The 57,671-nt window shown below is 71.6% G+C and carries 32 protein-coding genes (2 of these 32 cut by a window edge); 15 read left to right on the top strand and 17 right to left on the bottom strand.

Going from position 1 to position 57,671, the window contains the following annotated elements; translation table 11 throughout:
* Nucleotides 1-764, bottom strand: partial view of a PAS domain S-box protein gene (locus WMF11_RS15055; protein WP_437977942.1) — the 5' portion only. Its footprint begins 169 nt before the window's first position; only the first 764 of its 933 coding nucleotides appear in the window; the start codon lies at nucleotides 762-764; its stop codon lies off the left edge, out of view.
* A 529-nt stretch (nucleotides 765-1,293) separates the two neighbouring features.
* Here WMF11_RS15055 and WMF11_RS15050 point away from each other — a divergent pair.
* Nucleotides 1,294-2,868, top strand: a complete 1,575-nt coding sequence (locus WMF11_RS15050; RefSeq protein WP_437909066.1) for a hypothetical protein — start codon at nucleotides 1,294-1,296, stop codon at nucleotides 2,866-2,868.
* Nucleotides 2,869-3,100: 232 nt separating this feature from the next.
* Here WMF11_RS15050 and WMF11_RS15045 read toward each other — a convergent pair whose 3' ends face one another.
* The 4 genes from WMF11_RS15045 to WMF11_RS15030 all read right to left on the bottom strand — a co-directional run bounded on the left by WMF11_RS15045 (nucleotide 3,101) and on the right by WMF11_RS15030 (nucleotide 9,491).
* Nucleotides 3,101-4,942 carry a glycoside hydrolase family 43 protein gene (locus tag WMF11_RS15045; protein ID WP_437977941.1) on the bottom strand — a complete coding sequence of 614 codons (1,842 nt, stop codon included), beginning with the start codon at nucleotides 4,940-4,942 and terminating at the stop codon, nucleotides 3,101-3,103.
* A gap of 366 nt (nucleotides 4,943-5,308) precedes the next feature.
* Complete coding sequence (locus WMF11_RS15040) at nucleotides 5,309-6,706, bottom strand: sigma-54-dependent transcriptional regulator (RefSeq protein WP_437977940.1); 1,398 nt, start codon at nucleotides 6,704-6,706, stop codon at nucleotides 5,309-5,311.
* A 239-nt stretch (nucleotides 6,707-6,945) separates the two neighbouring features.
* Nucleotides 6,946-8,352 (bottom strand): SGNH/GDSL hydrolase family protein, encoded by a 1,407-nt coding sequence (locus WMF11_RS15035; RefSeq protein WP_437977939.1) that lies wholly within the window; start codon nucleotides 8,350-8,352, stop codon nucleotides 6,946-6,948.
* Nucleotides 8,353-8,930: 578 nt separating this feature from the next.
* Complete coding sequence (locus tag WMF11_RS15030; RefSeq protein ID WP_437977938.1) at nucleotides 8,931-9,491, bottom strand: hypothetical protein; 561 nt, start codon at nucleotides 9,489-9,491, stop codon at nucleotides 8,931-8,933.
* 273 nt (nucleotides 9,492-9,764) lie between these two features.
* Between WMF11_RS15030 and WMF11_RS15025 the strand changes: the two genes are divergently transcribed.
* The 9 genes from WMF11_RS15025 (at nucleotide 9,765) to WMF11_RS14985 (ending at nucleotide 28,022) form a co-directional block, all read left to right on the top strand.
* Nucleotides 9,765-10,583, top strand: a complete 819-nt coding sequence (locus WMF11_RS15025) for a class I SAM-dependent methyltransferase (protein ID WP_437977937.1) — start codon at nucleotides 9,765-9,767, stop codon at nucleotides 10,581-10,583.
* A complete protein-coding gene (locus WMF11_RS15020) occupies nucleotides 10,576-11,235 on the top strand; it encodes a class I SAM-dependent methyltransferase (protein ID WP_012235320.1) in 660 nt (219 codons plus the stop codon). Before WMF11_RS15025 ends, WMF11_RS15020 begins: the two co-directional genes overlap by 8 nt.
* Nucleotides 11,236-11,259: 24 nt before the next feature.
* A complete protein-coding gene (locus WMF11_RS15015) occupies nucleotides 11,260-13,557 on the top strand; it encodes a hypothetical protein (protein WP_437977936.1) in 2,298 nt (765 codons plus the stop codon).
* A 61-nt stretch (nucleotides 13,558-13,618) separates the two neighbouring features.
* Nucleotides 13,619-20,614, top strand: a complete 6,996-nt coding sequence (locus WMF11_RS15010; RefSeq protein ID WP_437977935.1) for a pentapeptide repeat-containing protein — start codon at nucleotides 13,619-13,621, stop codon at nucleotides 20,612-20,614.
* Nucleotides 20,611-22,563, top strand: coding sequence for a metallophosphoesterase (locus tag WMF11_RS15005; protein WP_437977934.1), 1,953 nt, complete (start codon nucleotides 20,611-20,613; stop codon nucleotides 22,561-22,563). The genes WMF11_RS15010 and WMF11_RS15005 overlap by 4 nt, the downstream gene beginning before the upstream one ends.
* Before the next feature lie 168 nt (nucleotides 22,564-22,731).
* Nucleotides 22,732-23,214: a CoA-binding protein gene (locus tag WMF11_RS15000; RefSeq protein WP_437909058.1), complete on the top strand. Its 483-nt coding sequence runs from the start codon at nucleotides 22,732-22,734 to the stop codon at nucleotides 23,212-23,214.
* Nucleotides 23,211-23,924 carry a formylglycine-generating enzyme family protein gene (locus WMF11_RS14995; protein ID WP_437909057.1) on the top strand — a complete coding sequence of 238 codons (714 nt, stop codon included), beginning with the start codon at nucleotides 23,211-23,213 and terminating at the stop codon, nucleotides 23,922-23,924. The genes WMF11_RS15000 and WMF11_RS14995 overlap by 4 nt, the downstream gene beginning before the upstream one ends.
* Before the next feature lie 213 nt (nucleotides 23,925-24,137).
* On the top strand, nucleotides 24,138-26,303 hold the full coding sequence (locus WMF11_RS14990) for an SBBP repeat-containing protein (protein ID WP_437977933.1): 2,166 nt from the start codon (nucleotides 24,138-24,140) through the stop codon (nucleotides 26,301-26,303).
* A 351-nt stretch (nucleotides 26,304-26,654) separates the two neighbouring features.
* Complete coding sequence (locus tag WMF11_RS14985; RefSeq protein ID WP_437977932.1) at nucleotides 26,655-28,022, top strand: MFS transporter; 1,368 nt, start codon at nucleotides 26,655-26,657, stop codon at nucleotides 28,020-28,022.
* 166 nt (nucleotides 28,023-28,188) lie between these two features.
* On the opposite strand, the gene WMF11_RS14980 is transcribed toward WMF11_RS14985, so the two are convergent.
* Nucleotides 28,189-29,310, bottom strand: a complete 1,122-nt coding sequence (locus tag WMF11_RS14980) for a hypothetical protein (protein ID WP_437977931.1) — start codon at nucleotides 29,308-29,310, stop codon at nucleotides 28,189-28,191.
* A gap of 180 nt (nucleotides 29,311-29,490) precedes the next feature.
* Nucleotides 29,491-31,593 (bottom strand): hybrid sensor histidine kinase/response regulator, encoded by a 2,103-nt coding sequence (locus tag WMF11_RS14975; RefSeq protein ID WP_437977930.1) that lies wholly within the window; start codon nucleotides 31,591-31,593, stop codon nucleotides 29,491-29,493.
* 182 nt (nucleotides 31,594-31,775) lie between these two features.
* Between WMF11_RS14975 and WMF11_RS14970 the strand changes: the two genes are divergently transcribed.
* Nucleotides 31,776-33,689 carry a PAS domain S-box protein gene (locus WMF11_RS14970; RefSeq protein WP_437977929.1) on the top strand — a complete coding sequence of 638 codons (1,914 nt, stop codon included), beginning with the start codon at nucleotides 31,776-31,778 and terminating at the stop codon, nucleotides 33,687-33,689.
* On the opposite strand, the gene WMF11_RS14965 is transcribed toward WMF11_RS14970, so the two are convergent.
* The 3 genes from WMF11_RS14965 to WMF11_RS14955 form a co-directional block, all read right to left on the bottom strand.
* A complete protein-coding gene (locus WMF11_RS14965) occupies nucleotides 33,690-34,187 on the bottom strand; it encodes a response regulator (RefSeq protein WP_437977928.1) in 498 nt (165 codons plus the stop codon).
* Nucleotides 34,188-34,201: 14 nt separating this feature from the next.
* Nucleotides 34,202-39,643, bottom strand: coding sequence for a trifunctional serine/threonine-protein kinase/ATP-binding protein/sensor histidine kinase (locus WMF11_RS14960; protein ID WP_437977927.1), 5,442 nt, complete (start codon nucleotides 39,641-39,643; stop codon nucleotides 34,202-34,204).
* 286 nt (nucleotides 39,644-39,929) lie between these two features.
* Entirely contained in the window at nucleotides 39,930-40,817 is an 888-nt protein-coding gene (locus WMF11_RS14955) for a helix-turn-helix domain-containing protein (RefSeq protein WP_437977926.1), read from the bottom strand.
* Nucleotides 40,818-40,963: 146 nt separating this feature from the next.
* On the opposite strand from WMF11_RS14955, the gene WMF11_RS14950 reads away from it, so the two are divergent.
* The gene (locus tag WMF11_RS14950) at nucleotides 40,964-41,926 is read left to right on the top strand and encodes an alpha/beta hydrolase family protein (RefSeq protein WP_437977925.1); all 963 of its coding nucleotides are present in this window, start codon (nucleotides 40,964-40,966) and stop codon (nucleotides 41,924-41,926) included.
* Between the two features lie 173 nt (nucleotides 41,927-42,099).
* Here the strand turns inward: WMF11_RS14950 and WMF11_RS14945 are convergent, their stop codons facing one another.
* The 5 genes from WMF11_RS14945 to WMF11_RS14925 all read right to left on the bottom strand — a co-directional run bounded on the left by WMF11_RS14945 (nucleotide 42,100) and on the right by WMF11_RS14925 (nucleotide 49,898).
* A complete protein-coding gene (locus tag WMF11_RS14945; RefSeq protein ID WP_437977924.1) occupies nucleotides 42,100-43,728 on the bottom strand; it encodes a reverse transcriptase family protein in 1,629 nt (542 codons plus the stop codon).
* A gap of 286 nt (nucleotides 43,729-44,014) precedes the next feature.
* Entirely contained in the window at nucleotides 44,015-46,165 is a 2,151-nt protein-coding gene (locus WMF11_RS14940; protein WP_437977923.1) for an SWIM zinc finger family protein, read from the bottom strand.
* Complete coding sequence (locus WMF11_RS14935; RefSeq protein ID WP_437977922.1) at nucleotides 46,162-47,871, bottom strand: hypothetical protein; 1,710 nt, start codon at nucleotides 47,869-47,871, stop codon at nucleotides 46,162-46,164. The genes WMF11_RS14940 and WMF11_RS14935 overlap by 4 nt, the downstream gene beginning before the upstream one ends.
* 119 nt (nucleotides 47,872-47,990) lie before the next feature.
* Nucleotides 47,991-49,115, bottom strand: coding sequence for a Kazal-type serine protease inhibitor domain-containing protein (locus WMF11_RS14930; protein WP_437977921.1), 1,125 nt, complete (start codon nucleotides 49,113-49,115; stop codon nucleotides 47,991-47,993).
* Between the two features lie 141 nt (nucleotides 49,116-49,256).
* On the bottom strand, nucleotides 49,257-49,898 hold the full coding sequence (locus WMF11_RS14925) for a hypothetical protein (RefSeq protein WP_437977920.1): 642 nt from the start codon (nucleotides 49,896-49,898) through the stop codon (nucleotides 49,257-49,259).
* A 212-nt stretch (nucleotides 49,899-50,110) separates the two neighbouring features.
* Here WMF11_RS14925 and WMF11_RS14920 point away from each other — a divergent pair, with 212 nt between their 5' ends.
* The 3 genes from WMF11_RS14920 (at nucleotide 50,111) to WMF11_RS14910 (ending at nucleotide 56,622) form a co-directional block, all read left to right on the top strand.
* Nucleotides 50,111-55,228 (top strand): sigma 54-interacting transcriptional regulator, encoded by a 5,118-nt coding sequence (locus tag WMF11_RS14920; protein WP_437977919.1) that lies wholly within the window; start codon nucleotides 50,111-50,113, stop codon nucleotides 55,226-55,228.
* 370 nt (nucleotides 55,229-55,598) lie between these two features.
* Nucleotides 55,599-56,042 carry a BON domain-containing protein gene (locus tag WMF11_RS14915; RefSeq protein WP_437909042.1) on the top strand — a complete coding sequence of 148 codons (444 nt, stop codon included), beginning with the start codon at nucleotides 55,599-55,601 and terminating at the stop codon, nucleotides 56,040-56,042.
* 34 nt (nucleotides 56,043-56,076) lie between these two features.
* Nucleotides 56,077-56,622, top strand: coding sequence for a DUF3341 domain-containing protein (locus WMF11_RS14910; protein WP_437977918.1), 546 nt, complete (start codon nucleotides 56,077-56,079; stop codon nucleotides 56,620-56,622).
* A gap of 67 nt (nucleotides 56,623-56,689) precedes the next feature.
* On the opposite strand, the gene WMF11_RS14905 is transcribed toward WMF11_RS14910, so the two are convergent.
* The gene (locus WMF11_RS14905) at nucleotides 56,690-57,289 is read right to left on the bottom strand and encodes a cysteine hydrolase family protein (protein WP_437909041.1); all 600 of its coding nucleotides are present in this window, start codon (nucleotides 57,287-57,289) and stop codon (nucleotides 56,690-56,692) included.
* A 208-nt stretch (nucleotides 57,290-57,497) separates the two neighbouring features.
* A protein-coding gene (locus WMF11_RS14900; protein WP_437909041.1) for a cysteine hydrolase family protein crosses the window boundary here: on the bottom strand, nucleotides 57,498-57,671 show its final stretch. It continues 426 nt past the right edge of the window; only the last 174 of its 600 coding nucleotides appear in the window; its start codon lies off the right edge, out of view — the gene reads right to left on this strand; it ends in the stop codon at nucleotides 57,498-57,500.

Here is a 57,671-nt window from a genome sequence, read left to right as displayed (position 1 = left end):
TGGGCGCCGAGGAGCTTCACCGCCTTGGCCAGCCGGATCATCGCGTCGGCCACCTGGGCGTCGAAGACCCCCACACCGGTGATATCCACGACCACCGTCCTGGCGTTGTACGTGGTGACCCCCTGGAGGAGGGTCTCGAGCGCCGCCGCGGCGCGGGCGGCGTCCAGGAAGCCGACCAGCGGCATCGCGATGACCTGATCCGCCACCGGCATGAGCGGGGTCGATAGCTCACGAACCAGCTGCTCGAGCTCGCGGTTGAGGCGCCTCACCTCGTCCTCCGCCCGCCGGCGCTCGGTGACATCGACTCCGATGGACTGGAACTCGGCGTGCAGCCCCTCATCACCGACCGGGGCGCGGTTGGTCCACTGTAGCCAGCGGACCGATCCGTCCGGGCACAGGACCCGGTGCTCGGTGTGGAGGATGGGGTTCTCGGGGCCGACGGTCGCGAACTGCTTCTCTAGTAACCGCTGGTCCTCCTCGGGGATGAGTGGTGTGAAGCGATGGCCGACCAGCTCCTCCGGCGTCTTGTCGAAGAATCGGCAGTAGACCTCGTTGACGAAGGTCAGCGTGCCATCCGGCCGGAAACGGCAAATGAGCTCGGTCTGGCCCTCGACGATGGTCCGGAACCGCGCCTCGCTCGCCCGCAGGGCGGTCTCCACGCGCCGCCTCTCGGCGAGCTCCCGCTCGAGCTCGGCATTGCGCCGCCGGAGCATCTCCAGCTCCGCGCCCGCTGCAACACCACCATTCACATGGCTCTCGTTCATGGTCCCGTGCTCCCCCGAAGCGCCGGTACGCACAGCAGCGCCCCGCTCGGCCAGGCTATCAAAGGCGCAGCCGTCCGGGGTCAACTTCGGATGAGGTCGCTCGCTGCGTCCAGCATCGCTGGCCTGCGGAGCTCGCCTTCCCATGGAGCCCCCTTGATCTCGCAGGTCAGCGGAAGGGTCGGGCAGGAGCGGGCAATTTATGGCCTCACTGAACGGGACCAACCATCGATACAGCTTCACTTTTCCAAGAGGAAGGCAGATGGCGCACGGAACCCTCGTCACCTGGGGTGATCGGGGATCACCCTTGACTTATTAAAAACTCTTTACTTTCCCTCTCCCCGCGGCTCATCCAACGACGGCGATGACGTTGTGGAGCAAATTTACACCCGCTTCTCTGCTCGGAAGCCTCGTGCTACGCAAATGACACCGGCGGTCGGCCGATGCTCCCTCTGGCGTCTAGCTCAGCGGCTGCGCGGAAGCATGCATCCGGCACCCAGCGGTCCGGCATCCAGCGGTAACGAGGAGCACCATGCGAATCAACGATCAGGCAGGTCCGTCCACCGTGTCATTGGGCAAGATGTCTCAACGCACGTTCGGTTTCCTCTCGTGCGTCACGGCCTTGCTGCTGGGCGCCTGTGGCGGCGAAGATCCCGAGGTCGGGGGCTCTGGTGGAGCAGGCGGCGGCGTGTCGTCCACCTCCACCACGACCTCCTCGTTGACCGGCACCAGCGCCGGCCCCGGCAGCAGCAGCGCCGGCGCGGGCGACCCCTCCAGCGCCGCCGCGACAACGGGCTCCTCCTCGTCGAGCGGAGATCCCGCCGGTGGCACCGGCGGCTCGAGCGGGACGGGCGACACGCACCCGAAGGATCATTGCGTGGATGGTTACGATCCCCATCCCAGCGACGCGACGATGAAGGACGGCGCCGCGGAGTTCGTGAAGAACAACCAGATCGATCTCACGGTCCAGCCGGAGGTCATCTCCTGGATGGAGCAGAACGAATGGCAAGCCGCCCACTTCGAGTGGCACAGCATCCGGCGCTGCAATGGCGGCATGGGCATGAGCAGGGTCAATATCTGCAGGTCGGCGGTCCCGGTCCCGGCGGACCAGGAGTGCAAGAGCACGGGCGACGGCTTCCAGTTCCTCGCCATGCACCGGCACATGATCCAGTCGCTGAAGCAGCTCTGGCCGAAGCACTCGGAGCAGTTCGAGGGCTTCAAGAAGTTCCCCACGACGGCGGAGGAGGTGCCCCAGCAGTGGAGATCGGACTTCAGGGCCTGGAGCGCGACGACGCTCGCCAACGCGAAGATCGGCGACGAGATCGACAAGCCGGAGAACCTGAGCCGCTTCCCGGACGAGGGCGCGCTCGGTATGTGGCTCCAGTGCTTCGCCGGCCAGGCCATCCCCGGCACCAGCCTGCAGGCCAGCGGCCTTCACGGGGATCTCCACTTCAAGTGGGTGCGCCCCCAGAACACCGATCACGGCCTCGGCAACCAGTTCACGAACATCGACAACTACATGTTCTGGAAGCTGCACGGCTGGATCGACAACGTCTGGGAGAAGTACCGTGTCGCCAAGGGCATGTCGCCCACCGACCAGAAGCTGAAGGACGCGGTGGCCGCCCAGTGCTACGAGATGGACGCGATCGCTCAGGTCATCAATCCTGACCTGAAGCCGGATACGGATCCGGGAAACCCCCTGCCCGAGGAGTCCGGCGTGTTCCACGAGACCATCCGTCCGATCTTCGAGAGCGCGATCCACAAGTGCAGCGGTTGCCACGCCGCGCCGTCGACCGGTCCCGCAGCAGGCCTGTCGCTCGGCGGCGACATCAGCTCGACGGACATCGTCGCGGGCCTCGTCAACAAGACCGCCAAGGGCGGTGGGCAGTTCAAGCTCATCGTCCCGGGAAATCCGGACCAGAGCTGGCTCTACCTCAAGGTCGCAGGGACGGCCGCGAGCGCCGGATGCAGGCCTTCCGCCGGCGGCACCTGCCAGACGGGCGTCATGCCGCAAGCCGCGGACGGCAAGCCGAGCGTGACGAGCGCCGAGCTCGCGTCCCTCCGCCAGTGGATCCAGAGCGGCGCGCCCGCGCCGACGAAGAACTAGACTCGCCCCGCTCCGCCTCCCCCACGGCCCGCTCGCCCCTGCGCAGGAGCGGCCCGAGGGAGCCAACCGCCCGTCGAGGCACGCCTCTCCATCGTCATCGAAGAACGCCGCCGGCCCGACGCCACCCCGTGCGGTGCGCGAGCCGGCGGGCGCGGCGGCGCGTCCCGGAGCGGGCCCCTGGGGCTCTCGCTCTCGGTCACGCCGATGACGATGCAGGCGACCAGCTCGCATCTTACGGCTTGGTTACCTCGAAGGACGCGACGTTCACCGAGCCGCCCAGGGACTGCGTGGCGTAGTTGAAGATGCCGAACCGGTAGCCGAGGAAGTACTGCCAGTTCTTGTTCATGTTGAGCGTGTTGCCCAGGTTGGTGAACCGGGCGCCGTCCGTGCTGTAGGAGAAGCGCGCTTGCGCGCCGCCGTTGTCCGTGCGGACGTTGGCCTCCACGCGCAGCCAGATCTTGTTGCCCGACACGTCGGCGCCCGCCGCCTCGGTGCCCTTGCCCGTCGTGGCCCAGGAGGTGTTCATGTTGACGCCGTTGGTCATCACGACGCGCGCTGCCCCGTTGGTCTTCTTGACGCCGATCCACGCCGACACGTCGCGCAGGGCAGCGAGGCCGGCGACGTCGCCGTTCTGCATCTTGCTATAGTCGAGCTCGATCGTCGCGATCGAGACGGGTCCTTCGATACGGCGCGTCAGCGTGTTTCGAGCGGCGTACAGATCGTCGGTCACCGTCGCGGTCTGCAGGGTCAGCCCGGCCCCGGACGACCACTTGGTGCGGTCGGGGTTGTGGTTCCACTCCCACTCGGGGCGCAGGGTCGCCTCCGCGAAGGTGTCCTTGGTCACAGGCGGCTTCACCCGGTTCGATCCGCAGGGCAGGTTCGGGAAGGGGTACGTACCTCCCCACTTGCCGTCCACCAGGGTGAGCGAGGGCCAGCCGTCGGCCCAGGTCATCGGGGCCATCACCGGGATGCGACCCGCCGGGTACGAGTCGTTGAACCCGAGGTAGTACCAGTCGCCGTTCTGCGTCTGGACGACGCCGCCCTGGTGCGGGGCGCCGCCGGAGCCCGGAGCGCCGGCGTAGGGCAGCTTGACCGCGAAGGGCCGCAGCTCGTAGGGACCGAAGGGCCCGCTCGTCGAACGAAGCACGTACTCACCGTTCGCGTATTGCGTGGTGAAGATGTAGTAATTCCCATCCTTCTTGATGAAGCGAGAGCCCTCCAGCGGTCCGGAGAGGTTGCCCGGCGTCTGGAACACCGTCTGACTCTTGACCTGGCTGAAGCCGTCTGCGCTCAGCTGCGCCACGCTGATCGTGTTGTTTCCGGAGGCCACGTACATGGTGTCGTCGTCGTCGATCAACAGCCCCATGTCGTAGTAGCAGCCGCCCTTGTGCTTCTCCCAGGGACCTTCGGGGGACTTGGCCGTGAAGACCCAGCCGCCTCCCTTGTTGTGCATGCAGCCCATCCAGTAGAAGGTCTTGTTGCTCTCCCGGTACTGGAGCGTGGAAGCCCAGATGCCGTTCACATAGGATCGACCCCCGTTCAGGTCGTACGACGGGTCGACGTCGAGCAGCGGAACGGAGTGGGAGACGTACTCCCAGTGGACGAGATCGTAGGAGCGGAGCAGGGGCGCTCCAGGCGAATGGTGGAACGTGGACGCCGTGTAGTAGTAGGTGTCGCCCACGCGAATGACCTCCAGATCGGGGAGGTCTTGCCAGATGAGAGGATTGGAGTAGGTCTCGGGGCAGACGGCGGGGGCGCCGCCGCCGTCGCCGCCGTCGCCGCCACCTCCGCCGGTGCCGGGGTCAGCGCCCCCGGACGCGGCGGAGCTTCCGCTGGCGCTCGTCGAACCGCCGCTCGTCGTTTGCCCGTCGCTCCCGCCCGAGGCGCTGCTGCTCGAAACGCCCGTTCCAGGGCCGGTCGTCGCGCCTGTGGCGCCGCCGCCGCCATCACCGTCGCCCACCTGCGACTCCCCGCTACAACTTGCGACGAGGGCGAGGAGACAGACAGCAGACGCCGTACCGCCTGCGCGTCGGTTGAGAGAGCGGGTGTTGGTAGTTCGGGAAGGAAGGTGCATGGTGATGGCCTGATAAGAGGTGTCAGCGAGAGCGCGCGGCACGCGGCTGTCAGAAAAAGAAAAACGAACGCGTCGAGGCGACGCTGCTCCTCGATCGTGACGACCCGGCGTGGTCGCGCGGTCGCCGTCCAGAAGCATTCGCCCGAATCTCTCGGGAAAATTCACAGGGAGGCAGGGAGACGGGGAGTAAAATTCCACCGATCTCCCCGTCTCCCCGCCTCCCTGTTCAAATTTCCGCGAAGAGCAAACCCAGGGGAGGCGTTGTCAGGTCACCGCCCTGCCCGAGCGTGCCTGAGTCAATTGTGAACGTTCACATTCGACGAGTCAAACAAAAATTGACGAGGGCACGCCGCCGTCGACGGAGGCTCAGGAGCGCGGCCGGGGGATCCCGAGCCGCTGCCGCCGCTCCCACAGCGCCTTGCGGCTGATGCCGAGGCGGCGGGCGATCTCGGTCTCCGTCAGCTCGTGCTGGTGCTCGAGGACGAAGCGGCGGAAATAACCCTCGAGAGAGTCGGACGGGGGCTCTCCCTCGTGCGCGTCCGCGAGAGGCGCGGGCGAAGGCGGTTGAGGGGGCGCGTCGAGCCCGAGCAGCTCCAGCCCGATCTCGCTCGCATCGGCGAGCACCATCGCGCGGTGAACGGCGTTCTCCAGCTCCCGGATGTTGCCCGGCCAGGGGGCCGCCGCGATGGCGGCGCGCGCCTCCGGCGTCAGCGTGAGCGGCGCGCGGCCCATCGCCCACGCGCGCCGCCGGAGCAGCGACTCCGCGAGGCGCACCGCATCGCCCGGCCGCTCGCGCAGCGGCGGGAGGCGGATCTCGAGGACCCGCAGCCGGAAGTAGAGATCGCTCATGAACGATCCGTCGCGCACCATCGCCACGAGATCTCGGCGCGTCGCCGCGATGAGGCGCACGTCGACGCGCCGGGCGCGGGTCGCGCCCACGCGCCGCACCTCGCCCGTCTGGAGGAAGCGGAGGAGCCGCGCCTGGACCTTCGGCGGCAGCTCGGCGATCTCGTCGAGCAGCAGCGTCCCGCCCTCCGCGGCCTCGCAGAGCCCCGCGCGGGCGGAGATCGCGCCGGGGACGGCGCCGCGCTCGTATCCGAAGAGCTCCCCCTCGATCTGCCCCTCGGGGATGGCCGCGCAGTGGACCGGGACGAACGCCAGCTGCCGGCGCGGGCTCAACCGGTGCACGGCGCGGGCGAGCGTCTCCTTGCCCGTGCCGCTCTCGCCGAGGACGAGCAGCGTCGCCTCGCTCGGGGCGACCTTGCGCACCCGCGCGAACACCTCGCGCATGGCCGCAGAGCCGCCGACCATGCCCTCGAGCTCGTCGTCTTCAGAGGTAGGCGGCAGGGGCGGCGCGGACGGCGCGGGCACCGAAGCGCCCGGCGCGACGTCGGGGAGCGCGCTCCGCGCAGGCCGCGCGCCGGGGAGGTGATGGTCGAGGAGGGCGACGAGCTCGGCATGATCGAACGGCTTCGACAGGTAATCCGCAGCGCCGCGCTTCACGGCGTCCACGGCCGCCTTCACCGTGGCGTAGCTCGTCATGAGCACGACCGGCGCGCCGCCGCACTGCCCGACGAGCGCGGTGCCCGGCGCGCCCGGCAGACGCACGTCGGCCAGCACCAGATCGAACGCGCGCAGATCGTGATCCGCCGAGGCATCCTCGACCGACCCCGCCTCGATGACGTCGTGCCCGTGACGGACGAGCAGCCGCCGGAGCTCCGTCCGGATGACGACCTCGTCCTCGACCAGCAGGATCCGGCTCACGGCGCCACCTCGAGCCCGCGCATGAGACAAGGCTACTCAGGACCGGTGCGGCTGAATACGTGAGGACGCATAGCGCAACGCGTTAACACTGGCGGCTCAGTTGTCCAGGTTACTGATCGCAGCGCCATGCGAGGGCCGAGGCGCGTTCTCCGCCGGAGGAGCGGGTGGTCTTCGCCGGGCGCGCGGCAGCTCGGAGCTCCGCGCGCCCGATCGGGCGCCCTCCACGAGCGGCGTCCGCTCTACTTGGGCTGGGGGACGAACAGCAAGAGGTCGACGGCGTTCGCCAACGCCTCCAGGCCGGTCGGGTTGAAGTGCAGCCCGTCATCCTGGTAGTCAAGGTCAGCCTTCAGCTTGGTCGGATCGCTAGGGTCGACGACCGCCGGCTCGAAATCGATGACCTTGTCGAACTTGCCGCTCATGCGGATCCAGGTGTTGACCGTCTGGCGGGTCGTCTCGCGGGCTGCGGAGAAGTACCCGGTGCCGAGCGGCGTGATGGGCGCTCCATAAACGAGCATCCCTTTCTCCTTCGCCTTGGTGATGAACTCGCCATAGGCCGCGATCAGGTTCTCGGCGACGGGCGGCTGGCTGTCGGTGCCGATGTCGTTCACGCCGATGAACGTGATCAGCCATTTCGCGCCGCGCTGGTCCAGGACGTCACGCTGGAAGCGGGCCTTGGCGGTCGGCCCGAGCCCGCCGGTGAGCACGTTGCCCCCGCCGATGCCGAGGTTCAGCACGGCGACCTGCTGGGTCCCCTGATTGGACCGCAGCCGGCGAGACAGGAAGTCCGGCCAGCGGGTGTTCCCGTCCGTGTCCGAGCCGCGGCCATCGGTGATCGAATCCCCCAGGATGACGACCGCCGCCGCCTCGGGAGCCGCATCGACGTCGAGGCCCGTGATGTAGTACCAGTGAGGGGTGGACACAGGGGAGGTCAGGTTCGCCGCCGAGACCCCGTTGCCGGTCTGGATATACGAGTTGGTCCGCGAGCCGGGGTGCCCGGTGATCCCGGCCGGCACGGCGCCGAACTTGATGGTCACCGCCATCTTGGTGTTGGGCTTGATGGTGTACTCGATCGGATCGGAGAAGACCGTCTTGCCCACCGCGATGGTCACCGCATCGGCCCCGGCAAACTTCAGGGCATGGTCGGTGGCCACGTTGATGCCGTCAGCGGTCGTCGACTCCGCGATGTGGACCGACTCCATGGTCACCGGCCCGTCGCCATACTCGTTCGAGAGCAGCAGCCGCACGCCCTTGCCGCCGATCGACGTATAGATCACCTGGCGCAGCGTGTTGTTGGCCAGGCCCGGCGCGGGCGGGTTGTTGTTGGGCTCGGTCAGCTGCGGGCCGGTCGTCCACGTCCCGACCCAGTGCGCCTCCGCCGCGCCGCCGGCGCCGCCACCGCCGCCGTCGCCGCCACCGCCCGTGGCCCCGCCGCCGCCGGTGGCGCCAGCGCCGCCCCCGCCGGTGTCGCCCCCGCCGGTGTCGCCGCCGCCAGCGCCGCCGCCGCCGGAGGCATCACCCCCGCCGGAGCTCGCCGCGCTGCTCGAGCTGGACGACGAGCTCGACGTGCTGCTGGATGTCGTGGTGTCCGTGTCATCGCCGCAGCCGGCGACAGCCAAAAACAGAAGAGCACAAAGTATTCTTCGCATGGTCCTCGACGCTCGAAAGATTGCTGTGTTCGCGATCGTTCGAATAGCCCCTCGGCGCACCGCCCCCGCCGACCAGCAGCTCCTTCAGCGCATTCGAACTTTCGATTTTTTTGATTTCAGCGGATAGCGCGCCGGTTCGCTCGTGCGCGCAGCGTCGCCCGGATCGAGCCCCGATCGATCGAAGAGCTCATCAGGATGGCTGCGCTGCCCACCGTCGATGTCCGGAGGCGCGCGGGAGAACGCGGACTGATGCCATGTCCCTCACACGCGCCATCGAGTGTGTCACACGAGGGGTCGAACTACTACTCGGTTCATCGCCGGGAGGACGCCCGGGGCGCGCCGTCCGGCCACGTGGCGTTACGTTCGGTAACGCTTCGATGCGCTCGCGTTACGTTCGGTAACACCCGGCGCAACGCGTCGTAGGGGCGCTTCGACCCGTGGCGCGAGGCCGCCGTGGGTCGCGCGGGCGGCGCTCCGGCCAGGCCGGCGCCCACCGCCGAGCAGGTCGCAAGAGCACCGCGTCACGGGACCGGCTGCGATGGCATTCGCGCCGGCTGGGCGCCGGCTGGGTCGACGGGTCAGCGGCGCTCCATGCACTCGCTCACCCGGGCAAGCACCGCTCCGTGATTGAACTCGTCGAACCTTCGGCGCTCGCAGATGCCCTGGTCGCTGCTGCACCGCCTGGCTACCCGAACGCCGCTACTGAGGTCGCTCACGTCGTAGCACACCGCGACGTCCTGCGATGCGCACGAGTCGTGGCAGTCGAGTGGTAGGGATTCGCACCGCTCGCGGAGTCTCAGCTGGCACCCGTCGCTCGAAGAGAAGCACTCCTGAGACTGTCGGCCGCAGAACCAGGGAGGGTCAACGGATCGCGCGACCGGTTCCCGACCGCACCGGAAGCGGAGCCGGAATACGATGCCGCGCTCCGTCCTCATGCCCGTTCCCTCGTTGGAGGACAGCACGGTATAGCCCTCCGGACATGCCTCGCGGGCTCTCTCCTGCGCCTTGGCGATCGTGTCCTTCTCCGTGGCGAAGAAGATCCCTTTGGCCTCCACGACGAGGCCGGCGTCGGTCGACTCGATGACGTACGCGTATGTCTGCCCGCTCGACGCACAGCCGGCCATCGACATCGCCGCCATCACACGCAACCACATGCGTGCCAGGCTATCGACGCGCGTTCTTCGCTGCAAGGCGGCCGTACGCCACCCAACCAGGCAGCTCATCGGCGTCTTGATGGCGACCGGCGTGCCGGTGCCGGCGGTGTCCGATGGTAGGATGCGGCGCATGTCCCTGCCCCACCTCGATCCCGGAGCGCTCAAGGCCATCGTCGAGTCCCCCGATGAGCCACACCCGACCGAAGCGGTCCGCGCGCAGCGGCGCTCGTTGCGCCTCGACGCGTGATGCGCGCTCCCATGGACCGAGAGTGGCCGCTCGACGCGGACGACTTCTCTGCCTACTACGCCTTCGCGCCCGCGGCGCTCGCCATCCGCGAGTGCGTGCGGCTGCGCGCCGTGCGCGAGCTCGATCTGCCGGAGCCGCTGCTCGACGTCGGCTGCGGCGACGGCCTGTTCGCGCGCCTGGCCTACCCGGACAAGCAGGCGTGGGGCATCGACATCAACCCGACCGAGGTGCAGCGCGCGCAGCGGACCGCGTCGTACCGCACGCTCATCTGCGGCAACATCGTCAACGTCCACCTGCCCGAGGGGTTCTTCGGCAGCGCCATCGCCAACTGCAGCCTCGAGCACGTGCCCGATCTCCACGGGGCCCTCGTGAACATCCGGCGCGCGCTCAGGCCCGGGGCGCGGTTCGTGCTCATCGTGCCCACGCCCGACTGGACGTACCAGCTCGCCCTGCCCGAGGCGCTCCGCTCCGTGGGCCTGGTCGGCCTCTCGCGCGCGTACGGCGACGCGCTCGACCGGGTGTTCTCGCACGTCCACCTCTACGACGAGGCGGGCTGGCGCGATCACCTCGCGCGCGCGGGCTTCAACCTCGTGGAGACGCGCCCCATCGCGGGCCGGCCGACCTCGTGGGCGTTCGACTTCATGCTGTACCCGAGCTTGCTCGGCTACGTGATGCGCAAGCTCACCGGCCGCTGGATCGCCATGCCAGCGCTCCGCCCGCTCACCGTCGACGTGGCGCGCGCCGTGGTCAACGCGCTCGGGCGCCTCGCCCCGGGCGGCGACGCGGCCGCCGAGTACCTGCTCGTGGCGCAGGCGGGGCCCGATGGCTGAAACGGCGGCGCCGCCCGGGGACTACTTCTCGAACCACCGCCGCCGCGAGCGGTTCCCGTGGTCGCTCTACCACGGCGCGCTCACCCGCCCCCTCGCCCGCGCCATCGCCGCGCGCGGCCCGCGCCCGCGCGTGCTCCTCGTCGGCTGCGGCCTCGAAGGGGAGATCCCCGGCGCGCCGCCCGCGACAGAGCTCTACGGCTGCGATCTCGACGCGCGCGCCATCGAGGCGTGCCGGCGCCTCTACCCGGCGCGCGCGGAGCGCTTCGCCGTCTGTCCGGGGCCGTACGAGCTCCCGACGGGCGGAGGGTTCGACGGGCCGTTCGACGTCGTGCTCGCGAAGGAGGTCGTCGAGCACACCCTCGATCCGTCGCGCTGGGCGCGCGGGCTCTCGGCGCGCCTCGCGCCGGGCGGCGCGCTGCTGCTCACGACCCCGAACTACGGCCGCCTGTCGACGCTGCCGCTCCTCGAGGCCACGGTGCTCGAGTGGATCGCGCGCCGCGACGGCTTCTCGCGCAAGCACATCCACCCGAGCAAGTTCGACGAGCGCAGCCTGGCGGCGCTCGACGTCGGGGAGCGGATGCGGCTCGTGTCGGTGCGGCGCACGCTCACCGGCTGGTCGCTCCTCGGCACCTGGCAACGCGCCCCGGGCTGACCCGGGCGACGGCGAGCTCTGTCGATGCTCTACCTCCTGCTCGCGCTCGGCGTCCTCGTCCTCCGGCTGGCCGAGCTCCGCGCCGGCGCGGCCGCCGGGCCCGCCGCGCCCTCGCCGGCCGTAGCCGCCGCGCCCTCGCAGGCCGTAGCCGCCGCGCCCGGGCCCGCGCCGCGCCTCGCCTGGCTCGCCGCCGCCGCGGCGGTGGCGGTGGCGCTCCTGCCCGCGCTGCGCGACGCGCCCGCGCTCGCCGGGCCCGGCGCCGCGCTGTCGAAGGACACGATCTCGCACCTCGCCATCGCGTACGACATCGCGACGAGCGGCCTGCCGCACGGGTGGATCGCCACGAACAACGGCGGCTTCCCGGTCGCGCTGCACTACCCGCCGGTCGGCTGGCTGCTCGTGGCGGCGCTGATCCGCCTCGGCGTCGCGCCGGTGGTCGCGGTGAAGGGGCTCGGCTTCGCCGCTTTCGCGGGGGCCCCGCTGGTCGTCCTCGCCGCGGCCCGCGCGGTGGGCGCGCGGCCCGCGTCGGCCGCCGCCGGCGCGGTGGCGCTCGCGTGGGTCGCTCCGTACGTGCAGTTCGCCGGCGGGTGGCCGTCGTTCTTCCTCCTCGGGCTGCTCTCGCAGATCCTGGTCATCCCCCTCGTCATCGCGTGGGCAGCCGCGGTGATCCGCCCCGCCCGCTTCGAGCTCGGGCCGGCGCTCGCCGCCGCCTGCGCGGCGACGCACCCGCAAGTCTTCACGGTGAGCGCCGCCGTCCTGGGCGCGGCCGCGATCGCCGCGTGGGACCGGCGGCTGTGCGCGCGCGTGCTCCGCTCGCTCGCCGGCGGCGGCCTTGTCGCGGCCGCGCTCTACGGCCCCGGCATCGCGTCGATGGCCGCGCCCTTCGGGTGGCCTGCAGGCCTCGGCTGGCGGCACATCGGCTTCGGGCCCGAGCGCGTGCTGCCGTGGATGCTCGATGGCGATCTGCTCGACTTCGCGCACGCCCCGGTGATCGGCTCCGCGTGGATCGCCGCCTGCTTCCTGCACGCGACGCGCCTCCGGGCCCCCGCGTCGCGGGCCGTCCTCGCGGCGTCGGCGGTCGCGCTGCTCCTGTCGATGAGCGGCGGCTGGATCGCCGGCGCAGGCCCGCTCGGCCGCGCGATGCTCTCGCTGTTCCAGCCGATGCGCGCCCTCGCCCTCCTGCCGCTCGTCGCGGCCGCGGCCATCCTCAGCGCGCTCGACCTCGCGGCGGCGGCGCTCGCGCGCATCGGCGCCGCGCTGGCAGCGCGGGGCGCGCGCCGCTCGCGCCCCGCGCTCGCCGGGCTCCTGCCTGCCGCGCTCGCCGCGGTCCTACCGGCCGCGCTCGCGCTCGTCGCGGCCCTCGAGATCCCCGCCCGCGCGGCCGATCTCCACGTCCTTGCAGAGAAGCAGGCCGCGCTCGTCGCGTCGCGCCGCTGCCCGCCGCCCGCCGAGGGCTTCAATCCCGAGCTCATCGCCCGCTGGCTCGCCGAGGCGCCGCACGGCCGCGCGAGCTACGCCGTCGAGGACGAGTTCGCGACCTGCTCGATGATGCACGCCGCCGATCTCCGCCGCGCGGTCCCGATGGCCTTCTCGACCGGCGCGGGCGCGCATGTGGGCGTTCACGCGGCGGCCTTCCTGAAGGTGGCGCCCGAGCGCCCCGGGAGCGCCGCGCGCGCGGAGGCGCTCGGCATCCGCACGCTCATCCACCTGACAACGCAGCGGCCGGGGCCGCCCGAGGCGTGGGCGCTCGTGGACAGGCGCAGCGAGGTCGAGCTGTCCCGGCGGGTGGGCGGCACGGACTACGTGGGGCTCGGGTGCGTGCGCGAGGTGTGGCGCGGGCGGGAGGCGGATCTGCTCGCGGCGCTCTTCGAGCACCTGGAGCAGCCGCGCACCGTGCTCGACACGCCTGGCGAGCTCGTGGCGCTGGAGGCGGCCCGCGGCCCGCTGGAGCGCGTGGCCGTGGCGGACGACGGCTGCGACGCGGCCCGCGCCAGCGTGCGCGAGGCGCCGCGCGAGCCGGGCGCGTACGAGGCGATTGTCGACGCCGAGGCGCCGGTCGACGTGGTCTTCCGCGCCACGGCGTACAGCGGCTGGCGCGTGCGGGACGGCGGGGTCGAGCTGGCCACGAGGCGCGTCGCCCCGGGCTTCTTCGCGGTGCGCGTCGGGCCCGGCCGGCATCACCTGGAGGCGGTGGTGGCGCTGCCGCGGTTTTACCTGCCGGCGCTCGCGCTCGCGTGCGGGGCCGCGCTCGCGCTGGGGGCGCCGCGGCTCCGGCGGCCGATCTTTCGCCGTGGCCGGCTCCCGGTCACCGTGCACCGGTGACTGTATGGCTCTGACGGAGGAGTGATAGAAACGGACACGCCGGGCAGCGGGGAGCGATCGAGTGCAGAAGGCGGCAGAGGGGTCGACGTACACGCGGGTTGCCGTCGTGCAGCTCGCCTATCATCCGGCGATCGTCCTGGATCGACGATCGCCGCTCGAGGATCCGCTGTTCGATCCCAGGGTGGCGTCGGACTCGCTCGCGCCGTCGCGGGGCGAGGTGCCGGAGGCGATCAAGCCGAAGCTCGACGCGCTCCGGCGGCGCATCCGGGAGGCGTACGACGCGCAGCTCCTCGCGCGGGTGAGGGCGGTGCTCGCCGCGTGCCGCGAGTACGGCGCGAGGATCGCGGTGCTCCCCGAGTACAGCGTCCCGTGGGAGATCCTCGAGGGCGTCGCCGAGGCCGCGGGCGATATGGTCGTCGTGGCCGGGACGCACACGGTCGACCGGGCAGCACGGCGATCCGGGGTGTACGAGCGGCTCGGTGCGGCCGCGCTCCCCGCGGTCGGACAGTCGGTGTGCCCGGTGCTCCACGGCGGCAGGTTGCTCGGCCTGCAGGCGAAGCTGAGCCCGTCGATCTCGGAGCGGAGCTCGATGCGCGCGGGCGAGGCCTGGGCGCCTATTGAGATGCCGGACGGCCTTCCGGGGCCCATGGGCGTGATGGTCTATCTGGATTTCCTGCTTCGAGAGGGCCAACCGCCCCCTCGTCTCGTCGCGGAGCGGCTCGGGGCTTGCCGCTTTCTCGCGGTGCCGAGCCTGACGCCGCACCACACGCAGACGGAGCTCGCGGGCAAGTTGTGGGCGTGGGAGGAGGCGCGCCAGTACGGGCGGCCGGTGCTCTATTGCGACGGCGCAGAGGGCGGCGGCACATCGGTGTACGTCGACGAGGACCAGGAGCATGAGCTGCGGCGGTTCCCTGATCGCGCGGGGTATCTCGAGGCGGGCGATGAAGGGGTGATCGTCGCGGACGTCGACCTCGGTCACGACCGGGCTGGGGCGTCGACGCGGGATGCGGCGCCTCGGCCGGTGGTGCCGATCGCGGAGGCGACGCTCGTGTACCGGGGGCATCCCGCCGGGGAGGCCTATGCGCGATGGCTCGACGGGGCGCGGGAGCTGCTCGCGCGGGACGACGACGAGGCGCTGGAGGCGCTCGTCGCGCGGCTCGAGGACGCGCGCGACGTGCTGCTGAATGCGGGCGCGCTCTCCGGGGCCACGGCGCGGGGGAGGCGGCTCAGGCGGCTGTACGGCGAGCTCGACAGGGTGACGAGCGTCGAGCAGCTACGGCAGTTCACGCGGGAGGTGGTGGTCCCGGCGGAGGTGCTGCCGCTCGCGGCGCTGCGGGCGGCGACGGCCGGCGCTGCCGCCGACGTGGTGTTCGGGTGGATGGCGCAGCGCGAGGCGCGGGAGGCCGGGTTCGGCGAGGTCGAGGCGCGGCTCCGGAAGGCGGTGGACGCGACGCGGGGGGTCGGCGAGTGGACGAGCGACGGGGTAGCGGCGCTCGGGGCCGTGGCGCAGGCGGTGCGGGGCCCGCGCGAGGTCGACGAGAGCAGGCAGGACGAGAGGCCGGCGCCGGATGTGCGGGTGGTGCTGCCGGGAGGGCTCGACCCGGCGGCGCTCGGGACGAAGCGGGTCGGGGGGTGGGTCCTCGCGTTTCAGAGGCGACCCGCTGACCTGATCGATGTCGTCAAGGATCGCCTCCGGCGCGCGGCGGTGGCTGACGCTGAAGCGCGGCGGCCCGTCGAGGAGCTGGACGAGCACGGGCACGTCCTACGGTTCTCGGAGCATCAGATTAACGCGGCAGAGGACCTTCGCCTGCTCGCGACGGCGGAGGGGAGACAGCGTGTCGCGACCGTTGGTGTCTCGTCGGAGAACCAGAGTGTTCCACCCGCGATCCTGATCGCATCGTCCCGAGACGAGGGGTGGGCCCTGTGGACCGACGGCGGCGAGGGATCCGTCGGTGGTCGCTCGGACGGACTGCTCACCGCGCTCGCCGAGACCGGGCTTTCGGGCGCCGTCTTCGACGAGGTCCCACCGAACGTGCGGCGGGACCGGATCGCGGGCCTCTTGCCCCGCTTCGGCGGGGCGCGCGCCGTGATCGCGGCGCTCCGCGACCAGCGGCTGCGCGAGGTCGACGGCAGGTTCGTGGAGGCCGACGCCCGTGTCGACGGCGGAGCGCCCACACCGATACTCGGCGCCCTCGACGCATGGCTGTCGTCGGGCGAGCCGACGGCCCTCGTCCTCGGCGAGTTCGGGCTGGGGAAATCGACCGCGCTCGCTGTGTGGGCCGACAGGCGCTGGGAATCCGTGGCGACGCCGCTGCCCCTCCTCGTGAACCTCGCCGGCGCGTCCCCGTCGGCGAGCGCAGAGCAGCTCCTGCTCCAGGCCGCCCGGCTCGAGGATGTTCCCGAGAACCGCGCTGCCGTGCGCCTCCTCACCCGGCATCGCCTGCTCATCCCCTGCTTCGACGGCTTCGACGAGATGGCGACGCGCCTCGAGGCCGCGGAGCTCGCAGGCCGGCTCTCCGGGCTGCTCGAGATCGCGGCAGGCGGAGGAAAGGTGATCGTCTCCTCGCGGGACAACTACTTCCCCAGCCAGGCGCACCTCACGACGACGACCGAGAGCGCGCTCTCGCAGGCGCTCGGCGCGCCGGCGGGGATCCGGCGCGTCGTGGTCCAGCCGTTCACCGACGATCACGTGCGCGATCTCGTGCGGCAAATCCGCGGCGAGGGCGGCGCCGCGGCGGCGCTCTCGCGCATCGCCAGGATCTACGACCTCAAGGACCTGGTGCACCGGCCGCTGCTGCTCGGGATGGTGCTGGCCACGCTGGACGACCTCTCGCCCGGCGCCCAGGTCGGCCGGGCGGACCTCTACGAGGCGTACCTGAAGCGATGGCTCGACAACACGCAGAAGGACGACCCGGAATGTTTCACGGACGAGCAGAAGAAGGAGTTCGCAGAGGCGCTCGCCGAGCAGCTCTGGCGGTCTGGAAAGGCGACCTGCACGTGGCAGGAGCTCCAGAGCTCGGTCCGCGCTCGCCTCTTCCCGCTCCTGCCCGAGGGCATGCCGCCGGGCGCGGCGTTCCTGGAGATCCAGGGCGGAGCGTTCTTCGTCCACGAGGGCGAGGACGGGTATCGCTTCGCGCACAAGTCGTTCCTCGAGTACTTCCTCGCCCGCGCGTTGGTCGCGACGCTGCCTGAGCGGCCAGAGGAGGCGCTCCGGACGAGGCCGATAACGCAGGAGGTCGCGGCGTTCGTCGGAGAGATCCTGAGGACGGACGGGGAGCCGAGGCGCGCGAGCGCGGTCCGCGCGGTCCAGTCGTTCCTGGCGGAGGATCGGCGGCCGCTCCAGCAACCCGGTGAGGCCGCCGAGAACGCCCTCCGGCTGCTGCTCGGCCTCTCTCGATGGGCAGGTGATGCGGCGGACTGGATCCCGGGCGGCGCGGATCTCCGCGGGGCGCAGTTCGCCGGCGAGGATCTTCGCGGGGCGCGCCTCGCCGGCGCGAAGCTGGAGGGCGCGAACCTCGCCGGCGCCGATCTCTCCGGAGCGGATCTGACGGGCGCCGTGCTGAGCGGAGCCACGCTGTCGGGCGCGAAGCTCGACGGAGCGCTCCTCCGACGCGTGATCGCGCATCGCGCAGACTTCACCCAGGCCGAGGCAAACGGTGCCGTGGTCGAGGCGGCGGACCTCACGGGCGCGGTCTTCCGGCAGTCGACCTGGACAGGAGGCCTCTGGAAGGACGTGCGAGCCGAGGGCGCGGACGTGAGCGCATGGCTGGCTGCGGGAGAGAACGGGCTCATCAAACGCGGGCGCAACCTTGCTCCGGTACCGCCGCTGGTGCAGGCGGAGCTCGTCTCGGGACACACCGCAGCCCTCCATGCGATCGGCTGGGCGCCTGACGGCAAGCGCTTGGCGAGCGCCGGAGACGACGGGACGGTGCGCCTCTGGGACCCGGACACCGGAAACCAGCTCGCTCGCCTCGCAGGACATTCGGGTTCGGTGAGGGCCCTGGCCTGGCACCCCGACGGAAAGCGCCTGGCGAGCGCCGGAGACGACAGGACGGTGCGCCTCTGGGACCTGGGCACCGGAAACCAGCTCGCTCGCCTCGTGGGTCATTCGGCTCGGGTCAGGGCCCTGGCCTGGCATCCCGACGGGAAGCGCCTGGCGAGCGCAGGAAACGACAACACGGTGCGCCTCTGGGACCTGGGCACCGGAAACCAGCTCGCTCGCCTCGTGGGTCATTCAGCTCGGGTCAGGGCCGTGGCCTGGCACCCCGACGGAAAGCGCCTGGCGAGCACAGGATTCGACAACACGGTGCGCCTCTGGGACCCGGACACAGGAAACGAGCTCGCTCGCCTCGTGGGTCATTCGGCTCGGGTCAGGGCCGTTGCCTGGCATCCCGACGGGAAGCGCCTGGCGAGCGCCGGCGACGACAGGACGGTGCGCCTCTGGGACCCGGACACAGGAAACGAGCTCGCTCGCCTCGTGGGTCATTCGGGTTCGGTCAGGGCCGTTGCCTGGCATCCCGACGGAAAGCGCCTGGCGAGCGCCGGAGGCGACAGCACGGTGCACCTCTGGGACCAGGACACAGGAAACGAGCTCGCTCGCTTCGTGGGACACTCGAATTCGATCACGGCCGTTGCCTGGCACTCCGACGGGAAGCGCCTGGCGAGCGCCGGAGGCGACAGCACGGTGCGCCTCTGGGACCTAGCCACCGGAAACGAGCTCGCTCGCCTCGTGGGTCATTCGGGTTCGGTCAGAGCCGTGGCCTGGCATCCCGACGGAAAGCGCCTGGCGAGCGCCGGAGGCGACAACACGGTGCACCTCTGGGACCCGGACACAGGAAACGAGCTCGCTCGCTTCGTGGGACATTTGAATTCGGTCACGGCCGTGGCCTGGCATCCCGACGGGAAGCGCCTGGCGAGTGCCGGAGGCGACAACACAGTGCGCCTCTGGGACCTGGGCACTGGCAACAAGCTCGCTCGCCTCGGGGGACATTCGAGTTTGGTCACCGCCGTGGCATGGCATCCCGGCGGAAAGCGCCTGGCGAGCACAGGATTCGACAACACGGTGCGCCTCTGGGACCCGGACACAGGAAACGAGCTCGCTCGCCTCGTGGGTCATTCGGCTCGGGTCAGGGCCGTTGCCTGGCATCCCGACGGAAAGCGCCTGGCGAGCGCGGGAGGCGACAACACCGTGCGCCTCTGGGACCCGGACACAGGAAACGAGCTCGCTCGCCTCGTGGGACACTCGAATTCGGTCACGGCCGTTGGCTGGCATCCCGACGGGAAACGCCTGGCGAGCGGAGGAGACAACACGGTACGCCTCTGGGACCCGGACACAGGAAACGAGCTCGCTCGCCTCGTGGGACACTCCGCTGCGGTCGTGGCTGTTGCCTGGCAACCTGACGGAAAGCGCCTGGCGAGCGCGGGAGACGACAGGACGGTGCGCCTCTGGGACCCGGACACAGGAAACGAGCTCGCTCGCCTCGTGGGTCATTCGTCCCGTATCCGAGCGATTGCTTGGCGCCCTGACGGAAAGCGCGTGGCGAGCGCCGGGGACGATTCAGTACGGATCTGGAATGCCTTCGACGGCAAGCTCCTCGCCTCGTTCGAGTCCGCGGGCCTCGCCACCCTCACCCGAACTGCCGGTGGCTTCTGCCTGTTCGATGGTACCCAGCCCGACCGCGCCCGCCTCGCCCTCCGGCACCCCGACGCGACGACCACGCTTTACCTTCCCCTCGCCGGCTTCCGCGACGTACTCCACCGCCCCGACAAGGTGAAGGCGGCGCTCGCCGGGGATCTCAGCGGCGACAACCTCGAAGAGGAGCTCGCCAGGCACGGCTACGCGGGCGGCATCCCCTGGGATGGCGAAGCGCACGTCATCAAGGCTGGCCCCGCGGCCCCCGGCCCCATCGCCGCTGTCCCCGCGACGGCCACCCCTGCGCCAGCGCTCACCGCTCCTGCGCTCGCCGCCGCTGCCTCCGCAACCACCGTCCCCGCGCCCGCGCAGGCGCCTGCCATCCGCGAGATCGCTCTCGAATCCCCCTCCCTCCCCGCCGGCGCCCTCCCCAACCCCTTCCGCCCCGGCCCCGCCCTCACCGACGCTTCCGCCCTTCCCGGCCGCGCCCCCGTCCTCGCGGAGCTCCTCGCCCTCATCGACAGCCGCAGCCCCGCGGTGCTCCGCGGCCCGCGCCGCTCGGGCAAGACATCCATCCTCCACCACCTCGCCGCGCGCCTCTCCCCTGCCCGCGCCGTCCACCACCGCTCTCTCGAGGGCCGCGCCTCTCCCCTTCGCACCGCCGACGATCTCGCCGTCTTCCTCGACCCCTCTCTCCAGTCCGACGTCACCCCCGCGCTCACCCTCCGCGACCGCCTCTCCAGCGCCGGGAACGCCGTCCTGCTCCTCGACGAGGTCGCCAATCTCCACCAGGCCGACGCCACCGTCTTCGCCTGGCTCCGCGCCGTCGGCCAGGAGAGGACCAGCGTGGTCCTCGTCGGCTCGCACTGGGACTGGGTCACCATCGTCGAGCACGCCTTCGCCGCCGCCCCGGGCTCCTCGTTCGGCAACGACGTCACCCCCATCAACCTCGGTCCGCTCTCCGAGGCCGACGCGATCCGCTTCCTCGTCAACACCGCTCCTCCCGACGTCGCGGTGGAGGCCGAGCGCACAGCCCGCTGGATCGTCGAGCTCTGCGGCCCGTGGCCCTTCTATCTCCAGGTGATGGGTTATGCCCTCGTCCAGGCCGTCCGCGCAGGCCAGCGCCGCGCCCTGGTCGAGCGCGCCGGCGTGCGCGAGCTCTACGAGCAGCGCCTCCTGCTCGACCGCGACGCGGCCTTCTTCCGCCCGCGCTGGGCCGAGCTGCCCCAGCGCGCGCGCGCCGTGCTGGGCGCCCTCCGCGGCGCGCCCGACGCGGCGCTGCCTGAGGTGCGCAGGCTGCCTTCCGAGGACGTCGCCATCCTCTGCGACGCGGGCCTCTGCGACGCATTCGGGGCGTGGCTCGCGGATCCGCCGTTCTTCGACTGGATTCGACGGATCGCCACACCGACAGGGAGGGAGTCATGACGCGCGCGTTCGACGTGAGGAGAGCCTACGCGCCGGAACGCGATGTCCGCGATCACAGCCACCTCCTGGATCTCTTGCAGTCCTTGCCGGTGAACGGCGTGATATGGCCGCTCGTCGGCGCGCGCAGGGCCGGGAAGACGTGGACGCTCAAGGCGCTCGAGCACCACCTCGGCCTCGCCGACAAGACGAGCGTGCGTTACCTCGACCTCCGCAAGTTCGGCCGGACGCTCCCCAGCGTGCCGCCGGGGACAACGCTCCTCCTGGATGAGCCGCAGCTCGCCGGCCAGGGCGGCAGCCCGCGCGACGCGAGCGCCTTCCTGCGCTGGTGCGTCGACCTCTACACGGCCAACACAAGGATCTTCCTGGCGATGAGCCCGGCCGAGTGGATCGCGCTCGAACGCGCGGCCTCCGGCGACGCCGGGCTCGTCTGCTCGCGGGACATGCGCTTCCTCGATCCCCTCACGCACAGCGAGGCGCTCAAGCTCGCCCGCACCGCGGTGTCGAGGGCGCTCCTCCCCGACCTGCCCGCCACCTGGCGCCGGAATCCCTTCCTGCTCGAGCTCGTCTTCGAGCTCGCCGAGCAATCTCCCGCTCTGGCGAACACCCCATGGACGCTCCTGCGAACGGCGCGCGTGAGCAGCGAGCGCATGGAGTTCGCCTATCACCGCGCCGTGTTCGAGGACGGGCTGACCGACGCGCAGCGGGGCGTGCTCCGCGAGATCGCGCGCGGCGCAGCGCCTCGCGACGAGAATGTCGTTCTGCTCGAGCGCTGCGGCCTCGTCCAGCAGCGGGACGGGCGCCCCGTGCTCGCCGATCCGATCCTCGAAGCGAACCTGTGCCCGCTGCGGATCCACCATGTCTCCGACATCCATTTCGGCCCGAAATCCGCCGAGCGCGTCGACGTGAAGGAGAGGAACCCGCACGGCGACACCCTGAAGGGCGGGCTGGGCCCCCCGCGCGTCTGCGATCACTACGTCGAGCACGTCGCCGAGCTCGCCGCGGCCGGCCGCGCGCCGCACCTGCTCGTCGTGTCCGGCGACGTCGCCGAGTGGGCCGACGACGCCCAGTACGCCCAGGCGCGCCTCTGGCTCGATCAGGTCTCCAGGCACCTCGCCAATCACCCTCGCCTCCCGCCCGACGAGCCCAACGTGCTGCTCGTGGGCGGCAATCACGACGTCGACTGGCGGCAGGCGACGGGGCCCGCGCAGGCCGGGACGCAGGCGCGCCACGTGCCTTTCGCGCGGGCGTTCGGCGATCACCCGCGCTGCGCGCGGCCGCCGCTCGAGGAGCCGCCGGCGACGCGGGCGCTCGCGGTGGCGCGGTATGCGGATCTCGGGGTGGAGTTCGCGCTGCTCGGATCGGCGGAGTTCGGCGGCCAGGAGGAGGAGGATCCGGTCCGGGACGAGCTCCTCTCGCTCATCGGCCGCCTGCGCCAAGGCGCCATGGAGGAGCCGGACGCCGAGCGCGCCGCGGCGCTGCGCGACCACGTGGCGCGCATCGACCCCGGCCTGGTCCACAACGCGGATCTCCAGCGCCTGCGCAGGGCGCAGTGGCACGCGCCGATCCGGATCGCGGTCCTGCATCACCCGGTGTCCCCGCTGCCGTCCACCGAGCTCGCCCGCTTCGGCGGCCTGATCAACGCAGGTGAGGTGAAGGACGCGCTGGCGCACAAGGAGTTTTGCCTGGTGCTCCACGGCCACAGCCACACAGGCTGGTTCGGCAAGGAGCAGTGGCCGGAGTGGCACGAGGACTGGACGATCCGAATCGCCGCGGCGCCGTCGCTCTCGAGCCGGGAGGTGCAGGAGCACAACGGCTACAACGAGATCGAGGTAGCGCGCGACGGCGCGGGCGGCGAGGTCGGCTATCAGATCCACGTGAGGCGCATGGTGAGAGAGGGCGCGACCTGGACGCGGCGAGCGTCGATGGGGCCGTTCGCGCCGGGCAAGTAGCGCCGGATCGGCAGAAAAACCGCCAAGGTCGCCAAGGGGAGCGAGGAGGTGCGGTTCCGGCATTTCCCCTCCCATTTCCCTGGTTTCCTGGCGCCCTTGGCGTCATGGCGGCTCGCTTCCCCGTCCGACTTCCCGCCGTAGTGCTACATCTTCTCCACGGCGCAGAAGATGCTCGACGTCCCTCTACTCGGCACCGCGGACATGGAACGGACGCTCAGGAATGCGCGCTCGATCGCGGTGCTGGGGATCAAGCCGGAGAGCCGCCGGGACCTCGATGCGCACCAGATCCCGCTTTACCTCCAGAAGGTCGGCTACCACATCCTCCCGGTTCCGACCCGCTATCCCGAGGCGACCCGGATCCTCGGCGTGCCCGTCCACCGCTGCCTGATCGAGCTTGCCGCGCCCATCGACGTGCTGAACGTCTTCTGCAAACCCGAGGAATTCCTGCTCCACGTCGAGGATGCGCTCGTGCTGCGTCCGCCTCTGGTGTGGTTCCAATCCGGGCTGCTCGAGCTCTCGGCGGCGCGCAGGCTGCTCGACGCCGGGATTCCGGTCGCGGAGGATTGTATCGGCTGCCGGCGCGCGTCGATGTGGCCTTCCATCGAGCCATTCGAGGCACAACGCTCGGCGGCGAGCTCCCGGACGCCATGAAAACAGCCCCACGCTCGACGCCCTCCGGCCTCGTGTGGATCCCTGGCGGCACCTTCACGATGGGCCAAGCGCCGATCTTCGAATCCGAGGCGCCGAACCCGCCGCATCCCGTCGAGCTGTCGCCGTTCTGGATCGGCGCTCACCCGGTCACCCGCGCCGAATACAACGCCTTCGCGGAGGCGACGGGCGCCGCGGCGCCGCCCTCCGCGGGCCGGCCAGAGCTCGACGCGCCCGACCGGCCCGTGGTGAACGTGAGTTACGCGGAAGCCCTGCGGTATTGCGCCTGGGCCGGGGGGACCTTGCCCACGGAGGCGCAATGGGAGCTCGCCGCGCGCGGGTTCGATGGGCGGCGCTATCCCTGGGGAGACGACCCCCCGGACGAACGACGCGCCTGCTTCGCCGAGGACTGGAATCGCGGCGGGCCGAGCCCGACAGGCGCGCACCCGGCCGGCGCGAGCCCTTTTGGTTGTCACGACATGGCCGGCAATGTCTGGAGCTGGTGCCTGGACGCGTTTCGCGCGGACGCGCACCTCGAACGAACGCGCCTCGGCCGCGATCCGTGCGTGGGCGGCGCGACGCGGGTGCGCCCGCTGCGAGGCGGGTGCTGGCGCAGCATCGAGAGCAGGCTCCAGTCCGCGTACCGCAACTGGAGCCACGAGGTCGCGCGACATACCACGATCGGCTTTCGCCTCTGTGTCTCGACTGTCTGACGCGAAGGCCGTCAAGACGAGGGCAGATCGCGTGAAGCCGGCGGGCGCGATCCTCCGCGGGTCCACGGCACGCTCGTGCCGTCCGCGTGGCAACGCCCTCATCCTGCCGTGGGCCCCGGCTGGCGCCTGGCATGCCCTGGGTCAGGTCGTATCCTTCATCCCCGCCTCTCCCGGCCGCGGCCGTACGACGCATGGCGGGAAGGGGGAACGTTGATGACGATCCTGAGGACTGCATTGCTTCTCGGCGGGGCGCTCGGCCTCTCGTCCTGCGATCACGCGGCGCCAGGACGCATGGACGGCGAAGCGCCCGCCGCTCCGGACGACAGCGCGGCCGGGCCGCAGGCGACGCTGGTCGAGCCTGCGCTCCATTTCATCGAGAGCCGAGGGTCGGCGGAGTCCGCCTCGGGCTATCACGTCCAGGGGCGAGACAAGGCCGTTCACCTCGGGCCCGACGGCATCACCTTCGTCCTGGCCGGCGCCCCGGAGGCCTCGCTCCCCCGCTGGGCGGTGAGGCTCGAGTTCGAGGGCCATCGAGCCGGCGTCGTGCCCGAGGGGAAGGATCCCACCGGCGCGGTCGTCAGCTATTTCGCGGGCCCCCGCGAGCAGTGGAGGACCGGCCTCCCGACCTATGCCGCGGTGGTTTACGAGGACCTCTGGCCCGGCGTCGATCTCGAGATCTCCGGCACGGCCCGCGCGCTGAAATACCAGCTCGTGGTCGCGCCGGGGGCCGATCCGGCGCAGATCCGGCTCACCTACCGGGGCGCGAGCGCCGTGCGCCTGACCGAGGGCGGGCAGATCGAGATCTCCACGCCGGCGGGCAGCTTCACCGACGACGCGCCCCTGTCCTTCCAGGACACCCCGGAGGGCCGCGTGGCGGTGTCGAGCGCGTACGCCCTCGAGGCACCCGCGCCGGACGGGGCGCAGACCTATGGGCTCCGCCTGGGCGCCTACGACCCGACCCTGCCGCTGGTGATCGATCCGGCCGTGCTGATCACCTGCGGCTTCATCGGTGGATCCAGCTCGGACGACGGCGAGGACATCGCGGTGGACCTGGCCGGCAACGCGTATGTCACCGGCTCGACCACCTCGACCAGGACGACCTTTCCGGACACCGTTGGTCCCGATCTCAAATACAACGGCGGTCAGGACGCCTTCGTCGCCAAGGTGGACCCCCAGGGCGCCCTCGTCTATGCGGGCTATATCGGCGGATCCGGGTTCGAGCTCGGCAGGGGCATCGCGGTGGACTGGGCGGGCCATGCCCACGTGACAGGCATCACGCTGTCCAGCGATTTCCCCGTCGAGATCGGCCCGGACCTGACCTACAACGGCCAGTCCGACGCGTTCATCGTGAAGCTCGACACCTCCGGCAAGGATCTCGTCTACGCCGGCTACATCGGCGGCGCCGGGACCGATCTCGGATTCGACGTCGCCGTGGACAGCTGCGGCGACGCCTACGTGACCGGGAGGGCTGACTCCGACGCATCGACGTTCCCCGCTCAGGTGGGCCCCGATCTCACGCAGAACGGCGGCGCCGACGCCTTCGTCGCCAAGGTCGACGCCTCGGGCGCAGGCTTCGTCTATGTCGGTTATATCGGCGGCAGCGCGCAGGACGAGGCCTTCTCCATCGCCGTGGACTGGGCCGGCGCCGCCTATGTCACCGGCTGGACCTTCTCGGGCGCGGACAGCTTCCCGGTCCAGGTCGGCCCGGATCTCTCCCAGAACGACGGAGGCATCGCCGGCGACGCCTTCGTCGCCAAGGTGAGCCCCGCGGGCACCGGCCTCGAGTACGCCGGCTACATCGGCGGCGCCGGCTCCGACGTCGGCCAGGGCATCGACGTGGACCTCGCTGGCAACGCCTATATCTCCGGGAACACTGCCTCCGACGAGCTGACCTTCCCGGTCAAGATCGGCCCTGACCTGACCTACAACGGCGCCGAGGACGCGTTCGTGGCGAAGGTCAGCCCGTCGGGCGCCGAGCTCGTCTACGCCGGCTATGTCGGGGGCACGAGCCTGGACGGCAGCACGGGGCTCGCGGTCGACCTCGCCGGCCGTGCCTACCTGACGGGCGCGACATCGTCCGCTGATTTTCCCGCCGTCGGGGGGCCCGATCTCACCCACAACGGGGACTTCGACGCCTTCGTGACCAAGATCGACGCCTCCGGCGCGAGCCTCGTCTATTCGGGGTTCATCGGCGGCTCGAGCACGGACGCCGGCAGAGACATCGCGGTGCACTGGCGCGGCGACGCGTTCGTCGCCGGGTTCTCCTATTCGACGGAGGCGACCTTCCCGACCGTGAGCGGCCCCGATCTCACCCACAACGGAGACGCCGACGCCTTCGTCGCGAGGATCAGGCAGACGCGCTTCCTCGCCTCGCCCTGAAGCGCGAACCCCGACGCGCCTCGCGCACGCCTGTCCGCCGATCGCGATGGCTGACCAGCAGGCGCCCTGAGCGCGCCTCGCGCGCCGTGATGGGCACGGCGCGGACATCGACCGGAAACATACGGTCGACAACCCACCTGGGGCATGACATCAACCGGAAACATACGAACGACAACCCACCTGGGGTCCGACATCGACCGGAAACATATGATCTACAACCTATTTTTGGCTCGACATCGACCGGAAACATACGATTTACGATTCATTTACGGTCCTTGTTTTATGAATCCGTCCTGAGGCCTCGATCGCCGCACCGCGAGGTCCTTCAGAACTTGCAACTTACGAGGACCCATGACCCAGGCTACCAAGGCGACCAAGATCGAGCTATTTTCGCTGTCGACTCCAGCGATGCGCGCATTCCACCTGACATGGCTGGCGTTCTTCGCCTGCTTCTTCGCGTGGTTCGCGGTGGCACCGCTGATGCCGGTCATCAAGGGCGAGTTCGGGCTGACCAAGGAGCAGATCGCCAACATCAACATCGCCGCGGTGGGAATCACGGTGGCGGGTCGTCTGGTGATCGGGCCGCTCTGCGACAAGTACGGCCCGCGGGCGACCTACACGTGGTTGCTCGCGCTCGGCGCCATCCCCGTGCTCGGGATCGCGCTCGCGCAGAGCTATGAGGTCTTCCTGTTCTTCAGGCTGCTCATCGGCATGATCGGCGCGAGCTTCGTCATCACGCAGTACCACACGTCCGTCATGTTCGCTCCCAACGTGGTCGGCACCGCGAACGCCGCCAGCGCGGGCTGGGGCAACGCCGGAGGGGGGGTCACGCAGTCGACCATGCCCTGGGTGCTCGCGGCGGTGCTGAGCCTGGGTGTCGCCTCGTCGATCGGCTGGCGCCTCGCGATGGTGGTGCCGGGCGCGCTCATGCTCGTCGTCGCGGTCCTCTACTGGAAGTACACCCAGGACTGCCCGCAAGGAAACTACAAGGACCTTCGCGCGGCGGGCGTCGAGATCGAGGGCGGGAAGAAGGGTGGATGGGCGGTCTTCAAGGCGGCGATGGGCAACTACCGGTCCTGGATGTTGTTCGTCACGTACGGGGCCTGCTTCGGGATCGAGCTCTTCGTGCACAACGTGGCCGCCAGCTACTTCGTGGACCGCTTCAAGCTGGATCTCCAGACCGCAGGCATGGCCGCGGGCAGCTTCGGGCTCCTGGCGCTGTTCGCCCGCGCCGTGGGCGGCATGCTCTCCGATCGGCTGGCGCACCGGAAGGGCCTGGACGCCCGCACGACCCTCCTGTTCGCGCTGATGGTCGGCGAGGGGCTCGGTCTGCTCTGGTTCTCCCGGATGCAGACCGCGGGGATGGCGGTGCTCGCGATGATCGTCTTCGGGCTCTTCACGCACATGGCTTGCGGCGCCACCTACGCGCTCGTGCCCTTCATCGATCGCAAGGCGCTCGGCGGCGTCGCGGGTATCGTGGGCGCGGGCGGCAACGTCGGCGCGGTCGCGGCGGGTTTCCTGCTCAAGGCGGTCGGCGACACCCAGGATTGCTTTGCGGTGCTGGGCTTCGCCGCGCTCGTCTCGTCGGTGTGCGCGATCCTCGTGCGCTTCACGGCCGCCCACAAGGCCAGCGAACAGGCCCTCTACGACAAGGCGCTCGCCGAGCGGCTCGCCCAGAGCGGCGCCCCGGCCCCGGTCGGCCTCGCGCGCGCGAGCTGAGCACTCTCGAGGTGACCGCCGCGAACCATCGAGGGTCTCGCGGCGTCGCCCGCCGGCGGGAGCGCAGGGCGCCTCGTCATCGGCCTCCACGACCCGCAGTCGAGCGCGGAGCCCGCCCGTGAAGGCGCAGGACCTCACCGCACTCGCGGCTGCTGCCCCGGAGGACCTACCACCGCTCCATCTCAAAGTGATCGCGCACGATCCACTGAGGCGTTCCGCAGTCGTGGACGCTGCCCAGCGTGAACCGCTGACCAAAGCCGCGCAGCGCCGCCATCTGCTCGGGTGTCGCGGAGGTGATGTTCGCGAGCAGCCGCAAGCTCGGCAGCCCCTCGCCGCGCAGAAGCGACAGCGCCGCGTCCGCGCCGAGCGGCGTGAAGAATGACATGAGCAGCTCGAGCGACCGATCTCGAGCGTGACTCAACGCGTACGCGGCCGCGTCATCGAAGTCCCCCTCCTCCACGTTCAGCCGCTGCAGCGAGGCCCAGCTCGCGCTCTCCGCCAGGTCACGCCAGAACGCCGGGCCCGCCGGAGTTCCCCACAAGCTCAGCGAGCGCAGCCGTGCCGCCAGCGGCAGACCCGACAGACGCGGCATCATGCTGGCGTCCACCTCACCGCAGCCGAGCGCCAACCGCTCCAGCCGGGGCCAGCATGCGCCCTCGAACAGCGTGCGCAGCGATCCACTCAACACCCGCTCGTTGAAGCCGAGCGACAGGTGCCGCAATCGCGGCCAGGCGCCCGCGCCGTGCAAAGCCTCCAGCCCGGCGTCCCCGATCCGCAGATTCCACAGCCCCAGTTGCTCGAGCTCCTCCTTCGGCAGCACGCGAGCGAACTCCGCCATCAGGGCGTCCCCCTCGAAGCTCGCGCCGCTCGCTTCCAGCACCAGCTGCCGCAGCATCGTCGCCGCGGGGGCTCGCGCCAGCGTCAACGCATCCGCTGCGTCGAGCAAGGCATCGGACAACAGCAGCCGTCGCGGCTTCAACGACTCGAGCGCAGCCAGGCACTCCTCCAGCTCGGCGCGCGGCAATTGCTCGAGCTCCAGCGAGCTCGCGTCCAGCAGCCGTACTCGAGTCAGACGCCACAGGCACGCCGCATGATGCTTCGTCACCCGACGCACCTTGAACAACCCCCACTCGAACTCGCCGTCGACCCCATCCTTGTCGCCCAGCCCCCACGCCCCGCGCAGCTCCTCCCGCGCCCTCCGCCGCGCTTGCCACGCTCCCGCCTCGTCGGCTCTCACGCGCCGCTCCCATTCGATCAGCTCAGCCAGCGGATCACCCGCCGCCGTCAACGTCCCGGCGTACGCGAGCCAGGCCTGCGCATCGGACGGATCACGCCGCAGCGCGGCCTCGAGCTCTCTATCGTTCATCGTTTGCCTCGGCGTCGCCGTGCCTACAATGCCACCTTCACGCGGTCGACGCCAAACCCAGGCGCCCTCGCCACCGGGGGCGCGAGCGCGCAGGGCCGCAGATCAGCGCGAGAGCGGGCTCGCCGAGCTGCGCAGCTCTCGGCGCCCCACAGACAGGGCCTCCATCAGCGCGGTGTCCTCGGCTGGCTTGACGAGGTGCTTGTCGAAGCCCGCCTCTCGCGATCTCCTCCGGTCCTCGTCCTGACCGTAGCCGCTCAGGGCGACGAGGCGCGTCGACGCGAGCGACGGCTCGGCGCGGATGGCGCGGGCCACGTCGTACCCATCCATCCCGCCCGGCAACCCGAGGTCGCACAGGACCACATCCGGAGGGCGCGTCCGGGCCGCCGTCAGGCCGGTCGGGCCGTCGAACGCCGTCTCCACGTCGTAGCCGCTCAGGGTCAAGAGCATCTCGAGGCTCTCGGCCGCGTCGTGGTTGTCCTCGATCACGAGGACGCGGACCCCCTGGCGACTGGCCTCCTCCCCGTCGGAGGCGGCCGACAGGTCCCGGGCGACCGGCGCCGCGAGCGGCAGCCGCAGCGTGAACACCGAGCCTCGGCCGATCCCCTCGCTGTGAGCCGCCACCGTCCCGCCGTGGAGCTCGACGAGCCCCTTCACCAGCGCAAGGCCGAGCCCGAGCCCCCCCTTGCTCCGCGCCAGCCCCTGATCCGCCTGGCTGAACGGATCGAAGATGCGCGCTAGCAGCCCCGGATCCATCCCGACGCCGTTGTCCTCGACCGTGATGACGGCCTGTCCAGACACGCCCCCTTCGCGCCCGGGCGCCCGAGGGCCCGCCTCGACGCGCACCGACACGCGCCCGCCCCCGCTCGCGCCCGCGTCGGTGAACTTGCCGGCGTTCTGCAGCAGATTGCCCAGCATCTGCGCCAGCCGGGTGTCGTCGCCCTCGACCCAGAGCGGCTCGTCCGGCGCGCTCACGCGGAGCGCCACGCCCTCGGCCTCGAGGTTCGCCCGGTAATCCTCGGCGGTCTGGCGGACGATGCCGACGAGATCGCAGCGCGCCTTGCGGAGCTGGATCCGGCCGCGGGCGATGCGGGAGATGTCGAGCAGGTCGTCGATCAGCCGGACCATGTGGGTGACCTGGCGATCGATCACGTCCCGGGCTCGCCGCTGCACGGGATCCGCCGCTCCGACCCTCCGGAGCATCGCGACGGCCGTGCGGACGGGCGCGAGGGGGTTGCGCAGCTCGTGGGCCAGCATGGCCAGGAACTCGTCCTTCCGCCGGTCCGCGTCCCGCAGCGCCTGCTCTGCCAGCTTGAGATCGTGGATGTTGATCGCGATCCCGAACCAGCGGACGATCCGGCCCGAGGCGTCGCGGATGGGCCGCCCGCGCACCTTGAACCACTGGTATCCGCCATCGCGCCACCGGATACGGTACTCCAGGTCATACGGGGCGAGCCCCCCGACCGCGGCGCGCCAGGCGGCGAAGACCCGCTCCCGATCGTCCGGGTGCAGGACCTCGAGCCACCGGTCGCCGAACTGCCGCTCTGCGGGCACGCCGGTGAACTCGACCCATTGCTCGCTGAGGAACTCGCAGTAGCCGTCGGGCCGGGTCGCCCACACCATGCCCGGGATCGATTCGAGGGTCTGACGGTGAAAGAGCTCGCTCTCGCGCAGGGCGGCCTCGGCCCGGTGGCGCTCGGTCAGGTCCAGCATCGAGCCGATCATGCGGGTGGGCTCGCCGCTCACGCTCCGGCCGATGTAGCCGCGGTCGAGGAAGGGCGCGTACGAGCCGTCGCCCCTGCGAAAGCGGTACTCGTCGGTCCAGCTCTCCCCGTTGCCCTCGATCGCTGCGCGGATCCCCTCGGACACCCGCGCCTTGTCCTCCGGGTGGATGCGGTCGTACCAGCCCTCGGGGCCGTCACCGAGCTCCTCCGGCGTGCAGCCAAAGTGCTGGACGACCGCTCCGTTCCAGTAGACCCGGTTCGTCTCCAGATCCCAGTCCCAGATCACGTCGTTCGTGGCGCGGTTGACGAGGCGATACTGCTCCTCGCTCCGCCGGACGGCTGCCTCGGCCTCCAGCCGGGCGGCTTCTGCGCTGGCCGCGCGGTCGCGGGCCTCGCTCTCCCGCAGCGCCACCTCGGCCTGCCCGGCCGCGGTGGCCTCCTCGGCGCGCTGGCGGCCAGCCCCGTCCACCCGTGTGCTCCGCATCGTCCTCGCCCGGAGGTTTGCGTAATGGCGCGCTCGGCGTTTCGCCACCCGCCGGCGCGCTCGTCGCGCCGAGAAACGATGCCGGAGACCGGCGGCGACGCGGGCCCCGCGCGGGCCCCGCCAGCCGACGCGAGATCGTCCGCGCGGTTGCGGCCGCGGCCTCTGGTAACAATGCATAGAGCGTGGCTGCGCTGGGGAAATCCGCGGAAGAAGGCGCCGCCGACGCGCTCAAGCGACAGCTGGCCGAGCTCGGCGGCGCCGAGGCGTTGCTGCAGGCGATCCTGGGCAGCGCATCCGACTGCATCCTGGTGATCTCCCCGGACGGCACGATCCTGCTCTCCGGCCGCGCCCTGCCGAGGGCGAGCTCGGCGAGCCTGCTGCGGACGAGCGTCTACGAGCACATCGCGCCGGAGACGCGCGAGGCGGCCCGCTCCTGCGTCGAGCGCGTCGTGCGGTCGGGGGCGTCCGACAGCTGCGAGTGCACGATCCCCGGCGAGCACGGCCACGCGGCGCGCTACGAGGTGAGGGTCAGCCCCATCCTGTGCGGCGGCCGCGTCGCTACCCTGCTCATGATCTGGGCCGACGTCACGGAGCGGAGGGCGACGGAAGCGGCGCTCCGGAGGAGCGAGGAGCGCTATCGTTCGGTGATCGCCGCCCTCGACGAGGGGATCGTCCTCCAGGACGCGAGCGGCGCGATCCAGGCGTGCAACGCGAGCGCCGAGCGCATCCTCGGCCTCACGTCCGCGGAGATGGCGGGCCGGGAGAGCCGCGATCCCCGCTGGAGGGCCGTCCACGAGGACGGCGCTCCGTTCAACGGCGACCTGCACCCGGCCATCGTGACGCTCCGCACGGGGGCGCCGCAGAAGAACGTGATCATGGGGGTGCACCGGCCGGAGGGCGAGATGGCGTGGATCTCCATCAACTCGCAGCCGTTGCTGCGCCCGAGCGAGTCCATCCCGTACGCGGTGGTCACGTCGTTCCACGACATCACGGAGCGCAAGCGGTCCGAGGAGGAGCTGAGGAGGAGCGAGGAGCGCTTTCGCGCCACCTTCAACCAGGCCGCGGTCGGCATCGGCCAGGTGTCGGTCGAGGGCCGGTGGCTCCGGATGAACGAGAAATTCTGCGATATCGTGGGCTACTCCCATGCAGAGCTGACCGATCTCACGTTCCAGCAGATCACCTATCCGCCGGATCTGCCCACCGATGTCGAGAACGTGCGCCGCATCCTGTCGGGGGAGGTCCAGACGGCCTCGCGGGAGAAGCGTTATGTCCGGAAGGGCGGCGAGCTGGTCTGGGTGAAGGTCACGGTCTCGCTGGTCCGTCACGCCTCCGGGGCGCCTGCCTACTTCGTCGTCATCGCGGAGGACATCACCGACCGGAAGCACGTCGAGGAGACGCGCCAGGAGTTCTTGACCATCGCGTCGCACGAGCTCAAGACGCCCCTTACCCCGGTGATGCTCCGGGTGCAGGCGCTCCTTCGCATGTACCGGAGGGCCGGCGGGCCGCCGCCGGCCGCCGAGGAGGTGATCCCGAAGCTCGAGGCCGTGGAGGCGCTGCTCGACAGGCTGAACCGGCTCGTCGAGGAGCTCCTCGACATCTCGCAGATCACGGCGGCGCCGATGACGGTGGCGCCGGAGGAGGTCGACCTCAGCGCGCTCCTCCGGGACCTCCTGCATGAGCACGCGGCGCTGCTCCGGCGCGCGGCGTGCCCGGTCACCGTCGACGCGCCGAGCGCCCTCCACGGCCACTGGGACCCGGTGCGGCTCGAGCAGATCATCACCAACCTGCTCTCCAACGCGTCCAAGTACGGCGGCGGCAAGCCCGTCGACGTGGCGCTCGAGGCGTCCGGCGACATGGCGCGCCTCACCGTCCGCGACCGGGGGATCGGCATCGCGGCGGCCGATCACGAGCGGATCTTCCGCTGCTTCCAGCGGGCGACGACGTCGCGCCATTACAGCGGGTTCGGGCTCGGCCTCTGGATCGTGCGCGAGGCGGCGGAGGCGATGGGCGGGGCGGTCCGCGTGGAGAGCCGCCTGGGCGAGGGCGCGAGGTTCACGGTCGAGCTGCCGCGCGCGCGGCGGCACGCCGGCGGCTGATCAGCTCGCGTCGGGGGGCATGATCCCGCGCACGAGCTTCTGCGCGCTCGCCATGCTGGAGACCAGGCTGTAATGCTGGACGGCCTTCTCGACGGCCGCGATGAGCCCCGACACGTCGCCATTCTTGTCGAAATAGCCGAACGCCTTGTGGGTCGAGAGCAGGTCTTGCTTCTCCAGGATGTCCTGGAACGCTGTGTAGAAGATGATCGGCACCTTCGGGAACAGCGCCTTGATCTTCAGGTAGGCAGTGAGCCCGTCGATGCCCGGCATGCGGATATCCAGGATGACCAGGCTGACCATCTCCGTCATGGCGGCGATGCCCTCCTGCGCGCTCGCGTACAGGCGCACGTCGTAATCACGCCGCAGCGTGAACTCGAGCGCGGACCGCATCCGCGGGTCGTCGTCGATCACGACCACGATCGCCCGCTCCTTGTCGGGCGCCTCCGGCGCCACGTCCGAAGCTTCGCGGAAGCGCCTGGTGAATTTCGCCGATGTCATCTTGGCGCCTCCTTTCAATTCCCGGAGAGGTTGAGATCGATCCGGCCGGCGGGCGCGCCGGCCGGCTGGGGCTGTTGCGGCTGCTGCGGCTGGTGGTGGAGCGCCGCGCGCGGGAGCCGGACGACGAACGTCGTTCCGCGCTCCGCGGCGCTCTCGACGTCGATCGTCCCGCGGTACATCGCGACGAGGCGGGAGACGAAGCTGAGCCCCAGGCCCACGCCGGTCGTCGGCTTCGTCGAGAAGAACGGCTGGAAGATCTTCGAGAGGTCGTCGGACGAGATCCCGTCGGCGTTATCGCTGATGGTGAGGACCTGGAGCTCCCCCTCGTCGACCGTCTCGACCCGCATCCGCCGCCCGCGGCCGTCGCCGACCAGGAGCAGCGCGTCGCGCGCGTTCAGGACGATGTTGCTCACGATGGAGTCGAAGTGCGACTCGTACCCGACGACCGCCGAGCCGCCCCGGAGATCGAGCTCGACCGACACGCCCTGGCGCGCGAACTCGTCGCGGTGCCGCGCCGCGACGGACTCGATGACGCGGCGGAGGCTCACGACCTCGTTGCCGGCGAGCGCGACGCCGAGCTTCGAGTACTCCAGGATCCTGTTCGTGACGCTCAGCGCGCGCTCCGTGCAGTCGCCCACCATCCGGAGCACGCTGTCGAGCGTCTCCTCCGCCTCCTCGATGTCGCCCAGGTGGGCGAGGACCGCCTTGATCTTGCCCTCCGGGATATCGCCCTTGAGCAAGTCGAACAGCTCGCCGAGCCGGGCCGCGTTCTTCGCGCACAGCGTCTCGCCGCCCTGGGTCACGGACTCGAGCACCATGGCGGCCCCCGAGAGGGCGTTGCGCATCTCGTGCGCGAAGCCGCCCGCCATCTGGTTCTCGACCGCCTCCCGCTCCAGGCGGACGATCGTCGCGTGGGCCTGCTCGAGCTCCGCCGTGCGCTCGCGGACCTTCTGCTCCACGCCCGTGTAGAGCCTCGCGTTCTCGATGGAGATCGCCATCTGCGAGGACAGCATCGAGAGCAGCTCCAGCCGATCCTCGGTGAACGTCCCGGTCGCCGTGTTGTTCTCGAGGTAGATGGCCCCGTAAAGGCCGTTATGGTGGGTGATGGGCGTGCACAGGACGGACCTCGGGGAGCGCTGCGCGACGTAGTCGTCGCGCTGGAACTGCCGGTCTGTCGAGGCGTCGGAGAGGACGACGCACTGGCCCGTCCGCGCGACGTACTGCACGATCGCGGCCCAGAGGAGCGGGCGTTCGTGCGCCGCGGCCTTGTCGAGGGGCAGCCCCGGGAAGCGCGGCTCGTCGCGGCCGTCGGTCCAGTCGACCTCGGCCTCGATCCGCAGGCCGTCGCCGTCCCGGAGGACGAGGCAGCCGCGCTGGGCGCCGGCGTTCTCCATGGCGACCGACAGGAGCTTGGCGAGGAGCCTGTCGAGCACGATCTCCCCGGAGATCGCCTGCGCCGCCTTCAGCACCGTCCTGAGATCGAGGCGAGATGCGCCGAGCGAGGTCGTCGTGACGAACGTCCGTGAGGGCGCGATCTCCGAGGATCGCGGAGCATGCGCCTCGCGCGCGACGAGCTGCGGATACCGCTCCTCCAGGTCCTGCACCTTGCGGGCGGCGCCCCAGAGGTCGTAGTGGTAGCTCGCGTCCGCGAGGTACACGCGCGCGAGCTTCTCTCTCCCCTGCGCGAGCCAGAACCGCCCCGCCAGCTCGCAGGCCACCGCGGCCTCGTTCACGTAGTCGTGCTCCGAGGCGGACGCGATGGCGCGGTCGTACAGGTCCAGCGCCTCGGCCGCGCGGCCGTCGATCCGCGCGAGCTCGGCCTCCACGAGCAGGTACCGGTGCAGGAAGTTGCTGGTGCACGTCGCGGACAGCGCCTTGAGCTTCGCCTGGTTCTCCGACAGCTTCGCGCGGTAGCGCGCCTTGTCCTCCGGCGAGGCCGCCGGGGTGAGCGCTGTCATGGCGAGGGAGTAATAGAAGGTGTGCAGCGGCGTGAACACCTTGCCCGTGCTCGCGCCGAGGGTCGGCTCCGTCTCGGCGGCGTGCCTGTAGGCGAGCTCGTATTCGCCGAAGACGAAATAGAGCATCGCCTGCGCCGTATGGATATAATTGACGGTGTTGAAGTTCTTCGTCGCGTAGAGGCCCGGGAGCGCCTGCTCGGCGTCGAAGAACTCTCCCTTGATCTTCGCCGCGTGCTCGGACCTGCCGGTGAGGTTCCGGATGACCTGCCGCCACACGCTGAGCTGGTTGATGACCTGCTCCTGCTTGAACCTGAACACCTCCTCGATGTGCCTGTCGAACATCGCCTCGAGGTCGAGGAGGTTCTGCCCGGAGACGGCGCCGCAGACGAAGGCGTTGATCAGGCAGTACGCGGCGCTCTCGGCGTCGCCGTTCTCGGCGTAGCTCAGGTACCCTTCGATGAGCGGCGCCTGGCTCTCGCGGGCCGGACGGTAGAAGTGCCGGGAGAGCCCGTAATAGAAGTTGTAGACGCTCGCCTTGTAGAACGGCTCGTCCCGGCGCCTGTGCACCGCGATCGCCAGCTCACCGAACCGGGATCCCGTCGCGATGTCGCCCACGCCGGCGTTGACGAGCACGCTGAACGCCGCGAACGCATAGGACGAGAGGGGCGACTCGCCGTGATCCATCGTCAGGTCGAGCGCGCGGCAGATGAAGAGCCCGAGCATCTCCGGCGCGGCGAAATACGACGCATGGATGGCGCGCCGGAGGATCACGAGCGCGGCTTCTTTCGGGGCCTCCGTCATCGGGGCGAGCCGGCCGAGGCGCTCGAGGCCGATCTCGGCGACCTGCTTCGTCGTCTTGGTATAAGCGTCGAGAAAATCCTGCATTCCGGGGCTCGCCGGGAACGTCTCTCCGAGCTGCGCGAGCGCCTCCACGGCGATGTCCACGGCCTTCCGGAACTCCGCCTGGGTGTGGTGATAGAGGATCAGGAGCTCGTAGAGCTTGCTCCTGTTCATGACGTCGTGGATCTCGCCCAGGGCGGCGTCGACGAGCTCCTTCATCGCGCCCCAGTCGGCGTTCATGCACGCCGCCTCGGCCGCGCCGACGTGGAGCGCGCTCATCAGCGCAGGATCGCCCTGCCAGGCGCTCGCGGGCAGCAGCGAGAGGCCTCGGGCGAAGTAGCCGCGCGCCGCGTCGAAGGCGGCGGAGAGCAGCGCGCGCCGGCCCGCGAGCAGGTTCAGCTCCGCGAGGCGCCGCTGCTCCGCCGCGTCGCTCAGCAGGTCGGCGCCGCGGTTCAGGTGGTGAACGACGTCGAAGACCTTCTCCTCGGGGGCGCGCCCGCCCAGGCTCCGCAGGAGCAGCCGGCCGATGTCGGCGTGGAGGCCGCTGCGCTCGCCGTCCTCGATCATGGCGTACGCGGCCTGCTGGACCCGATCGTGGAGGAACCTGTAGTCCGGGAAGACGAGCGGCGCGGCGAGATCGTCGGGCGCCGCGGGCTCCATCGGGGAGAGCGGGACGAGGAGGCCCTCCTGCAGCGCGGGCGCGAGGTGCCGGTAGGCATCGGCGCGGGTCTCCTCGCGGATGACAGCGAGCCTGCCCAGGTCGAAGCGGTTGCCCAGGCAGGACGCCGACATCAGCGCTCGCTGCGTGTCCTCGGGGAGCTCCCGGAGCTTGCCGATCATCAGATCGACGACGTTGTCCGTGATGTTCCTGGACTCGATGTGCTCGACGTCCCATGTCCACGCCGCGAGCCCGGCGTCGTACCGCAAACACCCGGTGTGGTGCAGCGTGCGGAGGAACTCGTTGACGAAGAACGGGTTGCCGCCCGTCTTCCGCGTGACCAGCGCGGCGAGCGGCATGACCGCCGCGGCGTCCGCGCGCAGCGCGTCGGCGAGCATCCGGCAGACCATCTCGGCGCCGAGCGGCCCCGGGGAGATCTCGCGCACGCGGCCGACCGCCCCTTCCCGTCGCAGCGCGGCGATCGCGGCCGAGAGCGGGTGCGCGGCGCCCACCTCGCTGTCGCGGTAGGCGCCGATCACGAGCAGGCCGCGCAGCTTCGCGTCGGTCATCAAGAGCTCGATGACCCGGAGGGACGCCGCGTCGGCCCACTGCAGGTCGTCGAGGAAGATGGCCAGGGGGCGCTCGGCGTCGCAGAACACGCGGACGAAGTTCTGGAGGACGCGCACGAAGCGGTTCTGGGACTCGGCGGGCCCCAGCGCCTGGACGGCCGGCTGGTCGCCCACGATGCGCTCGATCTCCGGGATCACGTCGACGAGGACCTGCCCGTTCGCCCCGAGGGCGGCCTTGATCTTCGAGCGCCAGAGCGCGAACTGCGCCTCGGGCTCGGCGACGATCTGCCGCACCAGGTCGCGGAACGCGCTGGTGATCGCGGTGTACGGGGTGCTTCGCTGGAGCTGGTCGTACTTGCCCGCGACGAAATACCCGCGCGCCTCGGTGATGGGCTTGTACAGCTCGTGCGCCAGCGCGGACTTGCCGATCCCCGAGTACCCGGCGATGAGCATCAGCTCGGCGCCGCCCCGCGCCGCGCGCTCGAACGCCTCGAGCAGCGCCTGCACCTCGCGCTCGCGCCCGTAGAGCTGCTGCGGGATGCGGAGCGCGCCGGAGGCGTCGGCGCGGCCCAGCGGGAACGAGGCGATCTCGCCCGTGGCCGCGAGGCGCCGCTCGCACGCCTCCAGGTCGTGAAGGAGGCCCGCCGCGCTCTGGTAACGGCCCTCGGCCGCCTTCGCCATGAGCTTCATCACGAGGTCCGACAGGGCCTCCGGGACGCCCGGACATCGCGCGCGCGGCGGGGCGGGATCGCGCGCGACGTGGCAATGAACGAGCTCCATGGCGTCCGTCGCGCTGAAGGGCGGCGCGCCCGTGAGGAGCTCGTAGAAGGTGGCGCCGAGCGAGTAGAAATCGGTGCGATGGTCGAGGGACCGGTTCATGCGACCGGTCTGCTCGGGAGAGATGTAGGCGAGGGTCCCCTCGAGCACCGCGGGGCTCTTGATCGAGAGCTCTTCCCGGGAAAGCCGCGTCGAGATGCCAAAGTCGATGATCTTGGCAACACCCGTCTCGCGGTTGACTACGATGTTGGACGGATTGATATCCTTGTGTATAATTCCGCTTCTGTGGACTTCGTGAAGGGCGCTCGTGATCTGGATCGCAAGCCGGATGAAGTCCGCGGCGTCGAACGGGCGGCGCTGGAGGTGGTGGAGGTGGTGCGCGAGCGAGCGGCCGCCGAAATCCTCGAGGACGAGGAGGAGCCCGTTCTCGTGCCTGCACAGGTCGAGCGCCCGGACGACGCCCGGCGCCTCCAGGGTGCGGAGCACCGCGTATTCATGCCGGTAGCGCGTGAGCTCGGTCTGGCTGGGATAGTCCGAGCGCAGCAGCTTGAGGATCACGGCGCGCCCGTCTCCGATGCGCTGGCCCCTGTAGACGCGCGAGCTGCCGCTCTCGTAGATCGTGTCGGTCGCTTGATACCCCGAGATCGTCAGCATCACTCCCCTTGACGTCAGACGTGCTCTGGCGCTGTCAGGCGCGGTCAACAGCCCACCTCGTGGCATGCCCCCGCCACGAATGTGTCCTGGATGGTATCACGAAGACGCTTCGCGGCTGGACGAATCTCGCGGGACGGCGTGGGTGGATGTCCGCCGTTGATACCTGTTCTGGTTCAAGGTGCCACCTTGGGAGCCGGGCCTGCGAGGTCTCCGGACAGGCAGCAGGGAACAGAGGGCGATGGCCCGCATGGATCCGAGATGCTGCCGATACGCTAGCTCCGTCGCCCTACGGCGCTGCGCGCTCGATGCGGGCTCGCACCGTGACCACGCCGCTCTCGCCGACATCATGGCCGGCGTTCGCGGCGCCCTCGGCGCAGGCTCGCGCATCCTCGGCCGGTGGGCCGAGAAGTCGCCTCGCGGCGCCGTCGTCGCCCGCGCGCTTCACGAAGGCGCCCGGCGTGAGCCCGACGAGCTCCCGGAAATCGGCGATGAGGTGCGCCTGGTCGTAATAGCCCGCGTCTCTCGCGATGCGCGCCCAGTCCTTCGAGGTGGCTGCCATCCGCACGGCACGCTGCAGGCGAACGGTGCGCGCGAAATCCTTCGGCGAGACGCCGACGCTCTCGGTGAAGGCACGGCGGAGATGCCGCGCCGTGACGCCCAGCCGCTCCGCCACCCTCTCCACCCGGACCTCGTCTCCTTCGAGCAAGCGAACCGCGCGGCGCGCGAGCCGCGCCGATGCCGATTCGAACGTCTGGCGGGTGCGAAGGGCGATGGCGCGGGACACTCGGTCGAGGAGCTCCGGCAGGCTGCGCGCCGCGAGCAGCTCGTCGCATAGATCGCCGCCCGGGCGGCCCCAGATGTCTTCCAGCGGGATGATCCGATCCGTCAGCGCGTTCGCGGCCACGCCGAGGAGCGGCGCCGACCAGCCTGGCTTGAACTCGATGCTGATCGCCCGCGCCACGCCGCCGGCGTTCTTGAACAGCGCGTGCGTGCGCGGCCCCGCGACGCACACGTCGCCTCTCCGGCCCTCCTCGAGCACGCGGAAGACGAGCATCGTTCGTCCGTCGGGCAGCCGTTCATGACGAGTGTGCCCATCCACCGGCAAGAACGAGTGAACCCCCTCGACGAAGCGCGAGAGCGAGAACGTCGCCGCGGTGTCCGTCGTGTGCAGCACCGTCGCAGTGTCGCGCGCCGGCTGCGATCGTTCAAGCCGACGCGGAGCGAGCGCTCCGAAAATGTCCGGTCCTTCCAATGAGAGAGCGGTGGCGGGAGCTACCAAGGCGATGAGCGGGGCCGAGCCCCCGAAAGGAACTCCACATCATGAGCCAACCGACTCCCGCAGCGAACGCCTCCAGCGCACCCGCGCAGGTCTCCTCGATCCACCCCATCGTGCTGCCCGCTCCCGGCCGCCCCGTCGATCTCCAGGTGCGCGTCTCCGCGCCCGTGACCGGAAGCGAGCTGCCCATCCTGCTGCTCTCGCACGGCCACGGCCCCTCCAACTTCGTCTCGTCGCTCCACGGCTACGCCCCGCTCGCCAACTACTTCGCGGCGCACGGCTTCGTCGTGATCCAGCCCACGCATCTCGACTCGAAGACGCTGCCCTTCAGAGGCTCGGACCATCCCGATGCGCCTCTCTTCTGGCGCGCGCGCGCCGAGGACATGAGCCGCATCCTCGACCAGCTCGACGCGATCGAGCGCGCCGTCCCTGCGATCGCCGGGCGTGTGGATCGAAGCAAGGTGGCTGTCCTCGGCCACTCGATGGGCGGGCACACCGCGAGCGTGCTGCTCGGCGCGCGCCACGTGGATCCCCGCGACGGAAGCGAGGTGAGCGTCGCCGAGCCGCGGATCAAGGCGGGCGTGCTGCTCGCCGCGCCCGGCCGAGGCGACGCCCTCAGCAAGTACGCAGCAGAGAACTACCCATTCTTCGCGAACATCGATTTTTCCACCATGACGACGCCCGCGCTCGTGGTCGCCGGCGACAAGGACGGCTCTCCCCACCTGACGACCGCAGGCGCCGCCTGGCACGCGGATCCCTACTTCCTCTCCCCAGGCCCCAAGTCGCTGCTCATGCTGGTCGACGCAGAGCACGGGCTGGGGGGCGTCGCGGGCTACGACCTCGCCGAGACCACCGACGAGAACCCCGAGCGCGTGGCTGCCGTCCAGCTCCTCACGCGGGCCTACCTCCACACCGCGCTCTACCCCGGAGACCCCGCCTGGCAGGACGCACAAAGCGCGCTGGCGGGCGCTGCCAAGCCGCTCGGACGAGTCGAGTCCAAGTCGTGATGCCAAGTCGTGATGCCAAGTCGTGATGCCAAGTCGTGATGCCAAGTCGTGATGCCAAGTCGTGATGATCGAGCGCTCGCGGACGAGGCTTGCCGAGCACCAGGCAGGCGAGTGAGGCGTACGAAAGTACCACGCAGCTAGCCGAACGACGCGGCACGAAGATGCGCCCGCGTTCACCCCGTGAGCGCGTCGAGGGCCGCGAGCAGCGGCGCGGCCCTCTCGCGGTCGATCATCTGCACATAGGCGATCCTGCCGCGCAGGTGCGCCTCGAAGTCCGGCACACCCCGGCGGTTCTGGGCGGCGAGGCCTGTCTTCTTCGCCTCGTGGAGGATCGCGCGCAGGCGGCGCACCTCCTCGCGCGGCGCCGAGGGCTTGTCGTTGACCACGACGCCCGTCACCACCTGCCGACCGCCGGCGCGCTGGATACGGCCCTTCGCCGGATTGATGGCGAACCCCTCCTCCTCGACGATGTGGCGGACTCGGGCGAGCAGCATTGCAATGTCGCCGCGCTTGCCCGGTGGCGCCGAGAAGGTGAGGTCGTCCGCGTACCGCGTGTAGGTGAAGCCCGCGCGGGCGCACATGCCGGCGAGGCGGCGATCGAGCTTCCGCGCGACCTGGTTCGAGATCGCCGGGCTCGTGCAGGCGCCCTGCGGCAGCGCGCGATCGCCGACCGCGACCCAGTAGCGCTGCCCGTCGTACTCGACCGGCCGCCGCGGCGGCTCGGTGCAGAGCAGGGCGAGGAGCGTGGCCACCGCCGGGGAGTAGCCGAGCCGATGGAAGACGCCGCGCACCCGCGGGAATGTGATGGTCGGGAAGAAATCGGACAGATCGAGGTTCACGACCACGTCGCGGCGCGTGTGCGGGCGCGCGTTGGTGACCGTGGAGCGGCCCTTCACGAAGCCGTGCGCGGGCTCCTCGACGGGCAGCTTCTCCAGGACCTCGCGCAGGACCCAGGCCTGCGCCGCGGCCAGCGAGGCGTGGGGCGCCGCGAGCTGCCTCGTCCCGCCCGAGCGCTTCGGGACGTCGAAGTACACGTAGTGAGGGCGCTCGACGGCCTCGCCGTGAAAGCAGAGCCAGCGCAGGCGCGGGACGGCTACGCCGAGGGCCGCGGCCAGGTCGGCCGGGGTGGACAGCACGGGCAGCCCGCGCTGGGCGAGCGACTCGACGTGCGAGCGCCGGTCCGCGAGGCCCGCCGAGACGTCGGTGCCCAGGAAGATGATGTCCTCGGCCCGGCGGCGCGCGACCGCCTCGGCGCGCTGCCGCTTGCGCTCGGCGCTCTGGCGCCGCTTCTCTTCCTTGCGGGCGAGCTTCTCGCGCTTGAGCCGCTCGATCGCCTCGTCGGCCGAGCGCGCCGCGATGGTGCCGGCGAGCGCCGCGGCGTCCTTGTGCCTGAGCCAGAGATCGCCGACGCGGTGGATCTCGGCGAGCTGCGCCTCGGTGAGCAGGCCGCGCAGGACGAGGCCCCGATCGATGAGGGCGGTGCGCTCGTCGCTCTGCGGCGGGATCGTGTCCACGCGGCCGATCCAGGCCGTCAGGCGCGGGTTGATCTTGAGCGCGCGCCTGCGCAGCTCGTCCGCGGAGAGGCCGAGGATCCCGCCGGCGTCGTAGGGGTCCGCGGGGCGCGGCTTGGCGCCCGCCGCCGCGGCGCGGGGCTGCCCCGCGCGGGCCGCCTGCTGCGCCGCGGCCGCGGGCCCGGCCTGCGCCGCCTTGGCCTGCGCCGCCTCGGCCCCGCCCGGCGCTCGCTCGCCCTGCTCGGCCCCGCCCAGGCCGAGCATCGACTTCAGCTTATCCCAGAAGCCCATTCGACCGTTCCTGTGGACAGCACCCGGTCCAGCCCTCCAAGGAGGCCCGCCCGCCCGACTACTTGCTCGTGACCACGCCCGATCACCCAGGCGCCGGGCAGCTGTGCGGGTCCAGGACCGTCAGGTCCCTCTGAGTGGACCCGCACAGCTGCTAAAGGCGCCCAAAGAACATCGGGGGTGGGGATGCATGGAAGAACAACCTCCACCACGGCGGAGCGCCGCAGCATGTTGGGCTCGAGCGGACGGATCTCCTTGCAGGGCTGGACACTCGGATGCTGGGTGAACCTCACTTCGTCGATCGCCTGGCGACGAGCCAAGCGAGGCCCACCACCGCGGCGGGGCTCGCCTTGAACTGGTCAGCAACGCGCCGGATCTCGGCCAGCACGTCCGCGTGGACCGGAAGGGTCCTCACGACCGGCGCGCGGAGCTCGCGCGCGCGGAGCGCCCGCTCCGCCTCCGGACCGCCGAGCGCGAGGGCCTCGACCCAGGAGCGGCAGCCCTGGATGCGCTCGAACGCGAGATCCCACGACGCCTCGACGACCTCCGCGAGCCCCGCCCGCCGGGCCGCCGCGGCGCGCTCGATCTCGACGAGGAGCTCCGCGGGGAACGGCACGGCCTCGCCTCGCGGGGCGGCCGTCGGCGCCCGCGGGCCGCGCGAGCCGGCCTCCGCCTGCCCCGGCGGCTCCGGAGGCTGCAGCGACGGCGCCGCGTCGCCGCGGCCGGACAGGTGGAGCTTGACCGCGAGCAGGTGCCGGCACGGGCCCGCGCGCAGCCGGTTCTTGTAGAAGTACGAGCAGCTGCACTTCGCCTTCTTGATCGCGCCGTCGGTGTCGAGGAGCAGCTCGCAGCGCGTCGCCTTGGCCCTGGCCATGACGACGCGGCGGCCGCCGGAGAGGGTCTCTTCCCGCGCGATCTCCACCCCGCCCTGGGCGATGCGCCGGCCCTCCGCGAGCTCCGGGGGCTCGGGGCCGAGCAGCGCGTCGGAGAGGGCGACCGGCATCACCGGGCGGCAGCGATAACACTCCGCGGCGTGGTCGTAAACCACCTGCCCCTGCTTCGCGGCGAGGTGCAGCGCGCCGCGGAGCGCGCCGTCCAGCGCGCCCATCGACACGGCGAGCTCACCGTAGGACGCGCGCCGCACCATCTCGAGGTGGCGCGCGACGCGGTCCGTCAGCTGCGCGTCCGGGGTGAAGGCGTCCGCCATGACGTCGAGGTGAGAGCCCGCGGTCCAGTCGTTCGCCGTCCAGCCCGAGAGCGCGAGCGTGAAGCGCATCTCCCCCATGAAGACGATCCACAGGCTCGGCAGCCCGGAGCCGAGCAGCCGCACCTCGATGCGATCGGCGAGCGGCAAGAGCCGCGCGAGCACCGAGAGGCGGCGCCTCCCCCACACCTTGATCTCCTCGGTCGCCTCCGCCGTCGGCGCGCCCCTCGGCGCCCCGGAGCGGTACGGGCCGAGCCCTCCCTCGCCCGCCGCGGGCCCCACGGCCACGTGGACGTCGTCGCAGGTGACGCCGCGGCACGGGATGGAGACGCCCCAGGGGTCGAGCACCAGGATCGGCGCCTTGCCCGGCGCGAGCTGGAAGCGCAGGCTGCGCGGGCCCGTGCGCTCGCGGTGCCGATCGAGGTGCGCGAGCAGCGAGTAGACAGCCTCCACGGGGACGTCGACCCTCCGGCACGGCAGGCACATCGCCGCCTGGAGCTGGCCGAAGCCGCGCAGCCACGAGGGAGGGAGATCGATCTTCTCCTCGCGGTAGTCGCCGCGGCCCTCCACCGCGACCTCGAAGCCGGTCGGATCGACGAGGAGCCGCGTCGGCCGGTAGCTGCGGAGCGTCTGGAAGTGCTCGTAGAGCGCGAGCGAGTAGTCGACGTTCGTCGTGCCGAGGCCGGCGTCCTGCGCGCCCCGAAAGGCGTCGCGATCGACCGAGAGGCAGCCGTAGCTCGACTCGTCCTTGGAGAAGCACTCGAAGAAGACGACATCGGGCGCGACGGTCACGACCGGATCGCAGGGGACGAGGTGGCGGAAGAGCTGCGGGTCGCTCCGCGCGAGCTCGCTGGCCCAGCGGACGCGCGCCCCCCAGTAGAGCTTGTGCATCTTCCGGAAGTCGGCCTCGAGGTTCGGCGGCCGCGGCGCGCTCCCGAGGCGCGCGAGCTCGGCCTTCATGGCCTCGCCGTGGAGCTCCCGGCGGAGCCGGGCCTCGCGCTCGGCCTCCTGCTGCTTCCACGCCTCGTGGGCGGAGCGATCCTTCGGCAGGCGCCGCAGGTCGCCCACGACAACGTCGTGGAGCGCGCTGATCGCCTCGCGGAAGCGCACCGGCCGCGCGAGCTCGCCGTCGAAGAAGACCCTGGGGCGCGCGAGGTTGGGCGCGAAGCTCAGCGCGGCGCCGCCGCCGAGCTCCTTCATGCCGCTCGCGCCGAGGTAGCGGAGATCGAAGCTCACGCCGCGTCCTCCCCCTCGAACAGCCGGAGTTCGGGGAGCCTGCGCGCGATCGCGTCGCGCAGCGCGGGGGCGCGGAACGCGGCGCGGGCGAGCGCCCCGAGGGCGGCGCGCCGCTCGGGCGCGCGCACGCTGCGGAGCGCGACGCCGAGCAGCGGCAGGAGCGCGTCCGCCTCGCCGGGCCGGGCGACCACGCGATCCGCGATCTGCCGGACGACCGCGCGCTTGTCGCGCGCGCCCCCGTGGACGGCGAGCAGCGCCGCCGCCCAGACGTGCCGCAGCGCCTCGGGCGAGAAGGCCGCCTTGCGCGCGGCGAGGTGCCGGATCAGGAACGCGCGGGCATCGGCGTGGGGCGTCTCGGCCAGCGCGGCCCACAGGCCTGTGTCGTCGCGGAAGCGGGCGTCGGCCTCGAAGAGCTCGAGCGCGCGGGCGCGGACGTCCTCGTGACGGGAGTCCAGGAGATCGCGCACGTGCTCGGCACGGCCGTGGGGCGAGCGCCCGAGCACCTCGACGAGCCACGCGACCGCCTCCTCCCGCACCCGGGGGGCAACCGCGGTCGCGAGGCGCGCGAGGGTGTCGAGATCGGCGGCGGTCTCGACGGGCTTCGTCCTCGCCCAGCGGAGGCCGAGCTCCGCGACCGGCGCGGCGCGCGCGCAGGCGAGCGCCACGCACTCGGCGAGCGAGAGCCGCGCCGGCGAGACATGCTCGACAACGGCCTCGCAGAGAAAGGCGAGCGCCGCGGCGTTCTCGGTCTGGAGCAGCGAGAGCCAGTCCGCGATCGGCAGGCTCCCGAGGCCCGGGATCTGCCGGAGCAGGCCGGCGGCGAGGGTCTGCACCTCGTCGTGCGGGCTCTCGAGGAGCGCGCGCACGCGGGCGAGCGGCAGGCCGCGGAGCTCGGCGGCGTAGCCGCGCTCGAGCAGCCCGACGGCGAACGCCCGGACGGTGCGGCTCCTCGCGGCCGTGACCAGGCCGAGCACCTCGTCGAAGGCGCCCTGCCACGCGTCGGGGTAGATCGGCGCGGGCTCGAGCTCGGCGAGGGCGGCGCCCTCCGCCAGGCGGACGCCGCGCGGGAGGCGCTCGAGGGCGGGCGAGCCCCAGTAGAGCGCGTGGAGCAGCCCCCAGGCGTCGAGCAGGCGCTCGGGCCTGTCGAGGTGCTCGTCGCGGTAGAGCGCGAGCGCGGCGCGGATCGCGCGGCCGTAGCGGGCGGCGTCGCGCCGGCCGAGCCGCCGGAAGTAGCGGAACGCGCGGCGCCGCAGGTAATGGCGCGTCCGCACCGAGAAGCGCGGCGACGCGACGTCGCCCTGCGGGAGGCTGGCCGGCACGCCGGTGTCGCTGACGAGGCAGGGCTCGTCGCTGGAGGTCCTTGTCACCCAGTCGTAGCGGGTCACCTTGACGAGCTTGCGGCGGACGAGGCGATCGAAGGCGACCATGAAGCGGCCGACGATCTCGTCGTCTCCCGCCTGCTCGGCGAGCTTGTAAAGGACCTTGACGAGGCCGCGGTGGTGCGGCCGGTCGCAGCCGTCGTCGATGTAGCGGAGCAGCGCGCGGCGCGCGAACGGGCGCCGGTCCTCGTACCAGCGCGGGGCGAGCGCCTTCAGCTTCCGGCCCGCCTCCGAGGCGAGCACCTCGTCCACGAACCGGTCGTCGCCGGCCTCGAAGTGCTCGTCGAGGAGGAGCGTCGACGCTGTCTGGGATGGAGCGGCGCTCATGCGCGGCAGGATGCTAGGGAACCGGCCCGGAGCCGGTCAAGGGCGGCGCCGCCGCGCCGCGCGTCGCGCGAGGGGGGTGTCACGCGACGCGCGGCGCGGACGGCGCCCTCGGTGTCCCCTTACAACCGGCGCTCAGCGCACTCGCCGCGCGACACGACCGAAACGCCCGCCGCGTGCGCGAAGCACTCGTTGCCGTACGTGGTGTCGTCGCAGCCGCAGACCGGGTCGTACTGCTCCGTGCACGCTTCCGGGATGGTCTCGCAGGTGCCCGTCTGATCGGCCGCGCCGCACATGGCCTCGATGCTGTAGTTGCAGAACTCGCCCTTGCCACAGGCGAAGCCCGCGATGCCGCCGCAGAACGTCCCCGGAGCAGGCGCGCACTCGCCCTTCGACGCGACCGACACGCCCGCCGAGGCGGCGGCGCAGGCGTTGCCGTACGTCTGGCCGTCGCAGCCGCAGACCGGGTTGTACTCGAACGTGCACGCCTCCGGGATGGGCGTGCAGACCCCCGGCCCGTCCCACGCGCCGCACTCGACCTCGGGCGGGAAGTTGCAGAACTCGCCCTTCTCGCACGTCCAGCCGCCGCGGGTGCCGCACGCCTTGCCTTCCGAAGGCGGCGGCGCGCACTCGCCCTTCGACGCGACCGACACGCCCGCCGCGTTCGCCATGCAGGCGTTGCCGTACGTGTTCCCGTCACAGCCGCAGACGGGGGCGTACTCCTTCGTGCACCCGCCCGGCGTGGGCAGGCAGGTGCCCGTCATGTCGCCCGCGCCGCACTGGGCGTCCGGCGCGAAGTCGCAGAACTCACCGTCCTTGCAGGAGAGGCCGAGGAGGCCGCCGCAGACGTCCCCCGGAGGAGGCGCGCACTCGCCGACCGACGACACCGACGTGCCCGCCGCGTTCGCCATGCACTCGTTGCCGTACGTGTTGCCGTCACAGCCGCAGACCGGCCTGTACTCCTTCGTGCACGCCTTGGGGATGGCCTGGCAGGTGCCCGTCTGATCGGCCGCGCCGCACATGGCGTCGAGCTCGTAGTCGCAGAAGAGGCCCTTCTTGCAGGAGAGGCCGAGGAGGCCGCCGCAGGCCTTGCCCTGCCCGCCGCCGCCCCTCACCTCCGCCGAGTCGGTGGCGGTGCTGTCGTCGGCGATCTCCACCTGACAGCCCACGGCGAGCGGGAGCATCGACAGCGCGAGCCAGAGGAAGGATCCGATACGGCTGCTCTTGATACGATTCTGGACGTTCATGGGTTCCTCCAAAAGAGCCCCGCCGTCACCGGCGAGGCAATAGACATCCACGAGCCCCTCCCCTCCAGAGGAAGGGCGCCTCGCGCCGCCCGCAGTACGTCGAGCGCGGCGCGTGAGTTCGATGTTCGTCTCCCCGACCGCTCAGTCGGGCAGCGTCAGTGTCAGGACGCGGCGCCCGGGCTCGGGCGCCGTGACCTCGAGGAAGAGCACGTCCTCGCGCTCGACCCCTTCGCCGTCCGCGCGCACCGTGACGGCGGCGGACTCACCCGCCGTCACCACGAACGCCTCCGCCGGGCTGACCCCGAACGGCCCCGCGCCGCGGCGCAAGCGCGGCGCGCCGATGGACACCTCCTCGGCGCACGTATTGCGGACGACGACGTCGCTCCCGCCGGCCTCGAGCACGACCCACGCGGCGGGCTCGATCGTGAGGCAAGGCAGGTGCGCCAGCATCGTCTGCGTCGCTTCGATGGGCTCCCCCGCGAGCAGCAGGTCCACCGGCTCCGACCGGCGCTCGCCCTGCTTCACCTGGATCCGCAGGACCTGATCCGTCGACGCGTCCACCGTGGCCAGGAAGCTGCCGTCGCGGTTGATCTCCGCGATGACGGGCGCGTCCGCGCTGTCGAGGTTCGTCACCACGACCACGCCCTCCGCCGGCTCGACCGCCCCAGGCTCGCCCTTGAGGAAGACCTGTTGCCGCAAGACCTGGGGGTCGCCCGACGACACGCCGACGAGCCCTGTGTCCAGGATCGGCTCGTGGACCGGCGGGCTCGGCTGCGGGCTCACGACACAGCCGCCAACGAGCGCTCCGAGGAGCGTCGCGACGCGCGCGCCCCGCCGTCCTCGGTGTCCGTATGTCGTCCGCATCGCCATGCCAGCCATTAGAGCAAACCTGGTGCCGAATGAAAAAGGACGGAAATCATCGTGAAATGCGAGGCACAAGTGTCTCATTGAGTGTCTCACTGTCTCAGATGGCACATCCGTGAGACACTGCGCGGGTGAGCCAAGCCGAAGGGACCCTGCTCGCCCGCCGCTACCGCCTGATCCGCCCCCTGGGGCGGGGGGGCCTGGCCACGGCGTGGCTCGCGCGGGACGAGGCGCTCGGGCGGGACCTGTGCCTCAAGCTGCTCGGCCACGCGCGCACGGCGGAGCGGGCGGCGTTCCGCGGCGAGTTCAGGATGCTGGCGGGGCTCTTCCATCCGCACCTGGTCCGGGTCCTCGACTTCGGCATGGTCCGGGAGACCGGCGAGCCGCGCTTCTACTTCACGTCGGAGGCGGTGCTGGGCGCGCCGCTCGACGAGTACGTGACAGGCCGGCGCTTCGAGGAGGCGCGGGCCGCGATCGTGGACGTGCTCGACGCGCTGCGGTTCCTCCACCGCGCGCGCATCCGCCACGGCGACGTGAAGCCGGCCAACATCCTCGTCTCGGCCTCGGGGCGCGCGGTCCTGATCGACCTGTCCTGCGCGGCGCGGCTCGGGGGGAGGCCCGACGAGGGCGTCTCCGGCACCCGGGGCTACCTCGCGCCCGAGGTGATCCGCGGCGAGCCGGCCGACGGGCGCGCGGACCTGTTCTCGCTCGGCCGCACGCTCGAGGCGATCGCGCCGCTGCTCGCGGAGCCGCTGCCGGAGGCGATCGGCGCGCTCGTCGAGCGCCTCGTGCGGTCCGAGCCGCGCGACCGCCCGGCCGACGCGGGCGAGGTGCTCGACTGGGTGGGCGCCGCGCCGCGCGCCTTGGCCCCGCCGCCGCCGGAGCCGCCCCACCTCGTCGGGCGCGACGCGGAGATGCGCGCGGTCGACGAGGCGCTCGCCGCGCTCGAGCGAGGCGAGCGCGGCCCGCGCGTCTGCGTGATCGCCGGGGAGCCGGGCTGCGGGAAGAGCCGCCTCCTGCGCGAGGCGACGTGGAGCGCCGAGCTCCGGATGGAGGCCGTGGAGGGCTTCGCCAGGGCCAGCGCGCCGGTGGCCTCGATGCTGCGCCGCGCGACCGGCGAGGAGGCGCTCCCCGCCGGCGCGCTGGGCGCCCTGCGCGCGCACGAGCGCCTGACGCGGGCGCGGGGAGGCCACGCCGGGGCGGGGGCCGGGCCGCTGGTGCTCGTGCTCGACGACGCCGACGAGGTGAGCGGGGCGGACCGGGAGATGCTCGAGGCGCTCGCCCGCCTGCTCGGCCCCGAGGATCCGGTCCTGCTCCTCGCCGCCGAGCGCGTCCCGCACGGCGGCGGCCGGGCGCCGCTCGCCGCGGTGGCCGCCGAGGCGGGGCGGAGCGCGCGCGAGGTCGCGCTGCCGCCGCTCGGGCGCGAGGCGGTGCAGCGCTGGATGGACGACATCGGCCTGGGCGACGCGACGGAGGTCGTGCTGCGCGCGAGCGCGGGGTGGCCCGCCGATCTCGTGGTGATCGCGGGGCGGCTCGCCGAGAGCGGGGACGTGGCCGGGCTCGACGCGACGACGCCCGGGGCGAGCGCGCGCTACGCGCTGCGGCTGCGAGGCCTCGGGCGGCCGCTGCGGGACGCGGTGGCGACGCTGGCCGTGCAGGGGGGCGCGGTCGCCGACGAGGAGCTGCCGCCGCTCGGGCTGCCGGTCGCGCACCTGGCCGAGCTCGCCGCCCGCGGCGTCGCCGCGCGCACCGCAGGGGGGTGGACGCTGACGCGCGCCGGGCCGCTCGCCGCCCTCCTCTGCGCCCTCGGCGGCGAGGTGGTCCGCGCGGCGCACGCGCGGGCGGCAGCCGCCCTCCCGGCGCACGCCGAGCAGCGGGTGCTGCACCTCGCGCTGTCGGGCGACGCGGCGGCCGCCGAGCGCCTGTTCCTCGAGCGCAGCGCGGAGCGCGAGGCGGATCCGAGGCCGTGGGGCGCGACCGCGGAGGCGCTGCTCGAGGTGGCGACGTCGGCGGAGGCGCGGCTCGAGATCGCGTCCACCCTCCAGCGCGTCGGCCGCGCGGCGCGGGCGCGCGAGGTGCTGGAGCACCTGCTCGCGAGCGACGAGGCCGCAGGGCTCGGCGCGCGGCGCGCGCAGGCGCTCGTCCGGCTCGGCGCGTGCCTGCTGGAGCTGGGCGACCCCACGGCGGCGCTCGCGCGGCTCGACGAGGCCGAGCGGAGCGAGCAGGCCGGCGGGGAGGGCTCGGCGTCGTCATCATCATCATCCACGCCGCGCGAGCGCGCGGGGCTCGCCGATCTGGCGAGCCGGGCGCTCTTGCGGCTCGGATCCCACGCGGAGGCGCGGGCCCGCGCCGAGCCGGCGCTCGCGTGGTGCGACGAGCCGGAGGTGCTGGCGAGCCTCCACGAGGACGTCGGCGTCGCGGCGAGCTACCTCGGGGAGCGCCGGCTGGCGGGGCTGCACCTCGGGCTCGCCGCCGGGCTGCACCGCGATCGGCGGGCGCCGAGGGCGCTGGTGCGGGCGCTGTCGTACCAGGCGATCGACGCCTTCCGGGCCGGGGAGGTCGAGGCGGCGCTCGTCGGGTACCGGCAGGCGCTGGCGACGGCGGAGGAGCACGGGCTCGGCGACCTGGTGGCGCGCTGCAGCCTCAACGTGGGTACGGCGTGCCACCAGTCGGGCGAGCTCGGGGAAGCGCTCGCCGCCTACGAGCGCGGGGCGCGGCTCGCCTCCGCCCTGGGCCAGGCGGACCTGGTCCTCGTCCTCGATTTCGATCTGGCGAAGCTCTGGGCGGACGTGGGGGCGTTCGAGCGGGCCGCCCGCGTGGCCTCGCGGGTGGAGGCGGAGGCCGCGCGGCGGGGCGCGCCGTTCTTCGCGGCGGCGGCGGCCTCGGTCCTCGGGGACTGCGCGCTCGCGGCCGGCGACGCGGAGGAGGCGGCGCGCTGCTTCGAGCGGTCGCGGCGCGGCTTCGAGGCACAAGGGGCGCAGCGGGAGGTGGTGGAGGAGGAGTTGGAGCTCTGCCGGGCCCACCTCGCGCGGGGCGCGGTAGGCGACGCGCGGGCCGCGCTGGGCCGGGCGCGGGAGCACGACGCCGCCCGGGAGGCGCCCGACCTCGGGGCGCGCGCGGCGCTGCTGGAGGGGCGGCTCGCGCTGCTCGACGGCGAGGGCGACGGCAACCTGGGTCAGGGTGGTTCCGACCAGGGCGGTTTCAACCTCGGTCAACCCAACCTGGGTCAGGGCACCCCCAACCTCGGTCAACCCAACCTGGGTCAGGGCACCCCCAACCTCGGTCAACCCAACCTGGGTCAGGGCACCCCCAACCTCGGTCAGCCCAACGTCGGTCAGGACCTCAGTCAGGACCTCACCGCCGCCCGGGAGCGCCTCGAGCGCGCCCTGGGCCTCGCCGAGCGCGCGGCGCAGCCCGACCTCGCCGCGGACGTCCGCCTGGCGCTGGCCGAAGCGCACGAGCTCGCAGGCGAGCCGGAGGCCGCCGCGGCGCACCGGGAGCGCGCGGCCGCCGCCTGGACCGCCATGGCACGCTCGCTGCCGGAGACGCTGCAGCACGCCTTCTGGACCCACCCCCGGCGCCGCGCGGCGCAGCCGGCGCGCGCGCCCGCGGCGGCCGAGGCCGCGGCGCCGCCGACGGCCGAGCGCACGGCCAAGCTCGAGCGGCTCCTCGCGGTGTTCCGCAGGCTCAACTCCTCCGTCGAGATCGCCGACATCCTCGCGATGGCCATGGACGCCGCGATCGACCTCACGGCCGCGGAGCGCGGGTTCCTGCTGATCGAGCAGCCGGGCGGCGAGCTGCGCGTCGCGGTCGCGCGCAACGTCGACCGGGAGAAGGTCGGCAGGAGCCACCTCAAGTTCAGCTACGGCATCGCCGAGCGCGCGATCGCGACGCAGGAGCCCGTTGTCACCGTGGACGCCCAGGAGGACCCGCGCTTCCACGAGCACGCGTCGGTGCACGCGATGCGGCTCAGGTCCGTGATCGCCGTGCCGATCCGCTCGCCGGACGGCGTGCTCGGCGCGCTCTACCTCGACAACCGCTTCCGGCGCGCGCGGTTCGCGCCGGAGGACGTCGACCTGCTCCTCGCCTTCGCCGACCAGGTCGCGCTCGCGCTGCGCAACGCGCGGCTCGTCGACGACCTGCGCCGCCGCACCGTGGAGCTCGAGGCCGAGCGCCGCCGCGTCGAGGAGCTCCTGCGCGGCCAGGCGGCCGAGATCGACCGGCTGCAGGAGCAGGTGCTCGTCCGCCAGCAGGCCCTGGAGCACCGCTACGATTACGGCGCCATCGTGGGGCGCGGCCCCGCGCTCCGCGCGGTGTTCGCGACGCTCGACCGCGTGGTCGAGGCGCCGGTCAGCGTGCTCGTGACGGGCGAGAGCGGCACCGGCAAGGAGCTCGTCGCGCGCGCCATCCACTTCGCCGGCCCGCGGAAGAGCGGCCCGTTCATGGGGATCAACTGCGCCGCGCTCCCCGCCGCGCTGCTCGAGTCGGAGCTCTTCGGCCACGTCCGCGGCGCGTTCACGGGGGCCGACCGGGACCGGACCGGCCTCGTTGTCGCGGCGCGCGGCGGCACGCTCTTCCTCGACGAGCTGGGCGAGATGCCGCTCGAGGTGCAGGCGAAGCTGCTGCGGGTGCTCCAGGAGCGGGAGGTGCGCCCGGTGGGCAGCGCCGAGGCCGTGCGCGTGGACTTCCGCCTCGTCTGCGCGACGAACCGCGATCTCCTGGCCGAGGCCGCGCGCGGGCGCTTCCGGGAGGACCTCTACTACCGCGTCGCGGTGGTGCAGATCCGGCTGCCCGCGCTGCGCGATCGCCTGGAGGACCTGCCCGAGCTCGCGCTCCACTTCGTGCGCCGCGCCGCCGAGCAGCTGGGCCGCCCGGCGCCGCAGCTGTCCCACGAGGCGCTGCGGCGGCTCGGCCAGCACGGCTGGCCCGGCAACGTGCGCGAGCTGGAGAACGTGATCACCAAGGCGGTCGTGCTGTGCGACGGCCGCAGGATCGGCCCCGACGACGTGGACCTGCCCCGCGCGCAGGAAGGCGGCGGCCGCGGCGCGCCGCGACCGCCGCGCGACGAGCGCGCCGCGCTGCTCGCCGCGCTCGAGCGGACCGGCTGGAACGCGCTCCAGGCCGCGCGCGAGGCGGGCATGTCGAGGGCGACGTTCTACCGGAAGCTGCGGCGGCTCGGAATCGAACGGCCGATCGAACCGCCCGTCGCGCGCACGACCGAACGGCCGAAAGGCGCCAGCGACGACTGAGCCCTTCCTCCAGCGCCCCGAGCGCGAGCGCGGGCCCGATCGGACGCTGGCGACTGGCGCTCTGGACGGCGTCCGTCACAGGCGTACACACGCACCGTCCTCCGCCCGATAGCGCTAGTTCTGCCCTTCTGACATCGCCGGCACGGGGCAGTTCGCCCCACTTGGGGCAGTCCGGCCTCTCTTCAGCCATGAGCTTGCCAGCCGCGCGGCGCCGCGCAGCGACGCGATTGAAAAGTCACCCACGACACGGCGTGGAGAGAGCCATCTCATCCATCGGCGTGACGTGGCTCATGCTCCACCCTGGCCACGAACACGCACCGACAGGCGCTCTCCGCCGGGGATGGCCCGGGCCTTGCGAGGGGTGCCGGGCATGAACACAGCAAAATTCGTCCTGCTGCTGCCTCTCTCGATCGCCGCTGCGGCCGGCTGCGATCGAGCGGAAGGCACGACTCGCTCGGACGGCAATCCCGCAGTTCCAGGCGAGATCGCCCAGCGGGCGAACAACCCCACGCCGACGGCCGCCGACAACACAGGCAAGAACGATCGCGATCGCGATCCCGCCGCGCTGACCCCCGGGGACCAGGGCGAGAACGAGGCCGATCGCACGATCACCCAGAAGATCCGGCAGGCGGTGATCGCGAACGACGCGCTCTCGATGAGCGCGAAGAACGTCAAGATCATCACGACGGGGCAGGTGGTGACGCTGCGCGGCCCGGTGAAGAGCGACAAGGAGAAGGCCGACATCGCCGCCATCGCCCTCGGGATCCCGGGTGTGCAGAGGGTCGATAACCAGCTCGAAGTCGACGTTGACTGAACCGGTACGAACGGTCCGAAAGGAAGACGACACCATGGCAACGAAGAAAGCGGTCCTTGGCCTCGTGAGCTCGCTCGCTCAGGCAGACATCATCGTCGGCGATCTCCAGCGCGCCGGCTTCATGACCGGCGACATCTCGGCGCTCTTCCCCGACAAGCACGGTACGCGGGACTTCGCGCACGAGAAGCACACGAAGGCGCCCGAGGGCGCGACGGCGGGCGCCAGCGCGGGCGGCGCGGTCGGCGGGACCCTCGGGCTGCTCGCCGGCATCGGCGCCCTCGCCATCCCGGGGCTCGGGCCGTTCATCGCGGCCGGCCCCATCATGGCCGCGCTGAGCGGCGCCGCCGCAGGCGCCGCGCTCGGCGGCGTGACCGGCGCCCTGATCGGGCTCGGCATCCCCGAGGTCGAGGCCAAGCAGTACGAGGGCAAGATCAAGGGCGGCAACATCCTCATCTCCGTCCACGTCGAGGACAGCAACGAGCGCGCGCTCGCCAAGCAGATCCTCGAGCGCGGCGGCGCGACCGACGTCGCGGTCCTCACCGAAGAGGGGATCTCGTCGAAGCAGAGAGCCGTCGCCTGAGCGTGACGCGCTGTCATCCAACCTGATCTCGGGCAGCTGCCCGCCTGACGCCGCGCATCGGCCGGTGTCAGGCGGGCAGCCGCTCGAGGTCGAGCTCGTCCGACGGCGTGATGTCGGCCTTGAGGAAGCGCTGCATCTGCCGGAGCGCGTGGCCGTTGTCCTCTTCCGTCTCGGAGGCCACGCAGTCCGATGGGACGAGCAGCCGGTAATCGCGCATGTAGGCGTCGTTCGCCGTGAACAGGACGCAGATGTTCCCCGCCATGCCGGTGAGGAGGAGCGTCTGCGCGCCGAGCGACTCGAGCAGGATCTCCAGCGTGGTGCCGTAGAAGCCGGAGTGCTTGGGCTTGAGCACGAAATAATCGTCCTCTCCGGGCCGCAGCAGCGCCGCGATCTCGCGGCCGCGCACGCCCTCTTCCAGGCAGTGCTCGATCTGACGGTGGAAGTTGGATTGCCAGCGGCCGAAGTTGTCGTTCACGTAGACCGCCGGGATGCCGGCGTCGCGACACCGCTGCTTCAGCGCCCGGATGCGGTGCGCCATCGGGAGCGCGTGGGCGAGCAGCCGATCACCTCCCTGGAAGTCCAGATCGTTGATCACGTCGATGAGGAGCAGCGCTGTCCGGCTCTCGTCCGGCGCGGCGCCGTGAAGATCGTGGGAACGCCGAGGCATGTCGTGCGCCGGTTATAACCTGCCGGCGAGGGCGCGTGGGGCAGCGATCACCGCAAGCAGATCCTCGAGCGCGGCGGCGCGACCGACGTCGCGGTCCTCACCGAAGAGGGGATCTCGTCGAAGCAGAGAGCCGTCGCCTGAGCGTGACGCGCTGTCATCCAACCTGATCTCGGGCAGCTGCCCGCCTGACGCCGCGCATCGGCCGGTGTCAGGCGGGCAGCCGCTCGAGGTCGAGCTCGTCCGACGGCGTGATGTCGGCCTTGAGGAAGCGCTGCATCTGCCGGAGCGCGTGGCCGTTGTCCTCTTCCGTCTCGGAGGCCACGCAGTCCGATGGGACGAGCAGCCGGTAATCGCGCATGTAGGCGTCGTTCGCCGTGAACAG

The sequence above is a fragment of the Sorangium sp. So ce295 genome (assembly GCF_051527405.1).
GTDB classification, from domain to species: Bacteria; Myxococcota_A; Polyangia; order Polyangiales; family Polyangiaceae; genus Sorangium; species Sorangium cellulosum_B.
Note: the sequence above shows the minus strand (reverse complement) of the source record. Positions and strands in the feature narration are given on the sequence as shown.

Bases quoted from the DNA above. Each gene is read 5' to 3' on its own strand.
- WMF11_RS15050 (WP_437909066.1), top strand. From the start codon at position 1,294: ATGCGAATCAACGATCAGGCAGGTCCGTCCACCGTGTCATTGGGCAAG.
- WMF11_RS15045 (WP_437977941.1), bottom strand. From the start codon at position 4,942: ATGCACCTTCCTTCCCGAACTACCAACACCCGCTCTCTCAACCGACGC.
- WMF11_RS15035 (WP_437977939.1), bottom strand. From the start codon at position 8,352: ATGCGAAGAATACTTTGTGCTCTTCTGTTTTTGGCTGTCGCCGGCTGC.
- WMF11_RS15030 (WP_437977938.1), bottom strand. From the start codon at position 9,491: ATGGCGGCGATGTCGATGGCCGGCTGTGCGTCGAGCGGGCAGACATAC.
- WMF11_RS15025 (WP_437977937.1), top strand. From the start codon at position 9,765: ATGGACCGAGAGTGGCCGCTCGACGCGGACGACTTCTCTGCCTACTAC.
- WMF11_RS15020 (WP_012235320.1), top strand. From the start codon at position 10,576: ATGGCTGAAACGGCGGCGCCGCCCGGGGACTACTTCTCGAACCACCGC.
- WMF11_RS15015 (WP_437977936.1), top strand. From the start codon at position 11,260: ATGCTCTACCTCCTGCTCGCGCTCGGCGTCCTCGTCCTCCGGCTGGCC.
- WMF11_RS15005 (WP_437977934.1), top strand. From the start codon at position 20,611: ATGACGCGCGCGTTCGACGTGAGGAGAGCCTACGCGCCGGAACGCGAT.
- WMF11_RS15000 (WP_437909058.1), top strand. From the start codon at position 22,732: ATGCTCGACGTCCCTCTACTCGGCACCGCGGACATGGAACGGACGCTC.
- WMF11_RS14995 (WP_437909057.1), top strand. From the start codon at position 23,211: ATGAAAACAGCCCCACGCTCGACGCCCTCCGGCCTCGTGTGGATCCCT.
- WMF11_RS14990 (WP_437977933.1), top strand. From the start codon at position 24,138: ATGACGATCCTGAGGACTGCATTGCTTCTCGGCGGGGCGCTCGGCCTC.
- WMF11_RS14985 (WP_437977932.1), top strand. From the start codon at position 26,655: ATGACCCAGGCTACCAAGGCGACCAAGATCGAGCTATTTTCGCTGTCG.
- WMF11_RS14975 (WP_437977930.1), bottom strand. From the start codon at position 31,593: ATGCGGAGCACACGGGTGGACGGGGCTGGCCGCCAGCGCGCCGAGGAG.
- WMF11_RS14965 (WP_437977928.1), bottom strand. From the start codon at position 34,187: ATGACATCGGCGAAATTCACCAGGCGCTTCCGCGAAGCTTCGGACGTG.
- WMF11_RS14960 (WP_437977927.1), bottom strand. From the start codon at position 39,643: ATGCTGACGATCTCGGGGTATCAAGCGACCGACACGATCTACGAGAGC.
- WMF11_RS14950 (WP_437977925.1), top strand. From the start codon at position 40,964: ATGAGCCAACCGACTCCCGCAGCGAACGCCTCCAGCGCACCCGCGCAG.
- WMF11_RS14945 (WP_437977924.1), bottom strand. From the start codon at position 43,728: ATGGGCTTCTGGGATAAGCTGAAGTCGATGCTCGGCCTGGGCGGGGCC.
- WMF11_RS14935 (WP_437977922.1), bottom strand. From the start codon at position 47,871: ATGAGCGCCGCTCCATCCCAGACAGCGTCGACGCTCCTCCTCGACGAG.
- WMF11_RS14930 (WP_437977921.1), bottom strand. From the start codon at position 49,115: ATGAACGTCCAGAATCGTATCAAGAGCAGCCGTATCGGATCCTTCCTC.
- WMF11_RS14915 (WP_437909042.1), top strand. From the start codon at position 55,599: ATGAACACAGCAAAATTCGTCCTGCTGCTGCCTCTCTCGATCGCCGCT.
- WMF11_RS14910 (WP_437977918.1), top strand. From the start codon at position 56,077: ATGGCAACGAAGAAAGCGGTCCTTGGCCTCGTGAGCTCGCTCGCTCAG.
- WMF11_RS14905 (WP_437909041.1), bottom strand. From the start codon at position 57,289: ATGCCTCGGCGTTCCCACGATCTTCACGGCGCCGCGCCGGACGAGAGC.